This is a genomic window from Acinetobacter sp. YH12129, assembly GCF_013418685.1.
GTDB classification, from domain to species: Bacteria; Pseudomonadota; Gammaproteobacteria; order Pseudomonadales; family Moraxellaceae; genus Acinetobacter; species Acinetobacter amyesii.
Genome location: NZ_VPBP01000024.1, coordinates 1 through 49861, shown reverse-complemented (window position 1 = coordinate 49861; position 49861 = coordinate 1). Strand labels below are relative to the sequence as shown.

47 protein-coding genes, 3 pseudogenes and 1 other annotated feature are annotated in these 49861 nt (G+C 41.5%); of the genes and pseudogenes, 17 read left to right on the top strand and 33 right to left on the bottom strand.

Going from position 1 to position 49861, the window contains the following annotated elements; all coding sequences use genetic code 11:
• The 5 genes from FTU65_RS12135 to FTU65_RS12115 all read right to left on the bottom strand — a co-directional run.
• Window positions 1–760, bottom strand: a 760-nt coding sequence (locus FTU65_RS12135; RefSeq protein WP_180011959.1) for an elongation factor Tu, incomplete at its 3' end; no start/stop codon positions are given.
• A gap of 93 nt (window positions 761–853) precedes the next feature.
• Window positions 854–2989 carry an elongation factor G gene (fusA, locus tag FTU65_RS12130; protein WP_180004228.1) on the bottom strand — a complete coding sequence of 712 codons (2136 nt, stop codon included), beginning with the start codon at window positions 2987–2989 and terminating at the stop codon, window positions 854–856.
• A 131-nt stretch (window positions 2990–3120) separates the two neighbouring features.
• A complete protein-coding gene (gene rpsG, locus FTU65_RS12125) occupies window positions 3121–3591 on the bottom strand; it encodes a 30S ribosomal protein S7 (RefSeq protein ID WP_005011815.1) in 471 nt (156 codons plus the stop codon).
• Window positions 3592–3769: 178 nt separating this feature from the next.
• On the bottom strand, window positions 3770–4144 hold the full coding sequence (rpsL, locus tag FTU65_RS12120) for a 30S ribosomal protein S12 (RefSeq protein ID WP_000246374.1): 375 nt from the start codon (window positions 4142–4144) through the stop codon (window positions 3770–3772).
• 155 nt (window positions 4145–4299) lie between these two features.
• Complete coding sequence (locus FTU65_RS12115; protein ID WP_180065386.1) at window positions 4300–5760, bottom strand: EcsC family protein; 1461 nt, start codon at window positions 5758–5760, stop codon at window positions 4300–4302.
• Window positions 5761–6033: 273 nt separating this feature from the next.
• Between FTU65_RS12115 and FTU65_RS12110 the strand changes: the two genes are divergently transcribed.
• Together FTU65_RS12110 and hemJ are read left to right on the top strand one after the other, a co-directional pair.
• On the top strand, window positions 6034–7263 hold the full coding sequence (locus tag FTU65_RS12110; RefSeq protein ID WP_180055301.1) for a beta-ketoacyl synthase N-terminal-like domain-containing protein: 1230 nt from the start codon (window positions 6034–6036) through the stop codon (window positions 7261–7263).
• A 68-nt stretch (window positions 7264–7331) separates the two neighbouring features.
• On the top strand, window positions 7332–7784 hold the full coding sequence (hemJ, locus tag FTU65_RS12105) for a protoporphyrinogen oxidase HemJ (protein WP_180022661.1): 453 nt from the start codon (window positions 7332–7334) through the stop codon (window positions 7782–7784).
• Between the two features lie 69 nt (window positions 7785–7853).
• On the opposite strand, the gene FTU65_RS12100 is transcribed toward hemJ, so the two are convergent.
• The 9 genes from FTU65_RS12100 to FTU65_RS12060 form a co-directional block, all read right to left on the bottom strand.
• Window positions 7854–8096 (bottom strand): hypothetical protein, encoded by a 243-nt coding sequence (locus tag FTU65_RS12100; protein WP_180055299.1) that lies wholly within the window; start codon window positions 8094–8096, stop codon window positions 7854–7856.
• A 51-nt stretch (window positions 8097–8147) separates the two neighbouring features.
• Window positions 8148–8378: a hypothetical protein gene (locus tag FTU65_RS12095; RefSeq protein WP_180055297.1), complete on the bottom strand. Its 231-nt coding sequence runs from the start codon at window positions 8376–8378 to the stop codon at window positions 8148–8150.
• 197 nt (window positions 8379–8575) lie between these two features.
• A complete protein-coding gene (locus tag FTU65_RS12090) occupies window positions 8576–9109 on the bottom strand; it encodes a hypothetical protein (protein WP_180065384.1) in 534 nt (177 codons plus the stop codon).
• A gap of 108 nt (window positions 9110–9217) precedes the next feature.
• Entirely contained in the window at window positions 9218–9691 is a 474-nt protein-coding gene (gene lysM, locus FTU65_RS12085) for a peptidoglycan-binding protein LysM (RefSeq protein WP_180008199.1), read from the bottom strand.
• A 190-nt stretch (window positions 9692–9881) separates the two neighbouring features.
• The gene (acpP, locus tag FTU65_RS12080; RefSeq protein ID WP_078190054.1) at window positions 9882–10118 is read right to left on the bottom strand and encodes an acyl carrier protein; all 237 of its coding nucleotides are present in this window, start codon (window positions 10116–10118) and stop codon (window positions 9882–9884) included.
• A gap of 85 nt (window positions 10119–10203) precedes the next feature.
• Window positions 10204–10938 (bottom strand): 3-oxoacyl-ACP reductase FabG, encoded by a 735-nt coding sequence (gene fabG / locus FTU65_RS12075; RefSeq protein WP_180066832.1) that lies wholly within the window; start codon window positions 10936–10938, stop codon window positions 10204–10206.
• Window positions 10935–11915 (bottom strand): ACP S-malonyltransferase, encoded by a 981-nt coding sequence (fabD, locus tag FTU65_RS12070; RefSeq protein WP_180066831.1) that lies wholly within the window; start codon window positions 11913–11915, stop codon window positions 10935–10937. The genes fabG and fabD overlap by 4 nt, the downstream gene beginning before the upstream one ends.
• A 205-nt stretch (window positions 11916–12120) precedes the next feature.
• Complete coding sequence (gene rpmF, locus FTU65_RS12065) at window positions 12121–12303, bottom strand: 50S ribosomal protein L32 (RefSeq protein WP_004279227.1); 183 nt, start codon at window positions 12301–12303, stop codon at window positions 12121–12123.
• A 77-nt stretch (window positions 12304–12380) separates the two neighbouring features.
• The gene (locus FTU65_RS12060; RefSeq protein ID WP_078194223.1) at window positions 12381–12938 is read right to left on the bottom strand and encodes a DUF177 domain-containing protein; all 558 of its coding nucleotides are present in this window, start codon (window positions 12936–12938) and stop codon (window positions 12381–12383) included.
• A 97-nt stretch (window positions 12939–13035) separates the two neighbouring features.
• Between FTU65_RS12060 and FTU65_RS12055 the strand changes: the two genes are divergently transcribed.
• The 3 genes from FTU65_RS12055 to FTU65_RS12045 all read left to right on the top strand — a co-directional run bounded on the left by FTU65_RS12055 (window position 13036) and on the right by FTU65_RS12045 (window position 14817).
• Window positions 13036–13698, top strand: coding sequence for an elongation factor P hydroxylase (locus FTU65_RS12055; protein WP_180005434.1), 663 nt, complete (start codon window positions 13036–13038; stop codon window positions 13696–13698).
• Between the two features lie 89 nt (window positions 13699–13787).
• Window positions 13788–14405 carry an L-threonylcarbamoyladenylate synthase gene (locus FTU65_RS12050; RefSeq protein ID WP_078190059.1) on the top strand — a complete coding sequence of 206 codons (618 nt, stop codon included), beginning with the start codon at window positions 13788–13790 and terminating at the stop codon, window positions 14403–14405.
• 103 nt (window positions 14406–14508) lie between these two features.
• The gene (locus FTU65_RS12045; RefSeq protein WP_180066829.1) at window positions 14509–14817 is read left to right on the top strand and encodes a hypothetical protein; all 309 of its coding nucleotides are present in this window, start codon (window positions 14509–14511) and stop codon (window positions 14815–14817) included.
• Window positions 14818–14848: 31 nt separating this feature from the next.
• Here FTU65_RS12045 and FTU65_RS12040 read toward each other — a convergent pair whose 3' ends face one another.
• Window positions 14849–15568: a GNAT family N-acetyltransferase gene (locus FTU65_RS12040; RefSeq protein ID WP_180065378.1), complete on the bottom strand. Its 720-nt coding sequence runs from the start codon at window positions 15566–15568 to the stop codon at window positions 14849–14851.
• A gap of 339 nt (window positions 15569–15907) precedes the next feature.
• Between FTU65_RS12040 and FTU65_RS12035 the strand changes: the two genes are divergently transcribed.
• The 3 genes from FTU65_RS12035 to rluB are packed head-to-tail and all read left to right on the top strand — an operon-like array spanning window position 15908 to window position 18455.
• Window positions 15908–16702 carry a ScpA family protein gene (locus tag FTU65_RS12035; RefSeq protein ID WP_180005437.1) on the top strand — a complete coding sequence of 265 codons (795 nt, stop codon included), beginning with the start codon at window positions 15908–15910 and terminating at the stop codon, window positions 16700–16702.
• The gene (scpB, locus tag FTU65_RS12030; protein ID WP_078190063.1) at window positions 16699–17295 is read left to right on the top strand and encodes an SMC-Scp complex subunit ScpB; all 597 of its coding nucleotides are present in this window, start codon (window positions 16699–16701) and stop codon (window positions 17293–17295) included. The genes FTU65_RS12035 and scpB overlap by 4 nt, the downstream gene beginning before the upstream one ends.
• Before the next feature lie 41 nt (window positions 17296–17336).
• Window positions 17337–18455 (top strand): 23S rRNA pseudouridine(2605) synthase RluB, encoded by a 1119-nt coding sequence (gene rluB, locus FTU65_RS12025; protein WP_180011977.1) that lies wholly within the window; start codon window positions 17337–17339, stop codon window positions 18453–18455.
• A gap of 47 nt (window positions 18456–18502) precedes the next feature.
• Here the strand turns inward: rluB and bioD are convergent, their stop codons facing one another.
• The 5 genes from bioD to FTU65_RS12000 all read right to left on the bottom strand — a co-directional run bounded on the left by bioD (window position 18503) and on the right by FTU65_RS12000 (window position 23225).
• Window positions 18503–19168: a dethiobiotin synthase gene (bioD, locus tag FTU65_RS12020; protein WP_180011979.1), complete on the bottom strand. Its 666-nt coding sequence runs from the start codon at window positions 19166–19168 to the stop codon at window positions 18503–18505.
• The gene (gene bioC / locus FTU65_RS12015) at window positions 19165–19953 is read right to left on the bottom strand and encodes a malonyl-ACP O-methyltransferase BioC (protein ID WP_180011981.1); all 789 of its coding nucleotides are present in this window, start codon (window positions 19951–19953) and stop codon (window positions 19165–19167) included. Before bioC ends, bioD begins: the two co-directional genes overlap by 4 nt.
• Before the next feature lie 7 nt (window positions 19954–19960).
• On the bottom strand, window positions 19961–21118 hold the full coding sequence (locus FTU65_RS12010; RefSeq protein ID WP_180011983.1) for an 8-amino-7-oxononanoate synthase: 1158 nt from the start codon (window positions 21116–21118) through the stop codon (window positions 19961–19963).
• Window positions 21115–22407, bottom strand: coding sequence for an adenosylmethionine--8-amino-7-oxononanoate transaminase (bioA, locus tag FTU65_RS12005; RefSeq protein WP_180011985.1), 1293 nt, complete (start codon window positions 22405–22407; stop codon window positions 21115–21117). Before bioA ends, FTU65_RS12010 begins: the two co-directional genes overlap by 4 nt.
• An 86-nt stretch (window positions 22408–22493) precedes the next feature.
• On the bottom strand, window positions 22494–23225 hold the full coding sequence (locus FTU65_RS12000) for a YqiA/YcfP family alpha/beta fold hydrolase (RefSeq protein WP_180011987.1): 732 nt from the start codon (window positions 23223–23225) through the stop codon (window positions 22494–22496).
• A 223-nt stretch (window positions 23226–23448) separates the two neighbouring features.
• Between FTU65_RS12000 and FTU65_RS11995 the strand changes: the two genes are divergently transcribed.
• A complete protein-coding gene (locus FTU65_RS11995) occupies window positions 23449–23982 on the top strand; it encodes a peroxiredoxin (protein WP_373683461.1) in 534 nt (177 codons plus the stop codon).
• A 57-nt stretch (window positions 23983–24039) separates the two neighbouring features.
• Here FTU65_RS11995 and bfr read toward each other — a convergent pair whose 3' ends face one another.
• The 3 genes and pseudogenes from bfr to FTU65_RS11980 form a co-directional block, all read right to left on the bottom strand.
• A complete protein-coding gene (gene bfr, locus FTU65_RS11990) occupies window positions 24040–24504 on the bottom strand; it encodes a bacterioferritin (RefSeq protein WP_067762676.1) in 465 nt (154 codons plus the stop codon).
• A 361-nt stretch (window positions 24505–24865) separates the two neighbouring features.
• A complete protein-coding gene (gene rlmF / locus FTU65_RS11985; RefSeq protein WP_180065392.1) occupies window positions 24866–25840 on the bottom strand; it encodes a 23S rRNA (adenine(1618)-N(6))-methyltransferase RlmF in 975 nt (324 codons plus the stop codon).
• Between the two features lie 302 nt (window positions 25841–26142).
• Window positions 26143–27376 (bottom strand): annotated as a pseudogene (locus FTU65_RS11980) (IS3 family transposase).
• Window positions 26985–27101, bottom strand: a sequence feature (AL1L pseudoknot). (Overlaps the previous pseudogene by 117 nt.)
• Window positions 27377–27711: 335 nt before the next feature.
• Between FTU65_RS11980 and FTU65_RS11975 the strand changes: the two are divergent.
• On the top strand, window positions 27712–28776 hold the full coding sequence (locus FTU65_RS11975) for an aldehyde reductase (RefSeq protein ID WP_180065370.1): 1065 nt from the start codon (window positions 27712–27714) through the stop codon (window positions 28774–28776).
• A gap of 93 nt (window positions 28777–28869) precedes the next feature.
• Here the strand turns inward: FTU65_RS11975 and FTU65_RS11970 are convergent.
• Together FTU65_RS11970 and omp38 are read right to left on the bottom strand one after the other, a co-directional pair.
• Window positions 28870–31046: pseudogene (locus FTU65_RS11970) on the bottom strand (TonB-dependent receptor).
• A 431-nt stretch (window positions 31047–31477) separates the two neighbouring features.
• Window positions 31478–32527 (bottom strand): outer membrane protein Omp38, encoded by a 1050-nt coding sequence (gene omp38, locus FTU65_RS11965; protein WP_180009167.1) that lies wholly within the window; start codon window positions 32525–32527, stop codon window positions 31478–31480.
• Between the two features lie 378 nt (window positions 32528–32905).
• On the opposite strand from omp38, the gene FTU65_RS11960 reads away from it, so the two are divergent.
• The 3 genes from FTU65_RS11960 to FTU65_RS11950 all read left to right on the top strand — a co-directional run bounded on the left by FTU65_RS11960 (window position 32906) and on the right by FTU65_RS11950 (window position 35368).
• On the top strand, window positions 32906–33427 hold the full coding sequence (locus FTU65_RS11960) for a GspH/FimT family pseudopilin (RefSeq protein ID WP_180022841.1): 522 nt from the start codon (window positions 32906–32908) through the stop codon (window positions 33425–33427).
• Window positions 33428–33535: 108 nt separating this feature from the next.
• Complete coding sequence (locus tag FTU65_RS11955; RefSeq protein ID WP_180065368.1) at window positions 33536–34711, top strand: thiolase family protein; 1176 nt, start codon at window positions 33536–33538, stop codon at window positions 34709–34711.
• Window positions 34712–34918: 207 nt separating this feature from the next.
• The gene (locus FTU65_RS11950) at window positions 34919–35368 is read left to right on the top strand and encodes a VOC family protein (protein WP_180063849.1); all 450 of its coding nucleotides are present in this window, start codon (window positions 34919–34921) and stop codon (window positions 35366–35368) included.
• A gap of 69 nt (window positions 35369–35437) precedes the next feature.
• Here the strand turns inward: FTU65_RS11950 and FTU65_RS11945 are convergent, their stop codons facing one another.
• From FTU65_RS11945 to FTU65_RS11925, 5 genes are all read right to left on the bottom strand, one after another.
• On the bottom strand, window positions 35438–35923 hold the full coding sequence (locus FTU65_RS11945) for a DUF934 domain-containing protein (RefSeq protein WP_168379542.1): 486 nt from the start codon (window positions 35921–35923) through the stop codon (window positions 35438–35440).
• Window positions 35916–37559 (bottom strand): nitrite/sulfite reductase, encoded by a 1644-nt coding sequence (locus tag FTU65_RS11940; protein WP_180066827.1) that lies wholly within the window; start codon window positions 37557–37559, stop codon window positions 35916–35918. The genes FTU65_RS11945 and FTU65_RS11940 overlap by 8 nt, the downstream gene beginning before the upstream one ends.
• A 265-nt stretch (window positions 37560–37824) precedes the next feature.
• The gene (locus FTU65_RS11935) at window positions 37825–40230 is read right to left on the bottom strand and encodes a glucose/quinate/shikimate family membrane-bound PQQ-dependent dehydrogenase (protein ID WP_180066825.1); all 2406 of its coding nucleotides are present in this window, start codon (window positions 40228–40230) and stop codon (window positions 37825–37827) included.
• 170 nt (window positions 40231–40400) lie between these two features.
• Window positions 40401–41639, bottom strand: a complete 1239-nt coding sequence (locus FTU65_RS11930) for a carbohydrate porin (RefSeq protein ID WP_257222677.1) — start codon at window positions 41637–41639, stop codon at window positions 40401–40403.
• A gap of 216 nt (window positions 41640–41855) precedes the next feature.
• Window positions 41856–42977, bottom strand: a complete 1122-nt coding sequence (locus FTU65_RS11925; RefSeq protein ID WP_111885009.1) for a CaiB/BaiF CoA-transferase family protein — start codon at window positions 42975–42977, stop codon at window positions 41856–41858.
• Between the two features lie 210 nt (window positions 42978–43187).
• Between FTU65_RS11925 and FTU65_RS11920 the strand changes: the two genes are divergently transcribed.
• Entirely contained in the window at window positions 43188–44198 is a 1011-nt protein-coding gene (locus FTU65_RS11920) for an AraC family transcriptional regulator (RefSeq protein WP_078190094.1), read from the top strand.
• 49 nt (window positions 44199–44247) lie between these two features.
• Here the strand turns inward: FTU65_RS11920 and FTU65_RS16370 are convergent, their stop codons facing one another.
• Window positions 44248–44685: a hypothetical protein gene (locus FTU65_RS16370; protein ID WP_257222995.1), complete on the bottom strand. Its 438-nt coding sequence runs from the start codon at window positions 44683–44685 to the stop codon at window positions 44248–44250.
• 38 nt (window positions 44686–44723) lie between these two features.
• On the opposite strand from FTU65_RS16370, the gene FTU65_RS11910 reads away from it, so the two are divergent.
• From FTU65_RS11910 to FTU65_RS11900, 3 genes are all read left to right on the top strand, one after another.
• Window positions 44724–45929 carry an acetyl-CoA C-acetyltransferase gene (locus FTU65_RS11910; RefSeq protein WP_180066824.1) on the top strand — a complete coding sequence of 402 codons (1206 nt, stop codon included), beginning with the start codon at window positions 44724–44726 and terminating at the stop codon, window positions 45927–45929.
• Between the two features lie 11 nt (window positions 45930–45940).
• Entirely contained in the window at window positions 45941–48073 is a 2133-nt protein-coding gene (locus tag FTU65_RS11905; RefSeq protein ID WP_180066822.1) for a 3-hydroxyacyl-CoA dehydrogenase NAD-binding domain-containing protein, read from the top strand.
• 184 nt (window positions 48074–48257) lie between these two features.
• Window positions 48258–48596: a hypothetical protein gene (locus FTU65_RS11900; protein WP_180011619.1), complete on the top strand. Its 339-nt coding sequence runs from the start codon at window positions 48258–48260 to the stop codon at window positions 48594–48596.
• Window positions 48597–48676: 80 nt separating this feature from the next.
• Here the strand turns inward: FTU65_RS11900 and FTU65_RS11895 are convergent, their stop codons facing one another.
• Both FTU65_RS11895 and FTU65_RS11890 read right to left on the bottom strand, forming a co-directional pair.
• Window positions 48677–49102 carry a GNAT family N-acetyltransferase gene (locus FTU65_RS11895; protein WP_373686326.1) on the bottom strand — a complete coding sequence of 142 codons (426 nt, stop codon included), beginning with the start codon at window positions 49100–49102 and terminating at the stop codon, window positions 48677–48679.
• Between the two features lie 11 nt (window positions 49103–49113).
• Window positions 49114–49737, bottom strand: a pseudogene (locus FTU65_RS11890) (methyltransferase); the annotation flags it as partial.
• Window positions 49738–49861 lie beyond the last annotated feature (124 nt).

Below are 49861 nucleotides of genomic sequence, written 5' to 3'. Positions count from 1 at the left end.
CTGTATCTTTAATACCAACGATTTCAACTTCTTCGCCTACTTTCACGATACCAGTTTCAACACGGCCAGTTACTACTGTACCACGACCTGAAATTGAGAATACGTCTTCGATTGGCATAAGGAATGCTTGGTCGATAGCACGTTCTGGTTCTGGGATGTAAGAGTCAAGAGCTTCAACAAGAGCAACCACAGCATCTTCGCCGTATTGACCAGCTTCACCATTAAGCGCTGCAAGAGCAGAACCACGGATTACTGGAGTGTCGTCGCCTGGGAAGTCATAAGTAGAAAGAAGTTCACGAACTTCCATTTCTACTAATTCAAGAAGTTCTTCGTCATCCACAAGGTCGCATTTGTTTAGGAATACAACGATGTAAGGTACACCTACCTGACGAGAAAGAAGGATGTGTTCACGAGTTTGTGGCATTGGACCATCAGTCGCAGCACATACAAGGATCGCACCATCCATTTGTGCAGCACCAGTAATCATGTTTTTAACATAATCGGCGTGACCTGGGCAGTCTACGTGAGCGTAGTGACGGATCGGAGAATCGTATTCTACGTGTGAAGTATTAATTGTAATACCACGTGCTTTTTCTTCTGGTGCAGAGTCGATTGCAGCGTAATCTTTCGCTTCACCACCGAATTTTTTTGCACATACAGTTGCAATTGCAGCTGTTAAAGTAGTTTTACCGTGGTCGACGTGACCAATTGTACCCACGTTAACGTGTGGCTTATTACGTTCGAACTTAGCCTTAGCCATGAGATCTTCCTTTTTAAACTACTCATGCAGGGATACTGCATGAGCATTTGGTTTTTAACTATGAATTAGTTTGGGCTTATAGTAATCGAAAGATTACTCGTCGTCACCTTTTTTACCGCCAGATTGGAACTTAGCGATGATGCCTTCAGCCACGTTACGTGGTGTTTCAGCGTATTTAGCGAATTCCATAGAATAAGTCGCACGACCTTGAGACATAGAACGCATATGAGTTGCGTAACCAAACATCTCAGAAAGTGGAACTTCTGCACGGATAGCTTTAGTACCACCAGGTAAATCGTCCATACCTTGAACAAGACCACGACGACGGTTTAAGTCACCCATGATATCGCCCATGTAGTCTTCTGGAGTTTCTACTTCAACTTTCATGATTGGTTCAAGCAAGATAGGATCTGCTTTCATGAAACCGTCACGGAATGCGTAAGAACCCGCCATTTTGAACGATAATTCGTCAGAGTCGACGTCATGGTAAGAACCATCGAACAATGTCGCTTTGATGCCAACAACTGGATAACCAGCTAGGACACCATTCTTCATACGTTCTTGGATACCTTTGTCAACCGCACCGAAGAATTCTTTAGGTACTACACCACCTACAACTTCTTCAGCAAACTCGTAATCTTTGCCAGCATCTTCAGCAAGTGGTTCTAAACGTACGTATACGTGACCAAACTTACCTTTACCACCAGTTTGACGTACGAACTTACCTTCTTGTTCAACTGATTTTTTGATCGTTTCACGGTAAGCTACCATTGGTTTACCAATGTTCGCTTCAACGTTGAATTCACGCTTCATACGGTCAACAATAATGTCAAGGTGAAGCTCACCCATACCAGCAATAATTGTTTGACCAGATTCTTCGTCAGTACGTACGCGGAATGAAGGGTCTTCTTTCGCCAAACGACCTAAAGCAACAGACATTTTTTCTTGGTCAGCTTTAGTTTTAGGCTCAACCGCAAGCGCAATTACTGGCTCTGGGAATTCCATACGCTCTAGTGTAATTACATTGTTTTCATCACATAATGTATCACCAGTCGTAGTATCTTTAAGACCTACACATGCTGCGATATCACCCGCACGAATTTCTTCAATATCGTGACGGTCATTTGCGTGCATCTGTACGATACGGCCAACACGTTCGCGCTTCATTTTAACTGGGTTATAGCAAGGGCTACCTGCTTTAAGCACACCAGAGTAAACACGTACGAATGTTAAGTTACCTACAAATTTGTCGTTCATGATTTTGAACGCAAGCGCAGAGAACGGAGCATCGTCAGACGCTTCACGAGAACCTTCAGTTTCGTCTTTGTCGTCAAGGATACCTTTAATCGCCTCGACATCAGTCGGCGCAGGTAAGAATTCAATTACAGCATCCAACATACGTTGAACACCTTTGTTTTTGAACGCTGAACCACAAAGCATTGGTTGAATTTCATTCAACAATGTACGTGCACGTAAACCTGAAACGATTTCTTCTTTAGTTAACTCACCTTCTTCAAGGTACTTGTCCATGAGTTCTTCTGATGCTTCCGCAGCAGCTTCAACCATGTTAGTACGCCATTCGTTAGCTAGTTCAACTAATTCAGCAGGGATTTCGCCATATTCAAACTTCATACCTTGAGACGCTTCGTCCCAGATAATCGCTTTCATTTCGATTAGGTCAACAACACCCTGGAAGTTTTCTTCTGCACCGATTGGAACAACGATTGGCACTGGATTACCACCAAGACGTGTTTTAACTTGTTCAACAGCACGGAAGAAGTTCGCACCAGTACGGTCCATTTTGTTCACGAATGCAATACGTGGAACTTTATATTTATTTGCTTGACGCCATACAGTTTCAGACTGAGGTTGTACACCACCTACAGCACAGTAAACCATGCATGCACCGTCAAGAACACGCATAGAACGTTCAACTTCAATAGTGAAGTCTACGTGTCCTGGGGTATCAATTACGTTAATACGGTGCTGTTCGAATTGGTTACCCATCCCTTTCCAGAAGCATGTTACTGCCGCTGAGGTAATAGTAATACCACGTTCTTGCTCTTGTTCCATCCAGTCTGTAGTTGCAGAACCTTCGTGAGTTTCACCAAGTTTGTGACTCTCACCTGTGTAGAACAAAATACGTTCTGAAGTGGTAGTTTTACCAGCATCAATGTGCGCAGAGATACCAATGTTACGATAACGAGAAATTGGGGTTTGACGAGCCATGATTTCTAGCATTCCTAAATTTTGTTGTTTAAAACAGGACGCTTTAAGCTGCATAGCAACTTAAAGCGATTCGATGACAAAACAGTGACAACTGATTTGTCACCCTCCTGAATAGGGGCTGTTTTATCCGCTTAGAAACGGTAATGAGAGAAGGCTTTGTTGGCTTCAGCCATACGATGCACATCTTCACGTTTTTTGATCGCTGCGCCTTTACCTTCAGCTGCATCAAGCAACTCACCAGCAAGACGTAAAGCCATAGTTTTTTCAGAACGCTTAGCAGCAGCATCTACTAACCAACGCATAGCCAAGGCAGTACGACGGGATGGGCGTACTTCCATAGGCACTTGGTATGTAGCACCACCAACACGGCGTGCTTTTACTTCGACCATAGGACGAACTTTTTCAAGAGTAGTCTCGAAAAATTCAACTGGGTCTACTTTAGATTTTTCTTGAACGCGGTCTAAAGCACCGTAAACGATACTTTCAGCAATAGATTTTTTACCATCTTGCATTACGTGGTTCATGAATTTAGCGATTGTTTGGCTGCTGAACTTAGGATCCGGAAGGATTTCACGGGCAGCAACTACGCGACGTCTTGGCATTTTAATACACCTAATAAATATGACACTTCAGGTTACTCCAGCAGGTGCACAAAGTGTCATGTGCTTTCGCTGGCCTTACTATACGTCGCTTGGAATTTTCACAAAAAATGCAGAAATCAGACAAGCGAGACGATAAAGGATTGCAGTTCTAACGAACTAAGAAGTTAATCTTTTCAGATTATTTCTTAGGACGTTTAGCACCGTATTTAGAACGAGACTGGTTACGATCTTTAACACCAGCACAGTCTAAAGAACCACGAACGGTATGGTAACGTACACCTGGTAAATCTTTAACACGACCACCACGGATAAGAACAACACTGTGCTCTTGTAGGTTATGGCCTTCACCACCGATGTAGCTAGAAACTTCAAAACCTGAAGTTAAGCGAACACGGCAAACTTTACGCATTGCTGAGTTAGGTTTTTTAGGTGTAGTTGTGTAAACACGTGTACAAACACCACGACGTTGTGGACAAGCCTTCAACGCAGGAACTTTAGATTTTTCAACTAAAGTTGTACGACCCTTACGGATCAACTGATTTGTTGTTGCCATTTGGCAATTCTCCCGTTAATAAAAAGCCCCAAAAAATACTACTTTTTGAGGGCATACAATTGTAAGCGAAGACTTAAAATTGGTCAACAATATACGATCATCGAAAACATTTATTCATCATGATTTGCGCAATTTTTCACCCACAAATAAATAGTTTATTTTTCAGAAGAATCTGCTGATTTTTTTGTAACTTTATCTACGGCTGCTGTTTTGGCTTTACGCGGCTTAGTTTTGGGTGCAGCTTTTTCCACTGGGACATCCTCCTGCTGTACAGATTCCAACACATCAAACTCATCTTTTTCAGCTAAAGCAGGTTTTTGCGCAGCCCCGGGTGCATGAGGCTCAACAACTTTCTCCGCAAGTGCCTCCAAACCTTCTGAGACTTTTTGTTCCTGCTCTACTTCCACTTCAGCTGCATCAGAGTTTTTAACTTGTGCTTTTTTAGTGACTTTTACTGCGCGGATACTCTCATGACCTGTAACATCTATGGTCTCATCTAGTACAGGCTCAGCCAAATCAATATCTTTCGCCTTAATACCTTCTAGTAATTTAGGTGTTGCTTGAGCAAGCAACTCAAGAGAACGCTCATAGGCATGTAAAGGTGACAAGCTAATATCCTGATGCTGCAAAATATATTGGCGCGCATTAGAAAAGACTTGCTGTGCCTTCTGATTCACTTCATCCACTAAACGGCGACTATACACCACACTTACACCAACACTCGCCACAGGAGATAATCGTGATAGCTGATTTAACAATGAAACTTTTGGCATTTGATTGAGCCATGCCCACTTGAACTGACCATTTTCATCCAGTACATATTTTTTCAATGCTGCTGCATCTGTGTCCGAACCCACCAATTGCTGCAACTGATGCAAATCACTATTTTGCAGCGTGCTACTCAGGGCTTTAATCGCCATAAGCAAGGTTTGTTTTTCTGCAATTAAACTCAGGTCGACCTGTTTAAAAATAAACTGAACAATATCTTGGTCACTTTCTTTACTTAAGTCGAAACCATAAGAACGTCCAACTTGATAAATCACTCGCAAGGTCATAATCAATGACGCAGGGATATCAATACTTGAACCGATGACACCTGTCGCACCTGTTAAAACCCCTTGAATTGAAGCAATCCATTTATTTTGCTCGCCCAAGGCCTGACTAATGCGACGCGAACGATCGACATCTTGTGTCAACTCTTCTAAATCACGCACCCCAGCTTCATCAAGCACCACATCTACAGATGAAATATCCGAACTAAAATGATTCAGTCGATCAAAAAGATAGTCTGAAACCTTGTCGCTAAATTGAGGGGCAACAAAATTAGCCACATTATTTACGGTATTAAAATGTCGACCGAATAATTGTCTAGAAACATTTGGAACGTGTTCACGCAGGATTTGCTGCGGATTATCATATTTTTTCACATCAAATACGCTCGTCTGACGTGACTGACCTTCCAAGGTTTGACCATTTTTTTGTGGTTGAATGACCTTAGTTACAGATTCGGGTGCAACATGATTGATAATAGACACCCCAGTAGAACTGAGCTTTTTAGCCACTCCAAAGGCGTTTGAGAGCAGACCAGCCGTTGGTTTATTATTCGTTTTCGCCATTCCCTACCCCATTCAGACTATTCTTGAAATTCTTGATAAATACTAGGTGTAGTCAAACTTTATCACAACTTGAATATGTATCTTTAAGTTAAGTTTTTTGCTGCATCGTTGCAAATTAGCTCAGTCAAAAATAGGCATAGGATTTGCCATAAGAATTCAAAAAGCTTTCTGCTATCATTATTCCAATCAAATTATATGAGTTCGTCTATTTAGAAAGTTTCCTTCGTATACTTTCAATAGCTTGCTCACACACTACCTATAAAGGATCTGTAGATGAAACGTGTTGTAATCACTGGTATGGGCATCAACTCATGCATTGGTAATACATTAGAAGATGTCACTCATTCTTTGCAAAACGGGATTTCTGGAACACGTTTCAACCCAAGTTATGCTGAACTTAATTTCAAAAGTCATGTCAGTGCAGCTGCAGAACAAAACTTTGACGGTATTGACCGTCGCTTAAAACGCTTTATGGGCGTATGCGCAATGTATGCATACAACTCAGCTTTGGCTGCGGTAGAAAATGCAGGCTTAACAGCAGAACAAATTGGCGGTAATCCACGCTACGGTATTGCGGGTGGTTCAGGTGGTGGTTCAACTGCATCTGTTGTTGAAATGAAAGAACTTCTAGACACCAAAGGTGCACGTAAAGTTGGTCCATTCTTTGTACCTCGTAACATGACCAACACCATTACTGCAAACGTGGGCGTGGCATTTAAAATGCAAGGTATTGCACATACGATTACTAGCGCATGTGCAACATCTGCCGATGCCATTGGTTATGCATACAACCTGATTCAATTGGGCAAACAAGACTTAATGCTTGCCGGTGGTGGTGAAGAAGACCATTGGTCACAAAGTCTTTTATTTGATGCAATGGGCGCACTTTGTTCAAAATATAATGACACTCCAGAGACTGCTTCACGCCCTTACTCTGCTGACCGTGACGGTTTCGTCATCGCAGGTGGTGGTGGCTTCGTTGTACTAGAATCTCTTGAACATGCTCAAGCACGTGGCGCAAACATTTTGGCTGAAGTTGTCGGCTATGCAGCAAACTCTGATGGTGCTGACATGGTTGCACCATCGGGCGAAGGTGCGACGCGTTGTATCCTTATGGCTTTAGAAGAAGCTAAACAACACGGCGTAGACAAAATTGACTATGTAAATACACACGGTACGTCTACTCCAGCAGGCGATGTCACTGAACTTAAAGCGATGGAGCGTGCCTTCGGTGAAGGGCAAGTTCCTCCGCTCAGCTCGACCAAATCGATGACCGGTCACAGTCTGGGTGCTGCAGGTGTACAAGAAGCGATTTACTCTATTCTGATGATGCAAAATGACTTTATTGCACCAAACATCAACGTGACTGAACTTGACGAAGGTGCAAAACCTTTTGATATCGTACTTGAAAAACGTGATGCAAAATTGAATACTGTGATGAGTAACAGTTTTGGTTTTGGCGGTGTAAACGCTTGCCTCGTTTTCAAAAAATGGGAAGCTTAATATAAAGTTTGCTGCTTTGGCGCTTCGGTGCCAAAGCACACACCCACCGCCCTTTTAAGGGTCAATATATGGATGCTCCATCAGATGCTTTCCTCTGGGTCAAAGCATTACATATCATCGCAGTTGTTTGCTGGTTCGCAGCGCTATTTTATCTCCCTCGCCTTTATGTCTACCATGCCATGAGTGATGATGCTACGAGTCATCAGCGCTTTCAAATCATGGAACGCAAGCTATATCGCGGCATTATGTGGCCCGCAATGATTGCTACACTGATCACGGCGCACTTCCTCGTCGATTGGGGTGATGCAACACGACACTACCATGAAGCGCTTTGGTTCTACCTAAAAGTAGGATTGGTTGGACTGTTGGTGATTTATCATTTTGTATGTGGTTATTACCGTAAAAAGCTTATCGAAAATGCACATTATAAATCGCATAAGTTCTGGCGTTATTTTAATGAAATGCCAACTTTGATTTTATTTGCGGTTGTCATTTTAGTTGTAGTGAAGCCAAGCTTCTAAACGACTGTAAAAAAGCCCCTACTCATTGGGGCTTTTTTATTTCTATACCAAAATGTTTATATACAAAAACTACAACTGCACACAGCTATCTAAAATATTCCAATTGTGTGCTCTAAATTGCTCACGCGGATACGGCACTTCAGCACACAACATCCCCTCTTTCTTAAAGAAACGTCGACCGTGGCTATTTTGACTCAACTGCATTAAATCAGTCGCACCCTGATTCAACAAATTAAAAATCATAATACGATCATTCAAAATGCGCCCTGCAAGCACAGAGCGCTCCCAAGGCACCCCCTCTATATTGGACAAAGTATTGCCCAAATAATTTTTGATATGCCAAGATGAATACTGTCCCTGTTTTTAACCACCCTGCATCCTAAACGAATCATAAGAAAGCTCAGATAGCTGTGCCGCCTCTTCATATTGCTTAAACAATTGATTTACAGTTTGATTTGGCAAATACAACCAATACATCAAGGAGGTATTCCAGCCCAATGATTGCTGCACCTGCTTCAACACCGCATATACGCCATAGGCTTCCAATTGCGCTGCTGAGCGCAAACTCAACTGACGAGTACTTAAAGGCTCCAAATAAACTACTTGTCCAGTCTTTAATTGTTCATTACGTATATTTGGACATAACGTGCCAGCCAGTTTTGAATCAGCATCCTTTCAACCAATGAGTTCGGGCGCTCAAGCATCTGCTGCAATCTGTGATATTCAGCCATATATGCATCCAGCTTATCCTCTTTATTTAAAGCAATATTGATCTGATAAAGGATCGCCAACTAATTTAAATACTTAAAGTCTGGATATGCGGAATTGCTCGGCATACTTAAACTGAGGTATTGGTCTGCATGCTGCAACCATGTGTTAAAGCGCTGCAACGACACCTTTTCTTGCTGTATCAACGCACCAAGCACCAGACGATGCTCAACAACAAATGCACTAACCGCTTTAGGATCATCGACCAGCAATTGCTGAAACTCAGCAACTAAATTCGTCTGTTCTTCTGACCACTTTTCACGCGTTAGCTTCGCATTCAATGGCTGGCCCAATACATTCTGTTGCTCTTGCTCCAACAAACTAAATGCCCAATCTTGATGATAACGATAGCGCCCAACATTCAATGCCGAAAACCGATCTCCAGCATTCAGCCCAAGCAAGTTAAAATACGGCTCTTGTGTATAATTTGAATGATAAGAAATTTCAGACTGCTGCCACTTGAGCACCCGAGGATCAATACGCTCATCCCACCGCAGCCAAAGACACACAACAACTGCAAGCAACAGTAAGATAATAAAGATGATTTTTTGTTTCATTGATTTCTTATTTTGAATTATTTCAGCCGCATTATATTCAACTCCACCATTCACGCATACAAAAAAAAGCCATCACAAGATGGCTTTTTTTACTGTAAACACAAATATTTATGCAGGAATACGAAGCACCTGACCTGGGAAAATGTCATCGGCATTTTTTAGCAAAGGACGGTTTGCTTCAAAAATTTTATTGTATTGATTTGCATCACCATAAAATTCTTTAGAGATTTTAGACAGGTTATCGCCTGATTTAACTGTATAAAATTTACTTTCAGGTTCTGGCGTTGCTACAGTCAACTGATCATCCACTTGCGCCACATGATCAATATTCCCTACCGCCAAGATAATCTTTTCACGATCCGCTTGGCTTTGTACCTGACCTTTCACTGTCGCTAGATCTGAAGTACCGTTATAACTCACAGACAAACCAGTTACAGGCAAGCCCAGTGCTTTAATATGACCCAATAACTTATTGGCAATTTCTTGTGCAGATGGTTCAGAAGGTGTTGCTGGCGCTGCCTGAGGCTCTGCAGGTGCTGTATTTTTTTTACCGATACCTTTTACAAAATCAAAAAGACCCATGTTTTTCTCCGTTGTTTTTACTGTTTTAAATAATTTAACTATTGTTCAAACTCTATTTTTATAGCTAAAAAATAACCGCTTTTGAGTTGTTGTTGGTGACAGAAACGTAAGCTAATGTAAAAACAAAATATTCGGCATAAAAAAGCCACCGAATGGTGGCTTTTTAAATCAGCATCGCTGAAATCTAAAATTAACCTAGTTTCTTAGAAACGTAGTCAATTGCAGATTGTACAGTAGTGATTTCATTTGAATCTTCATCAGGAATAGTGATGTCGAAATCGTTTTCGAAAGACATAACTAATTCAACTAGGTCTAGAGAGTCTGCACCTAAGTCATCCATGAAAGAAGCTTCGTTTTTGATCTCGTCTGCTTTAAGACCAAGTTGTTCAGCTACTGCTTGTTTTACGCGTTGTTCGATATCGCTCACAGGAATTCTCCTCATTGCTTGTGGCGTTTTTAATGCCGTTAGTTTAATTGAATCTAAATCGTTTTGAAAGTTTATACTTGAGCGCTTAGCTCATGTATAAACCACCATTTACATGTAATACAGTTCCGGTAATGTAACTTGCCTTTTCAGAAGCAAGAAAACTTACGGCATTTGCGATATCTTGCGGCTCACCTAAACGGCTTAAAGCCACTTGATCACTCATCTTTTTACGAATTTCTTCGCTTAACTGTTCTGTCATTTCTGTTGCAATAAAGCCCGGAGCCACTGCATTTACAGTGATTTGGCGGCTTCCCATCTCTTTTGCAAGGCTGCGACCAAAGGCCTCAATCCCTGCTTTTGCAGCAGAATAGTTTGCTTGTCCTGGGTTAGCAAAATGTGCAACCACAGAACTAATATTAATAATTCGGCCAAAACGTGCTTTGGTCATGCCCTTTAAAACACGTTTAGAAAGTCGATAAACGGCTTTCAAATGAATGTTGAGAATGTCATCCCAATCATCTTCTGACATACGAAGTAACAAATTATCTTTGGTAATACCCGCATTGTTCACCAAAACCAATACAGAACCAAAGTTTTGCTCAATGTCTGATACCAATGCATCAATTGCAGTTGCATCACGTACATCTAGAACTTTACCCGCACCATTTTCAGCAAAAGCAGCAGATAATTTTTCCGCACCCGCTTCTGAAGTTGCAGTACCTACAACAAAATAACCGTCTTGAATCAATTGCTGAGCAATTGCTGCTCCAATCCCTCGGCTCGCACCTGTTACTAAAGCAACTTTGCGTTCTTGTGTCATGCAATTTTCCCTTCTGCCACTAAAATGGCATTCAGTGCATCTTCCATACGACCTTTCGTGTCGAGTGGGAATGCTTTTTCAATATTTGGCAAACGTTTTGCGAGATTCGCAAGGACATTACCCGGACCACATTCAGCAATGTACTGAATACCTTGGTCTTGCAAATACTGCATGGTCTTTGTCCACTGTACAGATTGGTATAACTGTGCAGTTAACGCCTGACGTAATTGCGCTACATCAGTCGCGATTTCAGCGCCTACATTTTGTATTACAGGTATAGTAGGCAGCTCAATGGCAGTTTGTTCCAATGCTGTCGCAAACTGTTCAGCAGCAGGTTTCATCAATGCACAATGCGATGGCACAGAAACCGGAAGTGCGATTGCCTTACCGCCATTTTCTTTAGCAGCAGCCATAACCGCTTCAACCATGGCTTTATCGCCAGCAATGACAACTTGACCTTGTGCATTGTAGTTTGCAGCATCTACTGAACCTGGGCCTTCTGCTTGAGCACAAAGTTCAATGACTTTGGCATCATCTAGACCCAAAATTGCCGCCATTGCACCTTGACCTTCAGGTACAGCACTTTGCATTAACTGACCACGTAGGTTCACCAGTTTAACGGCATCACCTAGGCTCATCGCACCTGCAGCAACCAAGGCGCTGTATTCACCTAATGAGTGACCTGCAAGGTATTTCGGTGCAACACCACCTAACTCTAACCACACACGCCATAAAGCAATACTGGCAGTCAGTAGTACAGGTTGAGTAAATTCTGTTTGGTTTAACCCTTCACCACTTTGAGCAATTTGCCAAAGATCAAAGCCAGCCGCTTCTGATGCTTCTGCAAATGTTGCTTGCACAATACTAAACTGTTCTGCAAGTTCAGCGAGCATGCCGACTTTCTGTGACCCTTGACCCGGGAACACGAATGCAGTTTTAGTAGCTTGAGCTGCTTGCTCGAGTTGTTTAGCAGACATAAAAAAATCCTTTATCAAGACTGGTGAATTTATGCTATTTGGACATTTATTCAACACAATCCCATGTAAGCTTGTTTCAGGGACGGAAATTTAACACTTAATTTTTGTCTTGGTAATTGCCAAATGCAACAAAAAATCGGTACAAAAAAAGGGAGCTTAACGCTCCCATTTTTTCTACTAAGCTTGACGCTTAATACATCACCAATTATTCAGCAGATGCTTTAGCGAATAATTGACGACCACGGTAGATACCATCTTTAGATACGTGGTGACGACGGTGAGTCTCGCCAGTAGCTTGGTCTACAGTTAATGCATTCTCGGTTAAAGCGTCATGTGAACGGCGCATGTCACGGCGAGAGCGACTTTTACGGTTTTGCTGAACGGCCATGATGGCTCCTTACAAAGATCGAAAAAATGGATCAGAACAAATTCGATTGTCTTATACATATGAGTATAACACAAAAATTAGTTAAGTTTACCCTTCAAACCTGCCAAAACATCAAACGGGTTGTCCCGTTTTTCTTCAACAAGCTCTTCAGCGGCAGGTTGATGCTTATGTTCACAAGCGTCATGCTTAGGTGACAAAGGCATCAACAATAACAATTCATCCTCTATCAGTGAGAGTAAATCAGCAGTCGCAGGCGCATCATATGAACCTTTGGTTGTTGCTTCACTTTCACCTAAAACGATGAAATCAGCATCCTCATCCAAGCGCTCTATCAGTGACTCGTCATCTACAAGAGCTAGATGAAAACTTGAAACAAGTGGGATCTCAACAGTATCCAGACAACGCTGGCATTCCATTGGAACATTTGTTTCAACATGACCATCTAGCCATACAATGCGATGATAAGCATCCATTGATAGCTTACAGTCTATGTTAATCAATTGATCATCAATTGATCCAACAGCTTCACGAGCAATACGAACAAAGCGAGATAATGGCAGTGTTCCTGACCATTTAAAGCCCTGTTCAGCCCATTTAAACGGCTCAATCTGTGCCGGAAAGGTATTTGCTGACATAATTAAGGCGGCAATTCTACAAATTCATCAGTACTCTGTCAAAGATTAAGATACAATTTTGTACTTATTTAGACAGACCATTTGGGTAACTTAAGTTATGCATCTGTTGCAGCCGCAAACAGAAGTGAATGTTTCATCACTTATGAGCACAATTTCAACGCTTGATTCTGACATTTCAACTGACCAAGTGCAACTCTCGGCTTGGGAGAAACTTTCCACAGAAACAGAACACGTCGATTGGCTCATCTTACACTTTAATCATTGGTTTTCCCACCTGAATGTGAGCTTAGTGAAAGGTGACTTTGAGCCCGAGTACTTTCCTGCCGATTCAAACGGCCCTGCCCGTATTCAATTTGCCCATGGTTATTTCAATAGCGCCCTGCATGAAATTAGCCATTGGACTATTGCTGGCGATCAACGTCGTTTACTTCCCGATTTAGGCTATTGGTATGCACCTGATGGTCGTAGTAAAGAGCAACAAGCCCTCTTTGAACAGGTAGAAATTAAGCCCCAAGCGATCGAATGGTTATTTGCCAAAGCATTTGGGCGTAAGTTTCGTGTCTCACTTGATAACCTCACTGGTGAAGGTGGTGATGGCAGCAGCTTTAAAGATAATGTCTATGCACAATTACAGGCTTATTTTAAGGGCGAAGCCAAACTTCCACGCGATGCTTGGCGCTTTATCCAATGCATTTGTCACTGTACACGTGCTGGCAAAATGTTACAGGCGAATGAATTTCAACGTGAAATGCTTGATTAAATTATACAATTTGACTGCATTTCACATTGCACAAAGCAAATAGACCGCGACATAATGTCTAGAGCTTTTAATAATAAGAGGAAAACGACATGTTGCATTTAAGAATACATCCGGAAAATCCTCAACCCCGTTTAATTACGCAAGCCGTTGAACGGATTCGTGCCGGCGATGTGGTGGTTTATCCTACAGATGCCGCCTATGCCATCGGTTGCCAGATTGGGAACAAAAATGCCATGGAACGCATTGCCCAAATTCGTCAGCTCGATGCTAAACATCAATATGCGATTATTTGTGCAGATTTATCTGACATTGCCACATATGCCAAAGTCGACAATGCCATGTATCGTTTATTGAAAAATAACACCCCTGCTGTCACTACCTTTATTTTGCCTGCGACCAGTGAAGTTCCTCGCCGTTTAATGCATCCTAAAAAGAAAACCATTGGACTGCGTATTCCGAGCAACCCGATTTGCCAATTATTACTCAAAGAATTGGGTGAGCCTTTATTAACATCGACCTTAATTTTACCGGGTCAAAAAGAACCGATTGATGATCCTTACGAAATTGAACTGCAAATCGGCAAACGAATAGATGTATTGATTGATGGCGGTTTAGGTACTTTGAATACCACTAGCGTTGTAAACCTTGCAGGTGAATACCCAGAAGTGATCCGCCGCGGTGTCGGTGATGTCAGTGCCTTTGAATAGCATGTACTGTTAAATGCATGCTGTTACCGATCAGAGGCACAGCATGTAAAGGTCATCTGCTCAAAACGCGGTTAAAGCACCTTTCGATAAAGGAATCGACCTGATGACTTTATTTCAAATGTTACTCAAGCTCCAAAATGCGACAGACCTCAGTGTCTCCGAGCAAAGCAGTCTCAATCATTTTGCTATATATGCCACTGAGCCTTGGACTTTAGAATCCACGGCTCAACTAAGGGCAATAGATAAAAATTTAATTTTACCAACAGCGACAACACAGCCGCAGGCTTTTTCTTACTTTCTGCATGCATCAACGGTCAAATCACTATTTAAACACCGATCAAGTCAAAATCTCTGCTCGCAAGCGCAGTGCCAGCACATCATCGAATTTGCACTTGAAAAAAGATATGACTAACAGGCTCAAAGTCTTGATAGTTGGCTTTTGCTCAAGCGCGATAAAGCTGCATAAATTCTTTTAAATGAATTTTTTGTTGCCCTTGCTCATCAAAATTATTTGTATTGAGCCAAGCTGCATAAGCTTGAGACAACATTGGCCAATCCTGATCTAACATCGCAAACCAAGCGGTATCACGGTTACGACCTTTCACAATCACATGTTGACGAAACAACCCTTCAAATTGAAAGCCAAAACGCAAAGCAGCGTTTTTCGAAGGCGTGTTCAAGTCATCACACTTCCACTCCACCCGTCTATATCCCGCTGAAAAGCATGCTTTTAACAATAGATAAATGGTTTCTGTTGCGGCGGTTGATCGCTTCATTAAACTTGAAAAAAAGACATTGCCAATTTCGATGACAGCATGTGCTGGGCGTACATTGAGCAATCCAATCCACCCTACAATGGCATCACCGACCTCAATGACATAATGCATCGAACCGGTAAAATGAAAGGATTGCTGAAAATAATCACGCAATTGCTGCATGCTTTGAATTTGAGAATAAGGCAAATACGTCCAACAGCGTTCATCAGGTTCTTGTTGTACTGTCTGCCATAGCCGCTGTAAAAGACTATCATCAAGCTGATCGGGCAACATCGGAATAAGCCGAACAGATTGCCCCACTTCGGTTTTACATCTGAACTGGCAAGGTTCAAAATGCTCCAACGTCATCCCTACGGCCTGACCCCATTGATTATATTGTTGTGGCATAGCTAATATTCTTTTAGTCATTTCATTCAATTCATTTCATGCTGGACGCCCATCACCCAGATATCACAGCTTAAATGAGTTCATGGATTGATGAGTGTATTTTTTATAATTAACACAAGATGTGATCGATATCACAGCTTTAAAATTTTACATGTGTATAAATAAAGCCTATTCCCTATAAATTTTAAGTTTTTTACCCAATTCAACCGTTCAGTAATTTCTTTAAACGCATTTTTCCATTACACTATTCCTTATAACTTTTGTGCTTTTACTTTCGATGTGAGATCGAAGCGAAAGCTGTCTGCATGCCTTTGAAAATTCGCGTGGCCTATAATTGCAATGAACCAAACTGTCCATAATTCTATGGAAGATGCTCCACACATTCGCGTTTTGGATGAGTGGCAAGAAGCTATTCCAGAAGATTTGTACATTCCACCCGCTGCATTTGAAATTCTATTAGAGCATTTCGAAGGACCACTCGACTTTCTGATTTACCTGATTCAAAAAAATGGCTTCGACTTATTACAAGTCGATATTGCCCCGATTGCATCCCAATATTTGTCTTATATGGATGCAATGAAATCCCTAGATATTGAATTAACCGCAGACTATATGGTGATGGCAGCCCTATTGGCCGATTTAAAATCGCGTCTATTATTGCCAAAACCTAAATCGACCGCAGCACATGAACAAGATCCTAAACAAGAATTAATTGACCGTTTAGAAACCTATTTGCGCATCAAACAAGCTGCGGAAAGATTAGGTCAAATGACAGTATTGGATCGAGATACATTCGATACCAATGTCAGTTTAGGAACAATAGTCGAAACCAATGATGGCTATGACATTCAATTACTTCGTGATGCCATACTCTGTGTCTTTAATCGACCAGAACCGGTTACCCACCAAATTTTACAAGAACCTGTCTTACTCGAAGAACGTATTGCTTATATTGAAACTAAGCTTGAGTCAGGTGAAGTATTAGATTTTGCGGACTTACTCAAACCAAGCCAAGGCCGCATGGGTGTTGTCGTGACATTTATGGCCGTGTTGGAACTGACACGCCAACAAAAAGTTCAAATTGTCGCATCAGGTGTAGAAGCACCGCTTGCAATTCAGGGAGCACGTGCATGAACACTGAACTTAAACAAATGACTGCGGTGTCTTCAGAAGATAATCTGCATGAAATTTTGATGCAGCTTGAAGCCATTATTTTTGCCAGTGAAGCGGCGGTGAGTATTGCCCGTTTAAAAGAGGCTTTCCAAGACCGTTTCAGTAAAACCGAATTACGCCAATATTTGCAGCAACTTTCAATGCTGCAACACGGCAGATCAATTGAACTTGTTGAAACTGCTCAAGGTTTCCGTTTTCAAGTACGTGCAAAATATCGTAATATTATTGCACAGACCTGGCCTGAACGACCAACTCGTTTATCGCCATCCTTGCTCGAAACTCTTTCTGTCATTGCTTACCATCAACCGGTAACCCGCGCAGATATTGAGCAAATCCGTGGGGTGACCAACAATAGTCAAATTTTACGTACGTTATTTGACTGGAACTGGATTAAAGAATCTGGTTTTCGTGAACTCCCTGGACGACCCGCGTTGTTAGTTACAACGCCTCAATTTTTAAATGCTTTTGGTCTGACCTCTTTGGGCCAATTGCCTCCCCTGCAGGATGCCAAGGAAGCTTTTATGGCCCTCGATGCGAATGCACCGAAGTCATAAATAGGTGAACTGTTGATGATAATTTCTAAGGTTATGCTGTCATGAGTGAAAAATTGCAAAAGGTGCTCGCACGCGTTGGTTTGGGTTCTCGCCGTTATATGGAAGAAGTCATTGCCGCTGGTCGTGTGAGCGTAAATGGGCAAGTTGCCCAAGTGGGTGAACGTATTGAACCGGGTGATGAGCTTCGCATCGATGGTCGTAAAGTTCAGTTCCAAATTGAAGACGAAATTCGTCGCCGTGTGTTGATTTACTACAAACCAGAAGGCGAAATTTGCTCACGCAATGACCCTGAAAACCGTCCAACGGTATTTGAACAATTACCTCAAATTACCGGTGATCGTTGGGTGATGGTGGGTCGTCTAGATATCAACTCTACAGGTCTATTGCTGTTCACGAATGACGGTGAACTGGCGAACCGTTTAATGCACCCTTCTAGCGAAATCGAACGTGAATATGCCGTTCGTGTCATGGGTGAAGTCACTCCTCAGTTAAAAAACAACATGTTACAAGGCGTTGTTTTAGATGATGGCCCTGCAAAATTTGAGTCATTCTCTGAAATTGGTGGTGACGGTATTAACCGTTGGTATCAAGTGGTCGTAAAAGAAGGTCGTAACCGCGAAGTTCGTCGTATTTTCGAATCTCAAGGCTTAAAAGTGAGCCGTCTTTTACGTACACGTTATGGTTCAGTAATTCTGCCACGCGAACTACGTACTGGTCGCTGGATCGAGCTAGATAAACAAGATATCGACAACTTAACCAAGTCCGTTGAGCTTAAACCACGTCAAGGTACTGGCCTGTTTGGTATGGCGAAACGTCGTACTGAACGTATGCAAGATAAACCAATGGCAGCACGTCGTGGTGGTTACTTACGCCAACAACGTCGTGACAGTGACGAAAACCAGCCACAACAAAGCAATGGTTATCAAGACAACCGTGGCGAACGTCGTACTGGTCGTACTGAAGGTGGTTTCCAAGGCAATGGATTTAACCGTTCAGAGCGTCGCAACGAAGGTTTCAACAATAACCGTAATGATCGCAACAGTGAAAACTTCGGTAACCGTGAACGTCGTAACGACAATTTTGGCAATCGTGAGCGTCGTAATGACTCTGTGCCAAGTCGTGCATTTAGCGGAAACAACAAAGGCTTTAAGAAATTTTAATTTCTTAAGTATAAAAAAACCGCTCATTTGAGCGGTTTTTTGTTTCTTTATACTGACGGAATCAACACAGACGGAATCACTGGAACATCAATCCATAACGCCTCTGGAAAGTGTTTGGCTAAATATGCTTTTAAATATTCAGCAGTATCTTTAGAAATCAATACATCTTGCGATTCATCATTTAAATTATAAGCCAGTGCATAAAGCACTAAGCCACGACTTTTTAGTGCTTCCAAACTTAAAATCGTATGGTTAATGCTGCCCAAACGACCTGATGTCACCAAAATAACAGGATATTTTTTCTCTACAACATAGTCGATGGTTAAAAGATCCGTGGTTAATGGCACCATCAACCCACCCGCACCTTCGAGTAAAACATTGTCATATTTTTCAGTTAAACGTTTTGTCGCGTATTCGATTTTAGCAAAATCAATGTCACGTCCATCAATTTTGGTAGCAAGATGTGGCGATGCAGGATAACTAAATATTTCAGGCATCGTGAGTTTGGTTTCATCTTCGACCAACAACCCTGTACCCATAATTTGACGATGTTGTTCTATATCCTCAGAAATATCGACATTGCCTGTTTGGATCAACTTTTGCGTGATCGTTCGCGCCCCTTGTTCATTCCATATTTTAGCCAAATAGCCCGTGGTATATGTTTTACCGATGCCTGTATCGATCCCACTAATGAAATAAACTTGCCCTGTCATGGCATTCTCCGTGCAATACAAAAAATCGGATGATAGGTCAGTGTATAACGCATCTGCCCAGTTTCATCACGCAAAGAAAACTGTTGATATGCTGAATAAAAATCAAAGAGCGATTGTTTCGTCCAACGAAAATGTGAGGCTGTCGCAGTCACACCTGTCGCTTTTAAATGCTGCAAAACCTGCTTTGGATGATCAAAATATAATGCCGCTGTCTGCTCTGAAAGATGCAGAATTTCAAAACCATTTTGACTTAATATAGCTTGAAGCATGTCGATATCGAGGTAGTCCAAACCCTGCCCAGTCAAAGCTTTTATTTCCTGTAAATTCTGCTGTCCAAAGGTCGAAAAACAAAAATATGCCTCTGGATTTAAACTTTGAAAGGCTTTTTCGACAATGCCCGCAAAGTTCCCTACCCATTGCAAAGCCGAACTGGATGCGATCAAGTCGATATGCTGTGGAAATTCAAGTTGTTCGATATCTCCAAGTCTGTACTGAATCTGCGGACTTGACTGAAAATGCTGTTGAATTTCTGCATACAGATCATTTAAAACCAAATGATTGATTTGCATATTTTCCAGCATTAAATGGCTTAAATTCCCCGAGCCACATCCAATTTCAAAAACGGTTTCTACGGGGTGATTTTGCAACTTTGGACAATACTGCTGCATCAACTCAAATAAATGTTGAGCAATCTCTTTTTGTGCTACGGCATGTTCAGCATAGCTGTGCCCTGCCTGAGCAAAGCGCAACGCCACTTGGCATTTATCAATCTCAAAATTATTCACAAGTCACTCACAACAATTGAGTCAACTGATCCAAATCAGTTTGTGTAATTTGAGCAGTGAGTGAAATGCGTAAGCGCGAACTATGCTGCGGCACAGTGGGTGGACGTACAGGCATGATATAAAAACCTGCTGCTTGCAAAGCTTGAGCCTTTGCTACAGTTTTATTCGACTCGCCAATAATGACGGGCACAATATGTGATGTAGATGGACAATCAAAACCTTTGTCTTGCACAGCTCGCTGCAAACTTTGACTGATTTGCTGTAAATATTGACGCTCTGCTTTTAAATTTAAAACATTCTTGAAGATAAAATCTGTCCACGCCATACAGATCGGGGGCTGTGCGGTACTAAAAATCAACGGTCGCATCGAGTTAATCAAATAGTCACGAATAATCGCATGACAGATGAGATACCCCCCTATTGAAGCCAGTGCTTTACCAAATGTCCCGACTAAAAGATCAATATCATCCATCACTTGATATTGTTCAGCACAACCTAAACCTCGCTCACCGCGCACACCAATGGCATGCGCTTCATCGACATATAGCATTACTTTGGAAAATTGCTTTTTGATCCGTACCAGTTCAGCTAAATCGGTTTCATCACCATCCATGCTGAAAATCGATTCAGTCACTACAATGATCCGCTCAAAAGCCTCATTTTCATGATATCTGCATAAAAGCTGAGATAAATGTGCCAAATCATTATGGCGATAGCGCACATATTTCGCAGTTGATAAGCGGATGCCATCAATCATACTGGCATGAATCAACTTATCCGCCAATATCAAGGTTTTACTGTCTGCCAGTGCAGGTAAAATCCCGATATTCATGTGATAGCCGCTGTTAAATAACAGTGCTGATCGGCCATGAAAGGCATCACTTAATGTTGATTCAAGTTGCTCATATTCTGGAAAATTCCCCGTCAGCAATCGAGAGGATGATGAACTCATCCAACGTTGATTATTCGGGGTCTCATCAAAAAACTGTTCACGAAGCTGAACATTGGACGCCAAGCCCAAATAGTCATTTGACGCCAAATTCAACATTTTGTGATCATGAATACTAATGTAACGATCGTGCTGATGATTTGACGTGAACTGACGTAAGTTGCCATGCTGTTTCAGCTGATCAAGCTGCTCTGAAAAATGGTTGAGCAGATTCATGCTGGCTGCTCCATGTTTTTCACCACCTCAACCATGTGTTCTAACAATGTTTTTAATTCATGCTCAGAAATAATATATGGCGGCATGACATAAACCAGCTTACCGAATGGACGAATCCAAATGCCACGACGGACGAACTCCTGTTGTAGCGTTTTCATATCGACATTAAAGGTCAATTCCACCACACCAATTGCACCAAGTATTCGTACATCTTTGACATGTTCAAGCGATGAAAGTGCTGGTAAATGAAACTTCAATTGTGTTTCGATACGTCGAATATTCGCTTGCCAATCTCGAGACAGCAGCAGTTCGGTACTTTTTACTGCGACCGCACATGCCAACGGATTTGCCATAAAGGTTGGGCCATGCATAAACACACCCGCTTCGCCTTGGCTAATCGTATTCGCGACTTTCTGCGTGGTTAAGGTTGCAGATAAGGTCATATAACCGCCCGTCAGTCCTTTGCCTATACACATAATGTCTGGCTCAACTGCGGCCCATTCCCAAGCAAAGAGTTTTCCGGTACGCCCGAAACCTGTCGCGATCTCATCGAAGATCAACAAGATATTGTATTTTTCGCAGAGTAATTTAGCTTGACGTAAATATTCAGGATGATAGAAACGCATACCTCCGGCACCTTGCACGATCGGCTCTAAAATCAGGCCTGCAATCTGCGCATGCTGTTCAGAGAGAGTCTTTTCTAGCTCAGCAATATCCGCCTGATTCCACGCTTGGTCAAAGCCAACTTGCGGCGCAGGAACAAAAATTCGATTTGGTAAACTTGGGCCAAAAATTTGATGCATCCCTGTCACGGGATCACACACAGACATCGCATTCCAAGTGTCGCCATGATAGCCAGAACGTGGTGTGACAAAATTAGTTTTATTCGGTTGATGTAAAGATGCCCAATACTGCACTGCCATTTTCAAGGCTACTTCGACAGCAACCGAACCTGAATCGGCAAAGAAGATTTTATCTAAACTGGGCGGTGTGATTTTTAACAGTAATTTAGCCAGTTGAATCGCGGGATCATGTGTCAATCCACCGAACATGATATGTGACATCTGTTGCAGTTGATCGGTCACTGCCTGATTTAGCTCGGGATGGTTATAACCATGAATTGCACACCACCATGAAGACATACCGTCAATCAATTGACGACCATCTTCAAGCTCAATCATTACCCCTTGCGCACGTTTCACTTTAAACGTTGGAAGGGGCTGAGTCATCGATGTATAGGGATGCCAAATATGCTGCTGATCAAATTGTAGATCGGTTAAATTGACCATCCCTCACTCCATGTATCAGGCTAAAACATCAATGTGGCAAGATGTTACCCCCACGCCAATGAAAAATAAATTGCCATAAAGCCCAGCTATTCAGAGATTTGTTCTATTTTCTTTAAATATTGGAAGATTTTGCAACTTATGACTTCAGATTCGAACAATGGAAAGCCATGTGAGCCAGAAACCAATTCAGTCTCCAAAAACTTTACAGCTAAATTACGCAGTAAGCGTTCAACTTTGTAACTAACCAAATAATCTTGCTTAGCAAAAATATGGTATTGATGACCTGTGTAGTTTTTCAAGATACTGACATTATTAAGCTTCTCCAAACAGTTTAATCCTGCTCGAAGCACATCTAAATTTTGCGCTTGAATCAAACTTTGCAAGATGATGAAATCTTGCTTGGTGCTATAAGTACCCTGACAAACCATATAACCAAACTTTTTTAGGGTCGAAATTGCATCCTGCTCGAAAGATTGTTTGAAGCTTTGAAAAGTCGCTTGATCCATCGCAGCAGACCACTTTTCATGAGCCACAAAACTTGGATTTGAGCCAAGTGTGATCAGCACTTTTTGTTGTTGATATTTTTTTTGAATTTCATCTACCAAAATCGTCGCCAATTGACCACCAAGTGACCAGCCAATAATCACATCAAATTGCTGCGCCAATTCAACTTTCTGTTCGAGCACTTCTAGATTTAAGGCATCAAAAATATTCCATAATTCGACCTGATAACCTTGTGTGATCAATGCCTGCTGTAAAGGAGTAAGTAATTTACGACCGCCGCCCCAGCCAGTAATAAGTAAAATATGTTGATTCAATGCAAACTCTAAAATTAACCGATTCCAAATAGTATAAAAGTTCTGAGCAAGTTTGATAGTGGCATTTCAGCACATCAACCGATTTGCCAAAAGACATTCGAAATCGACTTTGATAAATATAAAATCAGCTAGCCTATAGCGCTTTAAAATTTGCTAAGATCGGATAAAGAACAATATAAACTGATGCTCTATGAAAGTTTCTTCATTGCTAAAAATCTGTTTCATGACATGTGCTTTAATAGCAACTACCCAAATCACAGTTGCCGAAACATCAATACTCAGCACCAGTCAAAACAAACAAAAACAATGGGTAGGCACACCCGCACCCAACTTTAAATTGCAAGATCAAAATGAAAAATGGCACGAACTGAAGCAATATCAAGGGAAATGGCTCGTTCTGTACTTTTATCCCAAAGACAACTCACCCGGTTGTACAGAAGAAGCCAATCAATTTAAAACCCTATATCCACAATTTTTAAAAAGTAATGCGGTTGTTTTGGGTGCAAGCTTAGATGATGTTGCATCACATCAAAAGTTCTCTAAAGCACTCGAACTTCCCTTTCCAATTCTTGCCGACCAACTGCATAAGCTGGCGACTCAGCTAGGTATTGTACGAAACTTAGGGATTTTGAAAGTTGCCAAACGTGAAACCTTTCTGATTGATCCGAAAGGCATTATTGTGTATCACTACACCAGCGTGAATGCACAGACACACGCGACGAAGGTCTTGGCAGATATTAAAAGACTACAACAATAGTTTTCATGCCCCAATAAAAAACCCAGCAGAAGCTGGGTTTTTTGGATATTTTTTAAATTACATTTGAGACTGAATATAGTTTGGAAGGCCAATGAGTTCGATCAAACGCATTTGCTTTTCAAGCCAGTAGGTATGATCTTCTTCAGTATCTGACATTTGCTGACGTAGCATGTCACGGGTCACATAGTCACCTTTTTCTTCACACAATTTTACGCCTTGTGCTAGTTTCTCACGAACATGATATTCAAGCGCCAAATCTGCTTTTAAACAGGTCACGACGTCTGTACCGACTTCAATATCATCACGATTCATATTCGGCGTACCTTCAAGGAACAATACACGACGAATCAATGCATCTGCATGTGAGCCTTCTTCTTGGCTTTCATGATCGATACGTTCAAAGATTTTACTTAAGCCCCAATCTTCATACATACGGGAATGAATTAAGTATTGATCACGAGCAGCCAGTTCGCCACCGATCAGCATATTTAAGTAGTCTACGACTTCTGGGTTGCCACGCATTTTCTTCACTCCATACCCTTTTCAAATATTATGGACAAGTTTCAAAATGAATGCAAAATATAATTTTTGTAAGTTTATGATTTATATAAAATTTAAATGATAAACATACGCATTTGCAGTTCAATTCCGCGCATTTTTCACATATAAAAGAAGCCCTTGCAGAAAATTTAAGGCATTTAGAACACGAAATAATCAAAAATCGCTGGATGCTGTTTTTTGTAACAATTAACAATGTGTCTTGTTTAGCAAAAATATCTCCTGATTGATTCAACACACTGAGCTTATCGCTATGGGAAACTTTATATTGATGCCCTATGCATTGCTGTCAAAGACAAGGCGAAAATCTCCAACGAAGACAGACTTAAGCTGAAGTCCAACGTGCATTCTTCCACGCTTGCTGTTGCCTTAAATCTAGAAAAGTCCAAGCGACAAAACGGCTTTCTTTTTGTCCCTGCGTCATTTTAATGGTTTTCACATCCACTGCACCGCTCTTCGCTAAGGCCTTTAAAAGCACTGGCAATGTTGTTTTCTTGGAAACCAGCGTACTAAACCAAAGACATTGTTCAGCAAACTGGATGCTCTCTTGTACCATTTGGCAGACAAATCGCTCTTCGCCGCCATCACACCAGAGTTCGTTCTTTTGACCGCCAAAGTTTAATACCACCTTGCTCCGATCAACTGGCTTGCCCAGTTTTCTTAATTTTTGCGTTGCTGTCGCGTTGGCTTCATCTTGCGAGGCATGAAATGGTGGATTACACATGGTCAAATCAAAACGATCTGAAGGTTTAATCACACCATTGAAAATATTGCTCGCTTTTTTCTGCAATCGAATCTGAATGCCTTTACGCAGATTCGGATTGGCCTCCACAATAAATTGAGCACTTTTAACCGATGCAGCATATATGTCTGAGCCTACAAATTTCCAGCCATAGCTGCGATGACCAATGATCGGATAAATACAGTTCGCGCCCACCCCAATATCTAAGACTTGAACGGTGTGTCCTGTTGGAATCTGCCCTTTGTTGTTGGCACTTAACAAGTCAGCCAAATAGTGAATATAGTCAGCCCTGCCCGGAATAGGCGGGCAAAGAAAATCTTTGGGAATATCCCAATATTGAATGCCATAAAAATGCTTAAGCAATGCTTTATTGAGCATTTTCACAGCGTGTGGATCAGAAAAATCTACCGATAAATCATTATATTTATTTGGGCTGACAAAAGGTGCAAGTTCCGGACAACTCTTAATGAGTTGAGGAAAATCGTAACGACTGCGATGCAGATTCCGTGCATGTAGTTCCGATTTTTGTTGCGGAAAAGATTTCTTTGCTTGCGCCATGTGTATGCCAATATTTAACGGGAGAACAGAATCAACTGATAAGGCAGGGTCTATACCTGCAAATGAATCGATATTGTACGTGAATTTAACGCTCAATGACGCCCCAAACCTTTTATTTGTCTATCTGAAAATCAATAACCACTTGGGTATCTATTCTTATTTTATCTGGACATTTTTGTTTGCTATAGCTTTAAATTTCATTAAACAAAACCGTGAAACATTGATTAAATAACAATCATGAAACATGAAGAATCAACAAAAAATGAACCGTACCGGGTTTGTCGGAGACATTTTTATTTAAGTTAGGCCACGTGACCTAACGGGTTAATCTTATCATAGTACATTGCTTCAAACTCAAAAGGCGATACATAACCCAATGCGCTGTGTACACGCTTTTTGTTGAACCAATCTACCCAATTTAATGTCGCAAGTTGTACATCCGCTAAACCTTGCCAGTCTGCTTTTAAATATTCAATCACCTCTGTTTTGTATAACCCATTCACTGTTTCAGCCAAAGCGTTATCGTATGAATCACCGGTCGTACCGACTGATGCTCGTAAATTTGCTGCTTCTAAACGATTGGTATAGCGAATTGAAAGATATTGAACACCTCTATCTGAATGATGAATCACATTCTTAGGCATACCTCGGTCATGCAATGCTTGCTCTAGTGCATCGAGCACCATGTCTGTATTCATACGTGTTGATACTTTCCATCCAACAATCGCTCGTGAGAACACATCAATAATAAAGGCGGTATAGACCCAGCCTGAATGAGTTTGAATATACGTGAAGTCACCGACCTGAGAAGCACTGCTTCGCAAGGGTCAGGATAATCAGCAGTAAAATTACGTTTCACTAAATCATCCGCTCTTTTTTGATCATCTCGGCTACGGGTGGTGTATTTATTCTTCCCACGCCAAACACCCTGTATACCTAGCTTCTTCATCAAGCGAACCACTGTACAGCGTGCAATAACATAACCTTCACGTTTCAGTTGTTGCCAAACTTTACGTACACCATATCGACCTGAACTTTCTTTCCAAATTCGTTTAATTTGTTCAGCATGATGCAAATCATGTAGATCTCGCTTTGCTCGATGTTCTGGGTTTTCAGCAATATCTAGTGTTCGATAATAGGTAGAAGCTGAGATCGGTAAAATCCTACAAATCGCCTCAACACCATATAACGCCTTATTGTTATGGATGAAATCCACCATTATTTGTATGGGCGGTCGAGCTCCGCCTGGGCGAAAAAAGCGGCTGCTTTACGCAGAATTTCATTGGCACGCTTTAATTCTTTGATTTCACGTTCCATTTGCTTCATTTTTTCTTGATCAGAGATCTGTTGTACTTTGATAGGATTTTGCTCATCTAAATGCTTTTGATGCCAAGCACGAAGTGTTTCAGGAGTACAACCAATCTTAGGCGCAATAGCTGTGATCGCAGCCCAATTAGATGGATAGTCTTTTTCAGATTCAATCAATAATTGAACCGCTCTTTCTCTGATTTCAGGGGTATATTTTAATTTGGTCATCGGAACATTCTCTCAGAATACTGAGTCTCCGACAAACCCGGTACGGTTCAATCTAGGCTTTAAGTTAAAGCGCACAAGTTAGATATGACTCTTTATCCATTCATTTGTGAGATTTTGCGTCCATAATCATAAGAATATACATCTATCCAACATTCATCCCATATTCGCGTTTTTTAAGATCAATAAAAAAAGTACTTTTACAGCATTCACATACATTTTCTGCTGAATTTAGAGCGTATTAAACCCAATCATCAACATATATTTTTCAAATCAATCAAAGACAAAACCAAATATTCTCAATATGATAGAAAATGCGTCAATTAAAGTTGAAGAATATGAATAGCAAGACAACAAGACAGATACTCGTCACAGGCGCGACAGGCTATATTGCCAGTTGGGTCATTAAGAACTTACTTGAATTAGGTCATACAGTGCATGCCACAGTTCGTGATCTAAATAAAACATCAGGATTTGCACATCTCGAAAAAATTGCAGCTGAAACAACTGGTGCTTTAAAACTGTTTCAAGCCAATTTATTAGATGAGGGTGCATTTGATTCAGCCATGCAAGGTTGTGACATTGTGATCCACATGGCATCTCCATTTGTCGTCACCAATTATAAAGACGCAATAAAAGATATTATCGAGCCAGCTATTTTAGGCACTGAAAATGTGCTCAACAGTGTCAATAAAACTGAGTCAGTAAAACGTGTTGTCGTGACTTCAAGCATCGCATCAACCTATGGTGATGCCATTGATATTCTACAGACCGAGCATAATGAATTTGATGAGTCTCACTGGAACACCACCAGCTCTGAAACCCATCAGCCCTATCCATATTCAAAAGTCATGGCGGAGCGCAAAGCTTGGGATATGCAAAAAGCACAAAACCGCTGGGAACTGGTTTGTGTCAACCCAGCGCTGGTTCTTGGCCCTTCACTAACTGCGATGACCAAGTCTGGCAGCGTTGAAGTGCTTGAGCAGTTTGCTAACGGTATGACCCTCGCAGGTGTACCGCCGATGTGGAATGGCATTGTAGATGTCCGTGATGTTGCGGATGCACACTTGCAAGCAGCCTTTAACCCAAATGCAAAAGGCCGTTATATTATCAGCGGCGGCACGCTCAGCCTGCTGGAAATGGGCAAAATTCTGCGCCAGCACTTTGGTCCAAAATTCCCCTTCCCGCGCAACCAGTTGCCTAAAGCCGCATTTAAATTGTTTGGCCCGCTGGCAGGTTTTTCCAAGTCTTTTGTTGAGCTGAATATGGGTTTTCCAATCTACTTCAATGCCGACAAAAGTAAGTCCGAGCTAGGCATCAGCTACCGCAATATTGAAACCAGTCTTGTTGAGCATTTTCAGCAGCTGCTGGATGATGGTGTGGTGAAGCAATATATTCCCTAAATTAGACATTCATTAAGCTAATAACTTGCTCAATTAGTTTGAAAAAAAGCCACCTTAAATAGGTGGCTTTTTGAATTGACGTGTATTGGTTATTTAAAAGTCGAATGTTAAGCCAACTTTATAGGTACGTGGACCACCCACTAAGGCATAACCTGAGTTGAATGTACCTTCCCAATATTTCTCATCAGTCACGTTATCAATATTGGCTAAGAATGTAGTATTTACACCACCCAAATTGGTTTTATAACGCGCACCTAAATCTAAAATTGTATAGTCTGGTAGTTTAAGTGCATTGGTTTCATTTAAGTACTGTTCACTCACGTAGTTTGCACGCGCATTCACATTTAATCCATCTACATAAGGTACTGCATAATCTAAGCCAAGCGTTGCGGTAAAGTCAGGAATACCATATACCGAATTACCTTGATTAGTTACACCATTTTTCACCGCTGCTTTGGTATATTCAGCATCGATATAAGCCAAACTACCCATCAGATTTAGACCTGTATAAATCTCTCCTGAAAATGCCCATTCCACGCCACGTGAACGTGTTTCTGCATCATCTGTAGTAATTTGATTGATTGCATTATTGGGTTGGCCATCAGAATATGAAGCTACCATAGTCGATGGTTTTTCAATTTGATAAAGGGCAAATGTATTCAACCAAGAACCTGCTTGATATTTTGCACCCAATTCATATTGCTTGGTTTGGAATGGCGCAAAGGTGACATTATTGTTGGCATCTGCAACATTATTCACCGTTACACCTTCAGAAAGACCTTCAACATAGTTTGCATAAATAGAAAGATTCTCACCAAATGGTTTAACCACAACACCTAAGCTTGGGGATATTTTATCGTCTTGATAGCCAGTTTTTTTCTGTAAATTCTTGGTATCGATATCTTGATAACGTGCACCAACAATAAATTGTAACTTATCATCCAACATTGAAATCTGATCAGATACCGTATAGCTAGTATATTTATTATCTAAATTCGGTTTAACCACTGGGTACGCAGAAGGCATCCCTACAGTCGTATCAGGATCATACAAATTAGTTGAATTAATTTTCTCTTGTGTTGCCGCAACATGTTGATCTGTTTCTTTGGTCAAGTAGTCAGCTCTTACATTTAAGGCATGTTTTACAGCACCTGTATTAAACTTATATTGGAAACCTGTATTGGCTGATGTAATCGATTCAGATGACCCTGTACGATAGTACTGTGAAGTAGCATGACCATCAGCTTGCCCTACGATAAGACGCGTACCAAAAATGTGTCCGCTATAGGCCTTTTCAATATGCCTACACCTGCATACACATTTAAATCAGGCGTGAATGCATATTCACCACTTAATCCTACAAACTCACTATCTGTATGACCTTCTAAATTACTAAAATAATTGGTATCGCCTTTAGGCGCATCAAGTACGCCATTATAGATATGACCATGTGCGTCTTTCACGCCGAACGCGACTATCGCAGGTGAACCACCATTACGATCATCACGTACCGCATAGGCATCAAAATTAAGTTTTAACTTATCCGTTGTATAGTCTGCAGCAATTGCACCTGATGCATGTTTATCTTCCATGCCTTCAATAATGTGCTCACCTTGACCATAAGCACCATTCACACGTAGACCAAATTCTTTTTCAGCACCAAAACGTCGCGAAACGTCAAAACCTGATTGGTAAAAACCACCTTCTTCCATTGAAGCTGAAACTTGAGTTTTTTCTTTATCTGCACGCTTAGTTTTAGCGATGACCACACCACCGACCCCGCCAGCAGGCGACATACCTGCAACCAAGGCATTCGGGCCTTTTAAAACCGTTACCGAATCTAGAAATTCAGTCGGTACGCGTCCATAAGGCGCCATACCGTACATACCATTGAGTGCAATGTCATCGTGATTGATGTCAAAGCCACGAATATTAAAGTTTTCGTTTAAATGACCTTGGTTGGTTGTAATACGGATACTCGCATCATTTTTTAATACTTCACCAACAGTCGTAGCCTGCTGTTCTTCAATTAACTTTTCACTATATGCAGCAACGCTAAATGGCGTATCAACAATTTTTTTATTTCCCAAAGCACCAAGTTCTGTCTGCGCTTTCAACTTACCATTTGCAAGTTGCTTTTCTGCAGGTACCTCAATTTCAATTGTTTCAAGCACGGTTCGCTCTGCTGCATTTACTACTGCAGATGTGCCCACCCCTAAGATCGCGATTGAAATCGCACGGACTAAATGAGTTTTTGGAAAATTGATCATTGTTGAACGCTTAATTTATTTGAATAAGAATCATTATTATATTTAGAATAATTCTTAACTGCATCATGAATCCCGATAATTATATTTTTTTAATGAAAAATATAAATATTCATTTTTTATAAATTGTAGATAAAATAAATGTAAATATTTGTTTTTAATTAATATTATAAAAAACTAAATCAAAAACTGTGTATGTTCAATTAAAGCTCTTAGGCAAACAAATGATTAATTAACATACAAATAATTTGAATTTTTACATGCTTTATTGCCTTTGAATAGATGTATCCATTTACATCCTACGATTATTCAAAAGTTAATAAGGCATTTTGGTTAGTGCCTTTTAGCCAAATTTAAGTCTCTTTTTTAATTTTTTGACATAAAAAAAAGCGACTCAAAAGAGCCGCTTTTTTCTAACCGAAGTTAAACTCAAATTATTGAGCTTGACCAGGTTGAGCCACTACAGTACGGCTACCAGAAATCGTAGCGAATACGCGACGGTTCATAGCACGGCCTTCTTTAGTGTTGTTGTCAGCGATCGGTTGATCCCACGCGAAACCTTGAGTAGATAAACGAGCTGGGTCAACGTTGTATTCGTTAACAAGTGAAGATTTAACAGAGTTAGCACGGGCTAGTGATAAACGTTCGTTTAGAGCACGTGGACCAGTGTTATCTGTGTGACCTTCGATGTTAGCTGTAGCATTAGGGTATTCGCCTAATTTTTCAGCTACTTTAGCAATTTCAGGTTTGTATTGATCTTTGATGTTTGATTTGTTTGTATCAAAGAACACACGAAGTTCCATGTTAAGATCTTCAGTCAACTCTTGAGGAGCTGGAGCAACAGGAGCAACAGGAGTTACAGGAGCAACTTCAACTACAGGAGCAGCAGGTTTCAAGTGACCGCCAAGAACTACGTTAAGACCAGCTAAAGCTGTGTAGTTCCAGAAATCTTCATCAATGTTATAAGTAGCACGAGCTTCAGTACGTAGAGATAAAGCATCGTTTAAGCGCCAGAAAGCACCAAGACCTGCATTACCTAAAGTACCTTCTTCAGTAGTACCACGGTCAGTGCCAGCACCACGAGCATTTACGTCGTCAAATTTGTATTTGTAGTGACCAGCACCTAACAATACATATGGCTTAACTTTGCTGTCATAGTTTTTAGTGATCAAATCAGAAGTAGCATAGAAGTTACCGTTGATTTGAGTTTGTTTGTATTCGCCGAAATCAACGTCTACATCACCTTTCACTTGGTTATATTCAGCTTCGAAACCTAACCATGGAGTTAATTCAACACCAAGTGCTGCACCAACAAACAAGTCATCTTGTAGCTCAGGACTTTCAGTTAAGTTACCACGGCTGTTGTTGTGTTGAGAATCTTGGAAAGTGTAACCAAGCATTAATGGAGTAACAGTTACGCCTGCGTTTGCAGCTGCTAAAGGAGCAGCTACGAGCATTGCTAATGCAATACGACTCATTTTCATGGATTTATCCTCCAGAGATAACAATTGTTGTTCAAGCTCAAGCCGAAAAATTGGCTATCCTGAGATAGGCTTTCTTATACCCCAGTTTTTTTTTTAAGCTATTCACGCTGAATCATACAAACACTTTATTCTTTTTCCAAGTGCTTGATTAATCTAATCAAGTAAATTATTGACAAAATTACTTACAATTTCCGTTGTAATTCGGTAAATTTTTACTCAATTTTGAGCAGTGAATCGCCTATTGTCACTTGCTATTTTCATTTTAACAGCTTTATCTAAAATTGAGTAATAAAATTCTATACTCAAAATTAATATCGCCATTAAAAACACATATTACATTAGACATATAAAAATAATATTAAATTTTGGATTAAATCAATGCCTTACAACAAAGAAACCGGCTTTACTTTATTTGAACTTTTGGTCTCAATTGCGATTATGGTCATTATCGTGACGATAGCTTTACCACATTTCAACAATTTAATGGCGCAGCGCGAAGCGAATAACATCAAATTGACTATTCAGAATCACAATGCTTTCGCACGGGCTCAGGCCACAATTTATCACTCCAATATTGTGATTTGTCCTAGTCTTGACTTTAAACTTTGCCAACCTAACAACTGGAACAGTGGTCTGATCATATTTATTGACAGTAATAAAAACCGTCAAGTCGACGCAAATGAAAAAATATTACTGCAAGATAAACTCAACTTAAAATATGGTGATCTCTCTTGGCGTGGAACTCTACACATTCCAAGTCTAACCTTTCAGGCCAGCTCAGGTTTACCCAATGGTTCAAATGGCAGTTTCTACTACTGTTCGAAATCAACGCTTCAACCGATCCGAGCGGTCTTAAGTCGAATGGGACATATCCGATTTGAAAACCCAGCCAGTTGCTAATTTGAGAACCGGCGAGTACAAAACAGCTTTTTAAATTTGCTTTATTCCTGTTCAATTTTACTTATACTGCTGACGTATTCAAAATGTATAAGAAAATGGAGACATGTAATGACTGATATCGTCATCGTGAATGGTGCCCGTACAGCAATGGGTGGTTTTCAAGGGAGTTTAGCCGCTGTCACTGCACCAGAATTAGGCGCAGTTACGATTAAAGCAGCCATCGAACGCGCGGGTATACAACCGACAGATGTTGAAGAAGTCATTATGGGCTGTGTACTTCCGGCTGGTCTGAAACAAGGTCCTGCCCGTCAAGCGATGCGTAAAGCCGGTCTTCCAGATTCAACTGGTGCCGTAACCATCAATAAGCTGTGTGGTTCAGGTATGAAAGCTGTTATGCAAGCGGCGGATATGATCAAGGCAGGATCAGCTCAAGTCGTGGTTGCAGGTGGTATGGAGTCAATGACCAATGCCCCTTATGTTTTGACCAAAGCACGAGCTGGCTACCGTATGGGCCACGGTGACGTTAAAGATCATATGTTCTTAGATGGCCTAGAAGATGCAGAAACGGGCCGCCTCATGGGTTCTTTTGCACAAGACATGGCGAACACTAAAGGCTATACACGCGAACAAATGGATGACTTCGCCATTCGCTCGCTTAAACGTGCACAAACTGCAATTACTGGGGGTTATTTTGCTGACGAAATCGTGCCTGTCACTGTTTCGAGTCGTAAAGGCGATGTGATTATCGATAAAGACGAACAGCCTTTTAACGCCAATATCGAAAAAATTCCAACGCTGCGCCCTGCTTTTGCTAAAGATGGAACGATTACCGCTGCCAATGCAAGTTCTATTTCTGATGGTGCGTCTGCTTTAGTTTTAACTTCAGCAGATCAAGCTTCAGCAAAAGGTTTAAATCCGCTCGCAAAAATTGTGGCTTATGCTTCAAATTCACAACATCCATCCGAGTTTACCATTGCACCTGTAGGCGCAATTCAAAAAGTTCTAGATAAATCGGGTTGGAATGTTGCCGACGTAGATTTATGGGAAATCAATGAAGCTTTTGCCATGGTCACGATGTGCCCTATTGATGAATTTAAATTAGATGCTGAAAAAGTAAATATCAATGGTGGTGCTTGTGCGCTTGGACATCCAGTTGGTTCTACAGGTTCACGCATTATATTAACGCTGATCCATGCATTAAAACGCACAGGTGGTAAACGCGGTATTGCAGCACTGTGTATTGGTGGCGGTGAAGCGACTGCTGTGGCGATTGAATTGCTTTAATGCTCTGTAGACTCCCTTCGCAAAGGGCGATTTAGAGGGAATATTCTTTAATCCTCCCCTAACCCCTCCTTTAATAAAGGAGGGAGACTGAAAAATCCCTCTGTAAGAGGGATTTTTTATGCTTACATTTTAGACATAAATTGTTCACATACAGCTCAGCCAAGGCTCTTAAAATAAATGTCGACATAATAAAAATGGATGACCACCATGCAGCTCAATCACTACTTGAATTTTCAAGGCAATACCGAGGCAGCCTTTAATTTTTATCGTTCTGTATTTGGTGGAGAGTTCCTCAATGTGATGCGTTATGGTGATATGCCTGCTGAGGAAGGCATTTCACTATCCGATGCAGATCAGCAAAAGATTATGCATATTTCCCTACCGATCAATGAATTTACCGTGCTGATGGCCTCAGATGTCAACGAACAATTCTGTGCGCAATCCAATCAACCCTTTACCTTAGGCAGCAATCACTATATTTCGATTAATTTAGAAAGCAGTGAACAAGCTGAAGCCAAACGATTGTTTGATGCATTGTCCAAAAGTGGCTCTATAGAAATGCCTCTCGAAAAGACCTTTTGGGGTGCACTCTATGGCGCATTTACCGATCAGTTCGGTATTAAATGGATGGTCAATTGCCAGCTTAAAAATGAATAATCACTCATTAAAAGTATTTCGATCAATAAAAAAGCCTCCGAATGGAGGCTTTTTTATTGATCAAGGCACTTAAGCACCAGTTTGATAATGCGCTTGCGGCACTGCAGTTGAAGCTTGATATGGATTGGTAAAATCACCTAAGCCAGCAGCAGCTTCAGCAATATCTTTACCTTCTTTCACTACAAAAGTATCGAAACCTGAACGCTTCATGTAGTTCAACACATCTTTGAATACATCACCTGTTGCACGTAGCTCGCCTTGAAAACCTTGGCGACGTAACAACGCAGCAAATGAATAACCACGACCATCGTTAAAGCCTGCAAACTCGATAAAGATTGCGTCTAACTGGTCAAGCGGGAATTCATTGGTTTCAGGTGAAGCATCCACCGTTACGAAAAGTGCTTTTTTACCAGACACATTCGCAAGTTGATCTAACTGCTCAACTGTTAAAACCACGTCACCTTGTGGCAACACACCATCTTCACCAATGACTTGGTAAGTATTGTCTGCAATCGAGCCATCTTTAGAGAGGACTTGTAGTGCTGTATTAAGCATATGCACGCTCCTTAAATGGTTGGATGCCAACACGGCGGTAAGTATCAATAAACTCTTCGCCTTCTGCACGAAGGTCTAGATAAGTATTTAAGATTTCTTCAATGATGTCTGGTACAACTTCGGCTGCAAATGATGGGCCTAAGATGTCACCAATCGATGCATCATGGTCGGCATTACCACCCAAAGTGATTTGATAGAACTCAGCACCCTTTTTGTCTACACCTAAAATACCGATGTTACCGACATGGTGGTGACCACACGCATTCATACAGCCAGAGATGTTTAGATCCAATTTACCCAAATTGTAAATGGTGTCTAAGTCATCAAAACGACGAGAGATCGCTTCAGAAATTGGAATCGATTTCGCATTTGCCAATGAACAGAAATCACCGCCTGGGCAGCAAATGATGTCGGTTAAGAATCCAATATGCGCACGTGCAAGATTATGTTGATCAAGGATTTTCCATAGATCAAACAAATCTTTTTGCGGTACATCTACAAGCGCAATGTTTTGCTCATGTGTGGTACGGAACTCACCAAAGGTATATTTGTCAGCCAAGTCAGCAATCAGGTTCATTTCTTCAACAGTCATATCGCCTGGTGCAATACCCGCACGTTTCAAAGAAATCGTAACGATGCGGTAACCTTTGACTTTATGTGCATTGGTGTTGATGTTGAACCATTGTTTAAATTTCGGCTCTGCGGCAAATTGCTCTGTGAAATCTTCATCTGCATAATCTTGGTAATCAAATGGTGTGAAGTTCTCATCCATTTTCGCCAAGGTATCAGCATCGATTTTTAACGTTTTGATGGTATGTGCAAATTCAGCTTCCACTTTCTCTGCAAATATTTCTGGTGTTAATGCTTTCACCAAAATTTTGATACGCGCTTTATATTTGTTATCACGACGACCGTGTAAGTTGTATACACGAAGTACCGCTTCTAAATAAGCAATCAAATCTTCACGTGGCAAGAAGTCACGAATAAAGCTACCAATCACTGGAGTACGGCCTAAACCACCACCCACTTTGATTTTATAGCCAATCTCGCCTGCTTCATTTTTCACGATATACACACCGATATCATGGAAAGACGTTGCCGCACGATCAGTTTCTTCCAGTGCTGAAACTGCAATCTTGAACTTACGTGGCAAGAAAGCAAATTCTGGGTGGAAAGTTGACCATTGACGAATCAATTCACACGTTGGGCGTGGGTCAGCAATTTCACCTGCAACCACACCTGCATATTGGTCAGTTGTGGTGTTACGAATACAGTTACCCGAAGTTTGAATCGCGTGCATTTGAACAGATGCAAGCTCTTGTAACATGTCAGGCACATTTTCTAGTGCAGGCCAGTTAAACTGAATGTTTTGACGAGTAGATACGTGCGCATAACCACGGTCATAGTCCTGAGCCAATGACGCAATTTTACGTAATTGTTTAGAATTCATCAGGCCATAAGGTACTGCAATACGTAGCATCGGTGCATAACGTTGTACATAAAGGCCGTTTTGAAGACGCAGTGGACGGTATTCATCTTCCGTCAATTTACCTGCTAAATAACGTTCCGTTTGATCACGGAACTGTGCAACACGTTCATTAACCAGTTGCTGGTCAAAATCAGTATATAAATACATGGCGTACAGCTAGTAATTTCTATTATAACAATGCACAGCATAACGAGATTTTATCTATCAAGAAAATGCGTTTTTTACATATTTAATAGCGATTTTATTGATAAGACTGTCGCAATTTCACTGATATAGCGGATTTCGGTCATTTACTTTTTATTTATTAATATATTGAATTATTTTTCCATTACTTAGCATAAATTTACATAAAGAATTTAAGCCAATAAAAAGCCCGATAAATCGGGCTTTTTATTTAGCGATGTAAAATCACTTATTTTTTATCTGGTAAAGCATACGCAACAAGGTAATCACCAAGTTTTGTACCAAATGAACCATGACCACCAGCCATGATCACAACATATTGTTTACCATTTGCTTCATAAGTCATTGGAGTCGCTTGACCACCTGCTGGTAGACGACCTTCCCACAAAGTATCACCATTCGTTACATTGATTGCACGGATATAGTTATCTTGTGTTGCGCCTACAAACATGACATTACCAGCAGTCGAGATTGATCCACCAAGACCCGGTACACCAATTTTCACAGCAGGTAATTGGAACAATTTCGGTAAACTGTCACGAATTGTACCTATACGTTTTTTCCAGACCACTTCATGTGTATTTAAATCTACACCGGCAGTAAAGCCCCATGAAGGTTGTTTACAAGGTAAGCCAAGTGGTGACAAGAATGCTTTGATTTCCACACCATAAGGTACGCCATACATCGGTTGCACGCCTTGTTCAGTACCCGCACCTTTCGCAGTTTGCTCACGGTTTGGATCTGTAGGAATCAACTTAGTGACAAATGGCAAGCCAATTGGGTTCATCACAGCAACTTGACGGTCTTGGTTCACCGACATACCACCCCATTCGAATACTCCAAGGTTACCAGGGAATACCAATGTGCCATTTTCAGATGGTGGTGTATAAATACCGTCGTAGTTTAATGATTTGAAATACACACGACACATCAACTGGTCAAACATAGTGGCACCCCACATTTGTTTATCAGTTAATTTATCTTTTGGTGCTAAATCAAAATCAGAGAACGGTTGAGTTGCAGAATAATGCTCACCTTTAGTTTGTGGACCACGTTTTACAGTTTGTGGAACTGCTTTTTCGGTGATTGGCACAATCGCTTTACCGGTACGACGGTCAAGGACGAATGCATTACCTGTTTTGGTTAAGACATAGATCGCTGGAACAATATTACCTGATTTATCTTTGATATCTGCCAATGAAGGTTGTGATGGTACATCCATATCCCACAAATCATGATGCGTGGTTTGGAAATTCCAAATTAATTTACCTGTTGATGCATTTAATGCCAACATTGAGTTTGCATAGCGTTCATCTAATGGCGTACGGTGACCACCAAAAATGTCTGGTGTGCCTACACCTGTTGGCACATAAACGATGTCAAGTTTTTCGTCATATGCTAAAGGTGCCCATGCATTCGGTGAGGCTACAGAGTATTTTTGACCTTCGCCTGGCATGGCATTTGGATCTTCCGCCCCTGTATCAAAGATCCACAATAATTCACCGGTATTGACATCATAACCACGGATGACACCAGATGGCTCTTTAGTCGAGAAGTTATCGGTAGTTGAACCGCCAATCACAATAGTTGTACCAGTAATCACTGGAGGTGAAGTTGGGATATAACCGCCCGGATACGGATAAGGCATATCTTTTTGTAGATCGACTTCGCCGTTATGACCAAAATCACTACATGCTTTACCTGTGTCAGCATTGACTGCAACCAAACGACCATCATTTACAGGCAAGATCACTTTGCGCGGACATTCAGTTGAAGTCGAGCGTTTGTTCTCTAAGCTTTTTGCAAACTGAGTGGTATTTGCTGCGTCAAAATAAGACACACCACGACATGTTAAATGTTGATAGGTATTGTCCGCTTTAAGCTTAGGATCGAATGCCCATTTTTGTTTACCTGTCGCAGGATCAAGTGCAATTAAACGTTGGTGAGTTGTACACATAAACATGTCATTGCCGACTTTAATCGGAGTGACTTGGTTTGTGGTTTCACCTGAGTCATTTTCTGTTGGTAACTCACCTGTACGGAAAGTCCACGCTACTTCTAAATCTTTAACGTTGTCGCTATTGATTTGGGTGAGTGGAGAATAACGTACACCACCTTGTGTACGACCATAGGCAGGCCAATCTTCAGGAGCAATACCCTCAATCGCTTTGGCTGTTTGAGGTTGTGCATTTTTAATTTCACCGTGAATTTCTTGCGGATCATTAAAAATTGAATAGATCATCACGATAATCGCAATCACCAGTGTGCCTGATAATGTAATTTTCGCAGTTTTGCCATTTTCCATACCGCGTGTCACGGCAGGAATCAGTAACCAAAGGCCCAATAAGCCTAAAATATCAAAACGCGGTGCAAGTGCCCAAAAGTCAGAACCTGCCTCCCAAAGTCCCCAAATCACTGTACCCAGCATCAACGCTGCATAAATGTATAAAGAACTGTTTTGAATTTTTCTTAAGTATATTGCTGAAGCCAGCATTAACAGGCCGGCGATAATGTAGTACCAAGAACCGCCAAGGACTGCCAGCCAGATACCACCAATCAATAGAACTAAGGCGAAAATTGCCATCACAACGACGGTAAATGTTCGCATCCCAGTTCCAGTAGATGGGTTGCTCATGTTGACCACCTCTATTGTCGAATGTTGTATTTGGTGCGTGAAACACATTCAACACACCACCGTTTTTATGTCGCAAAGAGAAGTTGTTACAAAAACAATTCAAGGGAAAATATCGTAATTTTTCTCAGAATTACCGAATTGCTTTTATAAGAACTCTAATTTGACATCAATTAAAATGCTGTTTGAAATTTGATACCGCCGACCCACGCATTCTCACCATTTTTGTAAGCACCGACGTGACGGATATATTGAATATTTGGACGAATAGTCAGCCAGTTTGCTGCATGAATACCGTAGTAAATCTCTGCGTCATACTCTTCACTTTGTAGACCGCGTGCATCAACGCTGTTATTGGCAATATTGGCATCATTCACATCATCATTAATGCTGATACGACCTAAACCAATCGCAATTTCATCCTGAGGACGTGCATCGAATGCACCTTTGTAGACCAAGCCAATGTTTTGCATATCACTCACATTGTTGGTGTCTGAGTCATGCACTGTGACATTTACAAAACCGCTTAAGCCACGTGAGGCATCGTCTTTGTGTGCTGTCAGTTGTTGTTTCGCCACAATCCAACCACCTTGATGGTGATCTTTTTCATTTACTGGGCTATCAATGACATCGGCATCAGCGGTACTGTAGTAGTAACCTGCACGGTATTCACCCGGTAGCTTTTGTGTCCCCACTTTTGGAGTCCACACCACTTCAGCAGGAATAATCGCACCTTTAGAACCATCAGTACTCAAGTTCCAACCTTTACCACGTTTTAGATTTTCAGGGTTGTATTCATAAACCCCGACTTGTGCGTAGAGTTCAGGCTGAATGTTATATTTCACGCGAGCAGCCCATTGGCTAACTGGCCAGTTGTACCATTGGTCACCAACCCAGTTACCCACTTGTGAACCACAAAGTGCTAGGTTTTGAAAGTCACAGTCAAAGCTGTTGAAATCTTCACCTTCACCAAAACGACCGACTTTAATATCTAATTTTTGGTCTAAGAATTTTTTCTTGATCCAAAAATCAGTCAAACGCCAAGTTTGACCACGACCCCACACTTCTTGTGTTGCACTTAAATGACCATTTAATGCATCTGAAGTTTGAGACAATGAACGACCATTACGTTCAGTGATATTGATTTGTGCTTCGGTATCTTTCCAACCCGCAATTTTTTCTAAATCGAGATGTGCCCCGATCGCGAATTGGTCCGCATATTCAGTGCCATGACCAGAAGCATGCTTTGCATCTAACAAAGTGGCTAATTCGCCACCATAACTAAAACTAAAATCGTAACCTTTCTGTTGAAGCGCTGTTCGTTGACCGTTCCAATCACCGAACATCCATGGGCTTTCAGAACTGAAAGCATCTGCAGTAGTTGCCGCTTGGGTTGCTGAACCCGCAAGCATTATGCCGAGGCTAAGATATAAAGATCCAAGTTTACTCACAGCTATTTTCATTTGGAGACCTATATACCAATTGTGTTAATAGCTCATATAATACTCTCACATTTGTATAATTTATTTATTTTTTTGTTAACAACTCTCAATATTTACATAGATGTTTATCTAATTAAGAGATTTTAAAGGTTTTATTGTTTAACTTATCACCTTTTTTTATACCTTTCATAACCAATTATCCGCACCTAAAGTTTTACCCACATGGGTATAAATCAATGCTGATCTAGAAAATTTAATCGGACATGCCAGTTGAGTTTGTGTCATTGTGTCGCCTTCTTGTAGCGGAACTTCAACACACCAATGCCGCTCTTGGGCCAATTGTGAATTTAGAGCTTCGTCCAAACTTAAAACTGGTTCCACACAGACATCTTGAGAGGCAAAAATCTTTTTCCACTCAGCCCATGTTTTGGTTAGTATTTTTCGGGCAATTGCATGCTTAATTTCAGTCTGGTCTTGCGGATCAAATGACATGCCTTGCGTTGCTAAAGCGGGTAAATCTAGAATTTGCGCCAATCCATGTAAAAACTGTGGCTCCAAACCACCTATAGACAGATAACGACCATCTTGGGTTCGATAATAGTCATAGAAACTTCCGCCATTCAGATGTGCCGTCTCTGCCGCGGTTACCGCATTGGCAGCCAATACGCCAGCTGCAGCCATATTGTTCAATGCGACAGCGCAATCGGTCATGGAAATATCAATATATTGTCCTAAGCCGCTACGGTAACGCTCAATCACCGCAGCTAAGATGCCAGTAATCGCATGCATTGATCCGCCTGCCACATCGGCGATTTGAATCCCCATCGGTGGCGGGCCACTATCTTGGCGTCCGCTATGACCTGAAATACCCGATAAAGCCAAGTAGTTGATGTCATGCCCTGCACGGTCTTTGTAGTGCCCAGTTTGACCATAACCCGTAATCGAGCAGTAAATAAGTCGCGGATTAATTTCGGCCAAAACTGCATAATCCAAACCCAAGCGTTGCATGACACCTGGACGAAATTGTTCTACCACGATATCAAAATCTGAAATTTTGGCTTTGATCAATTCAATACTTTTCGGATCTTTTAAATCTAATGCGATGGATTGTTTATTGCGATTTAAATAACTATGCGCTGTGGCTTGCCCATTGGCATAAGGTGGCATCAAACGAACTAGATCGGGACGCGTCGGTGACTCAATATGCACAACTTCCGCACCCATGTCAGCCAAATACAAGGTCGCAAATGGCCCTGGGAGTAATGTCGAAAAGTCGAGTACTTTCAATCCTTTTAAAGCAGCTTCCATGGATATTTTTCTCTAATTGTGTAGATTTTTTATCCATGGTAGAAATATAAAATGATTAAAACAATGTCATGTTCAGCCATTTACCTTGATAGTTTCGGCAATTTACCATGTAAAAATGGCAAAACCGCTGTTGTAAATTGCCATGATTTCTTTTTTTAGCGTCATTTAGGTCAAACATTTGTGAACATTAAAGAGACTGAAGGATTAAACATGAGTCGTGATACGATCAGTATCCATTTCGTCAACGCAGCCTTAACTGGTGTGAAACGTCTCGGCATGGATGTCGAAACTTTATTGTCTCATGTTGGCATTGAGGCTGAACTTCTACGCCAACCCAAAGCCCGTATTTCACCTGAACAATACACACGTTTTATTAAAATGTTGTGGATGGTGACCCAAGACGAACACGTCGGTTTTGATATTCAACCGCGCCGCTTGGGTACTTTTGCCATTATGTGCCAATTGATTATTCATGCAAAAACCCTTGGTGATGCACTTGAATTGTCTTCGCAGTTCTACAAACTGTTTGGTGATGAATGGTCTGTAACACTAGAACGTGATAAACATGAAGCACGTTTAGTCCCTCAAATTCCAAAATCTATGGACCCAGACCATTTCATTACAGAAAGTATGCTGATGATTTGGCATGGTCTCGCTTCTTGGTTGATTGAACGTCGTCTGCCATTAGAACGCGTACACTTCGGCTATGAACGTCCTGAACATGCTGACGAATATGATGCCTTATTTTTTGCACCTGTAATGCAGTTTGATACCCCACGAACTGAGATTACGTTTGCAGCGGATTATTTAGATTTACCCATTCGTCAAAACGAAGAAACGCTTGAAGAATTCTTAAAAGCGGCTCCTGCACAGTTATTGGTTAAATTTAAAAATACCAATTCATTAACGTCTCGTATCCGTGATGTGCTGAAGAGTCAAATTGGCGAAGAAATGCCAACCTTGAACGATGTTGCTTCAATGCTGTATCTATCGCCACAAACACTTCGTCGTCGTTTAGCCGCTGAAGGTAAGAGCTACCAAGGTGTGAAAGATGCCTTACGTCGAGATGCTGCAATTCACTTATTGCTTAATCCAGACTTAACGCTTGAAGATGTTGCACAGCAAGTCGGCTTTAGTGAAACCAGTACTTTCCACCGTGCATTTAAAAAGTGGACCGGTGTAACACCAGGCCTATACCGCCAATTACATGGTTATCACTAAGCATCATTCAAAACTAGCATTCTCTAAAACCTGATCTCGATCAGGTTTTTTATTTCGGAAAATCTGCGCGTTGTTTTTGACAAAGCAATGGATCGACAGGCGTAATCACGCGTTTGCCATCCTGTATCCGATACATTTCTGCCTTGGTCACATGATCATTTCGATCATACTCACAGGCTAAACCGCCCGTCCCTTCATCTGAAGGATGAATGCCATAGATCATATAAATATAAAAACCGATCATGCATACAAAACCTAAGCAGCCTGCAAAAACAAGCCAAGCCAGACCTTTCAACACTCGCTTCACATTTTTATGCATAAGTAGATCTTCAATTTGAACTAAATCGATAGCAACTGATCTTAGCCGATCCTCGCTTTCAATATGCAGGTTGATTTTGACCTTATTTAGCAGCAAGCGTTGACCAAAAATATCAAACGACTCGCCCGTTCTCATCATTGCACTGGCTTGATTAATCCGTACACTCAAAAAACCAATAAAAATTTATAGATCATAGGGACAGGATTATGAGCGAGGCTTACATCATTGATGCCATTCGCACGCCCCGCGGAAAAGGTAAAAAAGATGGTTCACTGCATGCCGTTAAACCGATTAGCCTACTGACCGGTTTATTGAACGAATTGCAAAACCGCCATCAATTTGACACCGCTGCAGTAGACGACATTGTACTGGGCTGTGTAACTCCAATTGGTGACCAAGGCGCAGACATTGCCAAAACCGCAGCCATTGCAGCAGGTTGGGACAATGATGTGGCAGGTGTTCAGATCAACCGTTTTTGTGCATCAGGTTTAGAAGCTGTGAATATGGCAGCGCAAAAAGTGCGTTCTGGCTGGGAAGACCTTGTGGTGGCTGGCGGTGTAGAGTCGATGTCTCGTGTGCCAATGGGCAGTGACGGCGGCCCTTGGGCGCTCGACCCTGAAACCAATATGGCCTGTGATTTTATTCCGCAAGGCATTGGGGCAGATTTAATTGCCACCATTGACGGTTACAGCCGAGCAGATGTGGATGCCTTTGCAGCCAACTCTCAGCAAAAAGCCGCCGCAGCTCAAGCCAATGGTTATTTTGACCAATCTGTCGTTCCAGTTAAAGACAAAGCAGGCATCACTGTTTTAGCCAAAGATGAATTTATTAAACCAACGACCACAGCAGAAGGCTTAAGCAAACTCAATCCAAGTTTTGCCATGATGGGGCAAATGGGCTTTGATGCCATCGCCTTGCAAAAATATCCTGAAGTCGGCGCAGTCAACCATGTACACCATGCAGGGAACTCATCGGGCATCGTCGATGGTGCTGCCGTAGTATTGCTTGCCTCTGAAAAAGCGGTCAAAGAGCAAGGCCTGAAACCGCGCGCCAAAGTGCTTGCAACTGCATTGGTGGGCGCAGACCCGACGATTATGCTGACTGGCCCTGCACCTGCTGCACGTAAAGCCTTAGCCAAAGCTGGCCTAACCATTGATGATATTGATCTGTTTGAAGTGAATGAAGCTTTTGCAGCTGTGGTGATGCGTTTTATCACCGAACTCAAGGTGGACCCTGCCAAAGTCAATGTGAATGGCGGTGCAATTGCATTAGGACATCCGCTGGGTGCAACAGGCGCCATGATTTTAGGCACCCTGATGGATGAACTAGAACGCCAAGGTAAAAAACGCGGCTTAGCAACACTTTGCGTGGGTGGCGGTATGGGCATCGCAACGATTATTGAGTTGGTATAAGGAGAATAAAAATGAGCGCAATTCAATTTGAAAAAAATGCCGACAATATCGTCATTTTAACTTTAGATTCTCCAAACCAATCTGCCAACACCATGAATGCAGATTTCCGCACGGCACTGGCTGAAACGGTAGACAAACTGCAAGCAGATGAAAATATTGCAGGGATTATTTTTCGTTCCGCAAAAAAAACCTTCTTTGCCGGCGGCGACTTAGACGAACTGATTCAAGCTACACCTGAGCATGTGACAGAATTCTTCAATATGATTGAAGAGATGAAAGCCAAACTGCGTTATATCGAAACCCGTGGCATTCCTGTTGTCGCAGCCTTAAATGGCACAGCGCTGGGCGGTGGCTGGGAGTTAGCTCTTGGCTGTCATTATCGAATCGCCCTTAATGATGCTAAAGCGAAATTTGGCTTACCTGAAGTAACCTTAGGTTTACTGCCGGGTGGTGGCGGTATTGTTCGTATGGTACGTTTATTGGGTCTGCAAAATGCATTTCCGCTCTTGATGGAAGGCAAACAAATTGGTGTCGAAAAAGCCAAATCATTGGGGCTGATTCAAGACACTGCAGATAGCCTTGAAGAATTGATGGACAAAGCCATTACGTGGGTCAAAGCCAACCCAAAATCACAGCAGCCCTATGATGTAAAAGGTTATAAAATTCCGGGTGGCTCGCCATCAACTCCAGCTGTGGCGCAAATGCTCGCCATTGCCCCTGCTATGCTACGTGACAAAACCAAGGGCTGTTACCCTGCGCCTGAAGCCATTATGTCGGCTGCTGTTGAAGGCGCTCAGGTCGATGTTGATACGGCGCTCACGATTGAATCACGTTACTTTACTTACCTTGCAACCGGTCAAATTTCTAAAAATATGATCGGCACCTTCTGGCATGGTCTCAATGCCATTAAGTCAGGTGCAAGCCGACCAAAAGACGTCGTGAAATGGCAAGCCACTAAAGTCGGCATTTTAGGCGCAGGCATGATGGGTGCAGGCATCGCTTATGCCACAGCATCAAAAGGCATTGCTGTTGTACTTAAAGATATCTCTGTAGAAGCTGCTGAAAAAGGCAAAGCCTCTAGCCAAAAACTGCTGGATAAAAAAGTAACTCAAGGCCGTTTAAGTGCAGAAAAACGTGATCAAGTCTTAGGACTGATTCATGCCACTGCAGATGCTGCCGACCTACAAGGCTGTGACTTAATCATTGAAACGGTATTTGAAAATGTCGAACTGAAAGCCAAAGTGACACAAGAAGCAGAAAGTTACTTGGCAGCCAATGGTGTGATGGCATCCAATACATCAACATTACCAATTTCAGGCTTAGCCAATGCATCTCAAGATCAAAGTAGCTTTATTGGCTTACATTTCTTTAGTCCTGTCGACAAAATGCAATTGGTCGAAATTATTAAAGGTAAAAACACGTCGGCTGAAACCTTAGCCAAAGCCTATGACTATGTGCAGCAAATTGGTAAAACGCCAATTGTAGTCAATGACAGCCGCGGTTTCTTTACCAGCCGTGTCTTCGGCACCTTTGTGCAAGAAGGTTTACGTCTGCTGTCTGAAGGCGTACACCCTGCCCGCATTGAAATGGCTGCACTAAAAGCTGGCATGCCTGTAGGCCCATTGGCGATTCAAGATGAAGTGTCTTTAACACTCTCTGAGCATGTTGCGGCCGAGACACGTAAAGCCTTGCAAGCCGAAGGCAAAGACTTGCCTCGCTCAGGTGCGGATGAGGTAATTCAGACGATGATTCATGAGTTCGGACGCAAAGGTAAAGCTGCCGGCGCAGGCTTTTATGAATACCCTGAAGGCGGTAAAAAGCATCTCTGGGATGGATTAAGCAAATGGCAGAAAGATAATGCTATTTCTGAACAGGAAATGATTGACCGCTTCCTGTTTGTACAGTCACTCGATACCTTACGCTGCCTAGAAGAAGGTGTTTTGGAATCGACTGTCGATGGCAATATCGGTTCAATCTTCGGGATTGGTTTTGCCCCTTGGACAGGTGGTGCACTTCAATTTTTAAATCAATATGGTTTGGAAAAAGCGTTACTTCGTGCCAATACACTAGAAGCAAAATATGGCGAACGCTTCAAAGCACCGCAATTGCTGAAAGACAAAGTGGCGAAAGCTGAGAAGATTTAATTATTCATTTTGAGCATGCAAATTTTGCTGTTCAATCACATCAAAAGGAGCTTCGGCTCCTTTTGATTTTCCTTCGCAGTCGCGTGTTTGCAAACAAGTCTAGATTTTACGCGAACTCTCATCTGTTTTATGTTATAAAGTAACAAGTTTTTTGATTTCTTTTTATCCGATTGAGTAGCTTGTTATGACAGATCATACTTCTCCTGAAAAATCACCATGGGGCTGGAAAGCACTGATTATCTTCTGTATTTTAGGTGCGCTATTCATGGGTATTTTCTGGCTTGCTGTGACCAATGAACCAGACTATATGCCGAGCCAACAGAAAAAAGACAATACTCAACAGCATGCATTTAAAAATGCCCCTGTGATGTCAGAAGAAGCGTTGAAAAAGGCGCAAGCTGATCAAGCAGCTCGTGAAGCTTCTGCGCCGACTGCAGCAGATATACATATGACTGAAGAACAACATGCACATATGGATGACATGAGCCCTGAACCTACTGCATCGAATGATCATGGCCACTAAGCTTTGACCCAATCTATGCAATAAAAAAACGCTTAAAATATTAAGCGTTTTTTTATTTATAAACTTCGAATTTTAAGTATTTAAGCCAAAGCCATATACATATCTTGATGCTGAATACCACAATCTAAATATTCATCACCTTCAACAACAAAACCCAACGCGGCATAAAACGCTATGGCATGCACTTGTGATGATAGTTTTAAATATTCACGTTGTTCTAATTTCGCTTGTTCGATGATGGCTTGCATCAAGAATTTACCGACACCCTGACCGCGATAGGCCTTTAAAACAGCAACACGGCCTATACTGTTATTTTTCAACAAACGAGCAGTTGCAACAGCTTTTATCCCATCATGAACAATAAAATGCAGTGAAATCTCATCTTCTGCATCCCATTCATCTTCGGGCGATATCTGCTGTTCTAAAATAAAGACCTGTTCACGTATCGGCCGAGCTGCAGATGCCAGTTGCTCCCACGGACCGAATTGAATATTTAACTGCTGCATCCCTTCATCCTTTAGCATTTACAGCCAATATCTTGCTGGTCCCATTGATCATTTAACAATAATTCCAAGGAATGCTTTTGAATGCCATACATGTCTTTTAAAGCTTGGATCTGCGCCAATACCGCTTGATCAGGCTCGACATAGTCTGCACGTTTGGTTGCCAAGATCATTTTATTTTTACTGGTATGCTCAAGTGCCACAAATTCAAAGACTTTGGTTTCATAACCATATGCTTTCAATAAAAGTGCACGAATCGTGTCAGTAAGCATCTCTGCTTGCTGGCCCGCATGAATGCCAAATTGCAACATCGGTGCAAGTACTTGCGGCGCTTTCAATTGCGGACGCAATTCTTTATGACAACACGGCGCACACATGATCATTTGCGCATTTAATCGAATGCCGGTATGAATCGCAAAGTCCGTTGCTACATCACAAGCGTGCAGTGCAATCATGACATCTAAGCGCTCAGGCGCATAGGTACGAACATCGCCTTGGAAAAAATCAAGTTGGCTGAAATTCGACTGCTGCGCAACGCTTTGGCAAAATTCCACCATTTTCGGATTTAGCTCAACCCCTGTCACTTTAGGCACTTGCTGGTGTTTTGCTAAATAATCATATAATGCAAAAGTCAGATATAGCTAAATACCAAATAAATCATTACAGTAATCTTTAAATAATTTATCAATATCTTTAACTCTAAACTTAGTTCGAATCGCCTTGACTCGTGACCACATATTTTCTATTGGATTTAAATCTGGA

What these genes read in the sequence shown, in the direction of transcription:
- fusA (WP_180004228.1), bottom strand. Translation starts at nt 2,989, where the DNA reads ATGGCTCGTCAAACCCCAATTTCTCGTTATCGTAACATTGGTATCTCT.
- rpsG (WP_005011815.1), bottom strand. Translation starts at nt 3,591, where the DNA reads ATGCCAAGACGTCGCGTAGTTGCTGCCCGTGAAATCCTTCCGGATCCT.
- rpsL (WP_000246374.1), bottom strand. Translation starts at nt 4,144, where the DNA reads ATGGCAACAACAAATCAGTTGATCCGTAAGGGTCGTACAACTTTAGTT.
- FTU65_RS12115 (WP_180065386.1), bottom strand. Translation starts at nt 5,760, where the DNA reads ATGGCGAAAACGAATAATAAACCAACGGCTGGTCTGCTCTCAAACGCC.
- FTU65_RS12110 (WP_180055301.1), top strand. Translation starts at nt 6,034, where the DNA reads ATGAAACGTGTTGTAATCACTGGTATGGGCATCAACTCATGCATTGGT.
- hemJ (WP_180022661.1), top strand. Translation starts at nt 7,332, where the DNA reads ATGGATGCTCCATCAGATGCTTTCCTCTGGGTCAAAGCATTACATATC.
- FTU65_RS12090 (WP_180065384.1), bottom strand. Translation starts at nt 9,109, where the DNA reads ATGAAACAAAAAATCATCTTTATTATCTTACTGTTGCTTGCAGTTGTT.
- lysM (WP_180008199.1), bottom strand. Translation starts at nt 9,691, where the DNA reads ATGGGTCTTTTTGATTTTGTAAAAGGTATCGGTAAAAAAAATACAGCA.
- fabG (WP_180066832.1), bottom strand. Translation starts at nt 10,938, where the DNA reads ATGACACAAGAACGCAAAGTTGCTTTAGTAACAGGTGCGAGCCGAGGG.
- fabD (WP_180066831.1), bottom strand. Translation starts at nt 11,915, where the DNA reads ATGTCTGCTAAACAACTCGAGCAAGCAGCTCAAGCTACTAAAACTGCA.
- rpmF (WP_004279227.1), bottom strand. Translation starts at nt 12,303, where the DNA reads ATGGCCGTTCAGCAAAACCGTAAAAGTCGCTCTCGCCGTGACATGCGC.
- FTU65_RS12060 (WP_078194223.1), bottom strand. Translation starts at nt 12,938, where the DNA reads ATGTCAGCAAATACCTTTCCGGCACAGATTGAGCCGTTTAAATGGGCT.
- FTU65_RS12055 (WP_180005434.1), top strand. Translation starts at nt 13,036, where the DNA reads ATGCATCTGTTGCAGCCGCAAACAGAAGTGAATGTTTCATCACTTATG.
- FTU65_RS12050 (WP_078190059.1), top strand. Translation starts at nt 13,788, where the DNA reads ATGTTGCATTTAAGAATACATCCGGAAAATCCTCAACCCCGTTTAATT.
- FTU65_RS12045 (WP_180066829.1), top strand. Translation starts at nt 14,509, where the DNA reads ATGACTTTATTTCAAATGTTACTCAAGCTCCAAAATGCGACAGACCTC.
- FTU65_RS12040 (WP_180065378.1), bottom strand. Translation starts at nt 15,568, where the DNA reads ATGCCACAACAATATAATCAATGGGGTCAGGCCGTAGGGATGACGTTG.
- FTU65_RS12035 (WP_180005437.1), top strand. Translation starts at nt 15,908, where the DNA reads ATGAACCAAACTGTCCATAATTCTATGGAAGATGCTCCACACATTCGC.
- scpB (WP_078190063.1), top strand. Translation starts at nt 16,699, where the DNA reads ATGAACACTGAACTTAAACAAATGACTGCGGTGTCTTCAGAAGATAAT.
- rluB (WP_180011977.1), top strand. Translation starts at nt 17,337, where the DNA reads ATGAGTGAAAAATTGCAAAAGGTGCTCGCACGCGTTGGTTTGGGTTCT.
- bioD (WP_180011979.1), bottom strand. Translation starts at nt 19,168, where the DNA reads ATGACAGGGCAAGTTTATTTCATTAGTGGGATCGATACAGGCATCGGT.
- FTU65_RS12010 (WP_180011983.1), bottom strand. Translation starts at nt 21,118, where the DNA reads ATGAATCTGCTCAACCATTTTTCAGAGCAGCTTGATCAGCTGAAACAG.
- bioA (WP_180011985.1), bottom strand. Translation starts at nt 22,407, where the DNA reads ATGGTCAATTTAACCGATCTACAATTTGATCAGCAGCATATTTGGCAT.
- FTU65_RS11995 (WP_373683461.1), top strand. Translation starts at nt 23,449, where the DNA reads ATGACATGTGCTTTAATAGCAACTACCCAAATCACAGTTGCCGAAACA.
- bfr (WP_067762676.1), bottom strand. Translation starts at nt 24,504, where the DNA reads ATGCGTGGCAACCCAGAAGTCGTAGACTACTTAAATATGCTGATCGGT.
- rlmF (WP_180065392.1), bottom strand. Translation starts at nt 25,840, where the DNA reads ATGGCGCAAGCAAAGAAATCTTTTCCGCAACAAAAATCGGAACTACAT.
- FTU65_RS11975 (WP_180065370.1), top strand. Translation starts at nt 27,712, where the DNA reads ATGAATAGCAAGACAACAAGACAGATACTCGTCACAGGCGCGACAGGC.
- omp38 (WP_180009167.1), bottom strand. Translation starts at nt 32,527, where the DNA reads ATGAAAATGAGTCGTATTGCATTAGCAATGCTCGTAGCTGCTCCTTTA.
- FTU65_RS11960 (WP_180022841.1), top strand. Translation starts at nt 32,906, where the DNA reads ATGCCTTACAACAAAGAAACCGGCTTTACTTTATTTGAACTTTTGGTC.
- FTU65_RS11955 (WP_180065368.1), top strand. Translation starts at nt 33,536, where the DNA reads ATGACTGATATCGTCATCGTGAATGGTGCCCGTACAGCAATGGGTGGT.
- FTU65_RS11950 (WP_180063849.1), top strand. Translation starts at nt 34,919, where the DNA reads ATGCAGCTCAATCACTACTTGAATTTTCAAGGCAATACCGAGGCAGCC.
- FTU65_RS11945 (WP_168379542.1), bottom strand. Translation starts at nt 35,923, where the DNA reads ATGCTTAATACAGCACTACAAGTCCTCTCTAAAGATGGCTCGATTGCA.
- FTU65_RS11940 (WP_180066827.1), bottom strand. Translation starts at nt 37,559, where the DNA reads ATGTATTTATATACTGATTTTGACCAGCAACTGGTTAATGAACGTGTT.
- FTU65_RS11935 (WP_180066825.1), bottom strand. Translation starts at nt 40,230, where the DNA reads ATGAGCAACCCATCTACTGGAACTGGGATGCGAACATTTACCGTCGTT.
- FTU65_RS11930 (WP_257222677.1), bottom strand. Translation starts at nt 41,639, where the DNA reads ATGCTTGCGGGTTCAGCAACCCAAGCGGCAACTACTGCAGATGCTTTC.
- FTU65_RS11925 (WP_111885009.1), bottom strand. Translation starts at nt 42,977, where the DNA reads ATGGAAGCTGCTTTAAAAGGATTGAAAGTACTCGACTTTTCGACATTA.
- FTU65_RS11920 (WP_078190094.1), top strand. Translation starts at nt 43,188, where the DNA reads ATGAGTCGTGATACGATCAGTATCCATTTCGTCAACGCAGCCTTAACT.
- FTU65_RS11910 (WP_180066824.1), top strand. Translation starts at nt 44,724, where the DNA reads ATGAGCGAGGCTTACATCATTGATGCCATTCGCACGCCCCGCGGAAAA.
- FTU65_RS11905 (WP_180066822.1), top strand. Translation starts at nt 45,941, where the DNA reads ATGAGCGCAATTCAATTTGAAAAAAATGCCGACAATATCGTCATTTTA.
- FTU65_RS11900 (WP_180011619.1), top strand. Translation starts at nt 48,258, where the DNA reads ATGACAGATCATACTTCTCCTGAAAAATCACCATGGGGCTGGAAAGCA.
- FTU65_RS11895 (WP_373686326.1), bottom strand. Translation starts at nt 49,102, where the DNA reads ATGCAGCAGTTAAATATTCAATTCGGTCCGTGGGAGCAACTGGCATCT.